Raw genomic sequence first — 57,671 nt, forward strand, 5'->3', positions numbered from 1 at the left:
ACCAGTATAATTTACTCCATCTAATTGCCATTGGTAAGTTAAACCAGTTCCAATATTTGCATCCAATACGACACTTCCTCCAGAACAGAATGTAGTTATAGTTGCAGGTGTTATTGTTGCAGTAGGTAAAGGATTAATCGTTACATTTAATGTAACTTCATTTGCAATACAACCAGTTGCAGTTGTGGTCTCAACAACATGAACAACATAACTTCCTGCAGGTGTAGCTGACCAATTTATAGAAATTGGATTCCCTATTGATGCTGATAAAACAGCAGTTGTGCTATTTGTTCCTGTTATCGACCAAGAATAAGAAGAACCAGGAGTTCCATTTGTACCTTCAGCAGTATCTACTGCGTAAGGTCTTGTACCAGTTCCTTGACAAAAGGTCTCCGTAAGTGTTTGACTTGTTTGGGAGTTCATACTCATTATTGATCCGAATACTAAGATCAGTAGGAAAAAGTTTTTTTTAATAATTGTTTTCATTTTTTTTTATTTAATTAGTAATTTAGTTATTGATGATATATTAGGGTTGTCGATGGGTTTGGATTTACTGTTACATTTATTGATGCATTATTTGTACAATTATATGAATTGGTTCCAGTTACTGTATATTGGGTATTGCTAGAAGGAGTAACATTAATAGAGGGATTTATTCCTAAACTATTAGACCACAAATAACTACTTGCTCCAGTTGCTGATAAAGTTGTTGAAGCACCTGCACAAATTGTTGCATTTCCTGAAATAGTAATATTTGGAACCGGATTAACCACAACATTAGTAGTTGCAGTTGAATTGCATCCATTAGAATCAACAACATTTAGGGAGTAATTTCCAGACATTTGTGTTGTTGCATTAATTATTGAAGGACTTGAATTTCCCGCACTTAACACAATTGAAACATCATCAATAGCAACCGCTGCATCGTTATTTGAATCATTTAGGTCTGTCCATCTTACCCAAATATTTGAACCATTTGGAATACTTAATCCAGTTATTGTTGAAGTAATGCCAACAACTCTATTTGAAGTAGCATTACCATCTAACACACCAGCTGTAATAGTATATGTTGGGGTACTAAATGTTAATGCAGGAACAGGGGTCCATGCGCCAGAAGCAGTAGTTAAATTTGTTGCATTAGTAGAATAATCAAACGTTAAACTTTGAGCAACTGGAGAAGTATTTCCAGCATCTCTATATTGTTCCCCTGTATAGGTTATAGATACAGTGTTTACGGTAAACCCAGTAGCATTTGTTATTTTAACTCCATAATTTATACTCCCAGTTGCATTAGAACCGAGACTACCTAATGCTCTATCAGTACTATTTATACTATTAGTAAAATTATAAATTGCTCCTGTATTATTACTTCCTGTTCCTGAACTTATTGGGTTAACTGTACCTATGTTTCTTAATAAATACCAACCCGAAAGTGTTGAGTTGTCTGTCCAAGTAGTTCCTGTTCCTAAACTATCAAAGTTTTGAGTAACTAATTGATTTGATGAACTATAATTATTGGGTCCATTCCAAGAATAATAATTTAAACCCGAACTGCCAATTAACTGAATAGTTGAACCTGAGCAATAAGGTCCATTATTAGAAGCAGTTGAAACTGGTAAAGTATTGACCATAATTGTTCCTGTTGCATTTACATTTCCGCAGCCTCCTGTTAATGGGATACTATAGTTAAACGTTCCAGATGCGGTTGGTGTACCATTTATGGTTATTGTATTTGATGACCAAGAAGCGCTTACTCCTGAAGGCAGACCGTTTGCGCCAGAAACTCCCGAATTTGAAATTCCTGAAGCCCCAGTTGTAGTATGAGTAATATTTGTTAAAGCCGAATTTACACAAAGTGATGGAGAACTAGATGCTGCTGCAGCTGTATTTGAAGATACAGTAACAGATAATTGTTTTATTGAACTCGTCCCACAAATATTACTTGCAGATACTGTAATAAGGCCATTTTGAGAAGTATTTCCAGACGTAACGGTTATTGATGTTGTGCCTTGACCACTTGTTATTGACCAACCAGTTGGCACTGCCCAAGAATAACTTGTTGCACCAGTTACGGCAGTAATACTATATATTAAAGAAGGAGTATTTGAGCATGGGTTCGGATTCCCAGTAATTATACCAGGTTTATTTGGTATGCTATTTACAGTTATTGTACCTGTAGTAGTTATTGACCCACAACCTCCTGTTAATGTGATTGTGTAATTGAAAATACCTGTCGCTGATGTAATTCCACTAATTGTGACAACATTGTTTGCCCATGTTGCCATAAAACCATTTGGTAAACCTGTTACAGTTGCACCCGTAGCTCCTGTAGTAGTATAAGTTATATTGGTAATAGCCGAGTTTAAACAAACTGTTTGTGAATTATTTCCAGAAGTTAGCACTATGGTGTTAATTGGGTTTACCGTTACCGTTACATTTGTGCTATTAGAACAACCATTAATTGTAGATGTTGCTGTGTATGTTTGGGTTGTTGTTGGAGAAGCTATAACAGTAGTTCCAATAGTGGTACTAAGATTAACATTGGGAGACCAAGTAAAATTAGCTGATTTATTACCTGTAATTGTCACATTATCAATTGCCCAATAAAAATCCCATGTTGCACTATAGTTAAATCTAATGTAAACAGTAGGTTGATTCAAATAAGTTGCTGGAAGATTAATGTTGGCAGCAACAAAGTTGTTATTTGAACCTTGATCTGAAATGTATGTTGTTAGTGTATTCCAAATTGAATTATCAATTGACACCTCCACTTTAGCATATTCTGGAATACTAAAAAAATTATAATATTGAAAGAAATTTATGCTAACTGCATTAAACCCAAGAGTACTAAAAGACGGTGAAACTAAAGTTGTGTTGGTTATACTGTTCAATCCTTGTGCATCACTATTGGATAAATAAAATTGGGAATTGTCATTACTATTAAAAGTTGTATTATAAATAGTATAATTGTAATTATTTGGTTGTAAAGTCCAAGTTGCATTGGCCGGTATACCCCCCGTAGAAGTATTTGTATTTGTCCAACCAGGTGCAGCCCCATTAAAATTTTCACTTAATATAGAAACCCCGGTTACATCCCCTCCACTAGCAGTTAATGGTTTTGAACTGCCACTGCAAATTGTAGCAGAAGCGGGAGAAATAGAAACTGTAGATGGTATAGTATTACTGCTAATTACAATTTCATCAATTCCGATATCTGACAATCCCCAATCTGATGTAGCAACAAATTTAACTTTTACATTATTTGAGGTTGTAGTTCCTAAATTAATGTTAATTAAGGTCCAATTTGAATAGTTTCCAAAAGTCCCTATAGTGCTTCCCCAATTTGTTCCGCCATCGGTAGATATATATACATTAACTTTATCAACTCCATCAGTGTTTATTATATTGAAACTTAAGTTTTTATTTTGACAATTAGATGCCGGAAAATTAATTGTTGGACTAATTAAACTTCCTGTAGAACCTGAGGAAGCACCATATGAATGAAAACGAGCGGATTTATTTGTACCATTTGCACCTGTTGGAAAATATTCCCCTAAATTTGGGAAAGTCCATCCAGTAGTGAAGGAATTCATATGCCATTGATTATTTCCTATACCTTCGCTAGTCCAAGCAGAAGATAAAGTAGAAGGAATAGTCCAATTACTTTCAAAATTTTGTGAAAAGATAGTTGTCTGCCCCTTAATTTCTTGACATCCCAAAAAAATAACCCAAAACATAAGTATACGAAAAAACGCTTTCTCCATAGAAAGTTTTATAGTATTTTGCTGTAGGTTAAAAAAAGTGCCCAAAAACAAGTCTTAAAGGGGGTTAAGTTATTTTTTAAATATGTAAACAGATAGTAAACAAGTAATTGTTTGCAAAATTTAACATTTGTCAAATATAAAAAATAATTTAAGCAATTAACAAAGTATTAAGAAATAAAATGTTTTAATAACATAGAAATTGTATTGCAAGTTATTTTATTTAAAAATTAGTTTAATTTATCCGCTCTTTTTTATTTATTAAAAACTCAAATCTATTATTTTTTTTCAGTTAATAGTAATGAAAAAATCCGTTTTGCTTTCACAAAACGGATTTCAATGTGTTTAAAGCCTAATTATTTCTTTTTAGGATCAATTTTTTCATTTTTGGTATCCATCATTTCCATGAGTTTCATTCCAAGTAAACCACTAATTCCTCCTTCAGAACCATTGGTGCCTGAAATTAAAACATCTGGAATTACTTTGATATTTCCTTTACCAATTTCTTCGGTGATTTTGTATTTCGCAAAGTTATCTTCTCCCATTGCAGACACTTGTAATTGATAGGCTTCCGCAGTTGATTTACCAATTGCCATAATTTTTTCTGCTTCGGCTAAACCTGTTTTAGAAATTTTTTCAGCTTCAGCACTTGCGTTTAATTTGGTTGCTTCTGCTTGTGCTCCCGCTCTTGCTTTGGTTGCTTCTGCTTCGGCATTAGCACGCATTTTAGTTGCTTCGGCTTCGGCATTTACATTTAATTTCAAACTGGTAGCATCACCTTCGGCTTTTTTAACCGTTGCATCGGCAGTTCGTTGCGCAATTTCAACACTTTGAGAAGCGCGAACAATCTCTTTTTGCATGTCGGCAATGGCAGTTTCTTTTTCCATTCCTTGGCGTTGTTCTTGCGCCATTCTTTGGGTTTGATAGGTTTTTTGTTCTTCTTCAGCCAATTTTCTATCGGTTAATGTTTTCATCAAAGAATCGGGTGGCACAATATCTCCAATTAAAGTATCCACAGCGTTTACATTATATTCATCTAAAACTGCTTTAATGTGATTTTTAGCCGATTCTTGACGCTCTTTACGGGTGCTTAAGAACGAAATTACATCGCTATCTTGAGCCGAGTTTCTGAAATAGTTACCAATAGTTGGCTCTAAAACTTGCGAAACTAAATTGGTCATGCTTCCAAAACGCGCAATTACTTTAGGTGCTTCGTTGGCAGGAACGTGAATGATTTGCGCCACATCTAAATTAAATGGGAAACCATCTTTAGAACGAACGGTGATGGTAGATAAATTTTTATCTAAATCATGTGATTCACTTCGAGCATTAGCCCAGTTAAGCACTAAATTGGTGGTAGGAACGGGTTCTAATTTGGTGGTATATTTATTCAACGCATATTTTCCAGGTCCTAGTGGCTCCATCCAAACACCACGTTGTCCTTTAGAAACGATATTTCCATGTTTGAAAGTATCTCCGGTAACATCTTTTCCATCTTCTCCAATATAGGAAATTACTACTCCAACATAACCAATAGGCACATCGGTCATAGGAGTTTGTTCAATTTGAATAGCCCAAGTATTGATATAATAAGAACCGGCCAACATTACTTGCGGTTGCAAACCACGATTTCCACCCTGACCTAAAAATTGATCAAAATCTTGAAAGTTATTGTGTCCTTCAATATATTTACCTGCAATTTGTCCTAACGGAATTGGATCACCATCTAAAGCGGTAACTATTCCAACCATGTTTTCAAATATTTTAACTTGGTCTGCCATCACAATTTCGAATAAGAAGGTATTAATACGATACGATCCAGTTGTTATAAAAGCAGTTTGACGCCCTTTTTGTCCACCATTATCAAGAAACGACATGGCATCTTGAAAGTTGTCGCTATCTACTTTTCGAGCTAAGATTTTTCCGGTTGGAATTTCCTTACCGTCTTTACTCAATACCAATCCGATTTTCCCCTCTGGAATGATGGTAAACGAAGTCATATCAACAGAGTATTGCCAAATCCATTTTGCCCAATACAATCCAGGAGCAAGGGTTTGAGCTTGGTAACCTGCTTCGCCTTTAGTAGCAATAATTCTTCCATCTGGCAACGATTTATCGGCTCCAAAAAGCACGAATTTTTTAGTCACTAAACCAATTTTATCTTCGGGAACTATTACCATTCCGAAGAAAACGCGCAAAACAAATTTGTAAAAAAGAACGGATAATGCAATTAAAATTACCCACCAAAAAGTAAAAATTGTTGTCATTTTATAGAGTTTATTTATTTAATATATTTTTGATTTTAATAGAATTGTATAGAAAAATAGGTAGTAATTTCAGTTTCATATCACATTAAATTCAACTTTCATTTGCTTATTGAATTAGGATTTGAAGTTACAACACGCTTTGGTGTCATTTTAGAATAGTTTCCATTTTAAAATCTGTAATTATACGGAGGACTTATTTAAATGTTACAAAATTTTAATAGAATTATTTTTTAAAAATACAATTCAATAATTATCAGATTATTATAAAATAAAAAAAAAACTCCAAGTTTCCTTGAAGTTTGATTTCTAAAATTTGCAATCTAATTTCTATTATTCCGATTCGTCCATAGTGTGATACACGTTCATCACATCATCGTCTTCCTCTATTTTTTCTATTAATTTTTCTACATCGGCAATTTCAGCCTCGGTAAGTTTTTTAGTAATTTGTGGAATTCGTTCAAATCCGGAAGATAAAATTTCGATACCACGAGATTCTAATTCTTTTTGAATGGCGCCAAAACTTTCGAAAGGCGCATAGATTAAAATTCCGTCTTCATCAGCAAAAATTTCTTCGGCACCAAAATCGATGAATTCCAATTCCATTTCCTCAATATCTACATTGGTATTTGGAATTCGGAAATTGCAAGTATGATCAAACATAAATTCTACCGAACCTTGGGTTCCCATAGTTCCGTTGCATTTATTGAAATAACTTCTAATGTTTGCAACGGTACGGTTGTTATTATCGGTTGCAGTTTCTATTAAAAGTGCAATTCCGTGTGGTGCATATCCTTCAAAAAGCTGCTCTTTATAGTTCGCCGTATCTTTGTCGGTTGCTTTTTTTATAGCACGTTCTACATTTTCTTTAGGCATGTTTGCTGCCTTCGCATTCTGGATAACAGCACGTAAACGAGAGTTAGCATCCGGGTTAGGACCGCCTTCTTTTACTGCCATTACAATATCTTTTCCAATACGTGTAAACGCTTTTGCCATTGCTGACCAACGTTTCATTTTTCTTCCTTTTCTAAATTCGAATGCTCTTCCCATTTCTATATGATTCTAAAACTTAAATAAATTTTTGAGTGCAAATGTAAGATTTTCAATGTCAAAAATCAATATCAATATCAAAAATCAATATCAATATCAAAAATCAATTTCAATATCAAAAATCAATATCAAAAATCAATATCAATATCAAAAATCAATGGCAATGTCAAAAATCAATGGCAATGTCAAAAATCAATTTCAATATCAAAAATCAATTTCAATATCAAAAATCAATATTAATCTTTAAAATTGAATTTTGAATTTTGTCATTGCTATTGCCATTGATTTTTGCTATTGATTTTTGCCATTGATTTTTGCCATTGATTATTTCTTGTAAAACGGCATTTTCACCACTTTAGCAGCAACTTTGTTATTTCGTATTTGGATGAATATTTCACTATCTGCGGAAGCAAATTCGGTTTTTACATATCCCATTCCGATTCCTTTTCCTAGACTTGGAGCCATGGTTCCAGAAGTTACAATACCGATGTTATTTCCATCGGCATCTACAATTTCATAATCGTGACGAGGAATTCCTCTTTCGATTAATTCAAAACCTACTAGTTTTTTAGTAACTCCAGCTTCTTTTTGTGCTTTTAGATTAGCCGAATTAGTAAATTCTTTATCGAATTTTGTAATCCAACCCAATCCAGCTTCAATAGGAGAGGTAGTGTCGTTAATATCGTTTCCATACAAACAGAAACCCATTTCCAAACGTAAGGTATCTCGTGCTGCTAGGCCAATAGGTTTAATTCCGAATGCTGCTCCAGCTTCAAAAATTTTATTCCAAATGGTTTCGGCGTCTTCATTTTTAAAATAAATTTCAAATCCACCAGAACCAGTATATCCAGTAGCAGAAACAGTTACGTTTTCTATTCCAGCAAAATCTCCAATTTGAAATGAATAGTAAGGCATGTTTGCTAAATCGATGCTGGTTAAAGCTTGCATTGCAGCAGCGGCTTTAGGTCCTTGAATAGCTAAAAGCGAATAATCTGCCGAGGCATTAGTCATTTCCACACCTAAGTCGTTGTGCGAAGAAATCCAATTCCAGTCTTTATCAATATTAGAAGCATTCACTACTAACATATAATCGTTATCGGCAATTTTATAGATAATTAAATCGTCTACAATTCCACCGTCGTTATTTGGTAAGCAAGAATATTGTGCTTTTCCGTCCACTAATTTAGAAGCATCGTTAGAAGTTACTTTTTGAATCAAAGCCAAAGCATTTTCACCTTTAAGGAAGAATTCCCCCATGTGCGAAACATCAAAAACTCCAACAGAAGTTCTAACGGTTTCGTGTTCTGCATTAACTCCTTCGTATTGCACAGGCATATTGTATCCTGCAAATGGAACCATTTTAGCTCCTAAACTTTCGTGAATGTGCGATAAAGCGGTATTTTTCATTATCCTAAGATTGTTTGTTTGTTCGAGTGGCTAAATTAGTATTTTTTGGAGAATCTAAATCAAAAAGACACTTCATTTTAATTACTATTAAAAGAAATTAGTAGATATTCTTTCAATTTGTAATTTTATCCTTAAATTTATAGTAGCATTGAGATACAAATTTGATAAAAATTTAAAAAATGATTCTAGTTACCTCCGAGTTAATTTCTGAAATTTACCAACCTATTGCCATTGATACCCATAAAGGAACGCAAGGTCATGCCTTACTTATTGGTGGAAGTTATGGCAAAATGGGTTCGGTATGCCTATCCAGTAAAGCGGCTTTGAAAAGTGGATGCGGATTAGTAACTGCCTTGATTCCAAAATGTGGTTATGATATTGTTCAAATTGCAATTCCAGAAGCAATGGTTATTACCAACAAAGAAAAAAAGTCTATTAAAAAAATAGATTTTCAAATTAAGCCGGATGCTATTGGAATAGGGATGGGGCTAGGTCATGAAGTAGCAACCCAACATGCTTTACATCAATTTCTTATCAACAATAAACTTCCTTTGGTAATAGATGCCGATGCTTTAAATATTTTATCTTTAAATAAGGATTGGATTTCTTTAGTGCCAAAAAATTCCATATTGACCCCACATCCAAAAGAGTTGGAACGTCTTATTGGACCTTGGCAAAACGAGGAGGAAAAATTAGAAAAAACCATGCAATTATCCTTAAAAACAGATTGTGTTATTGTGGTAAAAGGTGCGCCAACTTTAATTGTGGATGGAACTACAATATATAAAAATACTACTGGAAATCCCGCGCTTGCCACCGCAGGAAGCGGGGATGTTTTAACGGGAATAATAACTAGTTTAGTTGCACAAAAATATTCTAGTTTGCATGCTGCTATTTTGGGAGTTTACCTTCACGGATTGGCTGCAGATATTGCTTTACCAGAAACAGGTTACCAATCTTTTATTGCTTCGGATATTATTGGTTATCTTGGAAAAGCATTTTTGAGTTTGGATAAATAAATCAATCCAATAAACGATTTCTATATTGAATTATTTTATTCCTTTATTTTTTCAAGTTGAATAACCATTGCAATTTGGCCACTAGTTCCAATAAAGGTGCTTTTAATCATTAAGGCATACTTATTGTTTCTATACAAGCCAACAGCAGACAGCATTCGTAATTTAATTTTTTCTCCTGGACTTTTATTAGAATTGGAAATAGTATCTAATTTTTCAAATTTAAGCTTATCAATTTCATCATTCAATTCCTCAGGATTGAAAGTAGTGGTTAAATAACTAACCGATTCCTCGGAAGGTTTTATTAAGTAAAGGTTTTTCTCGTTATTACTCCATCCTTTTTTATCCAAATCATAGTTCCAAGGATAGGAAATAGAATTCAAATAGGCTTCCGTAAGGTCGTTATTTAAATCCATTATCTTTAGTAAATCGGAAATTAAAATAGTCCTATTTTTTATTTTAACATAGGTTTCAACTTTAGCATCATCCCCAATAATGTCAATTAAATTAGGATTTTTAGTGGAGTAAATTAGTTTTACTTCCTTGCCAATATAACAATTTTGATATTCCGAAGGCGTTACCGTAGTAAATGCTCTAATGGTTTCTCCTTTCAAAGAATATTCTACCGTAACTTTAAAAGTACTAATGACATTTCTTCCAGTTTGCGAAAATCCTTCTGTTACCTCACCGGTAGTGATTTTTCCAAATTGTTTTAGTTCGTTTTCTTTAATATTGGAATACATCGAAGTTAATAAACTGGTAAAAATTATAAAGGAAATAAAAGCAATTACGGCTAATGAAAATGTAGGAGCAGTGCCAAATCGAAGTTTCTCTGGAATAGAGTTGGTAAAATCTTCGGTATCTTGAATTCCTTTGACAGAAAAAAACAAACAAAAAGAAGTCAGAATGCCTCCTAAAATTCCGTAACCTAAAGAGTTACTCGTGTAGAAATTGGCAGACAACCAAATAAAGAAAATTTGAATGCAAAAATACAATCCCATTGCTGGAATCAATCTAATTTTAACTTCTTTCATAAGCAATTAAGATTATTTCTTACGGATAATATCTTCTAAAACCGCCTTGCTTGGGTAATTAATCACTCTTAAAGTAATAGTATCTTTTTTAGTAGTTTGTCCTTGAATGATGTAAAGTTTTCCTTTTTGGTACGAAATATTACTTTTATCAAAATCTACATCGCCATAGGTAAGGGTATTTTTAATATCCAAAGTATCAATCCAATCCTCGGATAATTTACGAGATGCTTCAATACTATAATTGAAAGGTTTATTTCTTAAATCATTTAAAACTCGGGCATTTGGAAAATAGTTGCAACGGGTATCTTTTCCAGATAATATTGCGGCTACAAAAAAACATCCAATAACTAATCCAATTAAATAGTAGGCAAAACGTTGGTAAAACTTCATTATAATTTTAATTTCTGCAAATGTAAACTAAACACAGCAATATTTTGGAATGCTGTTTATTAAAAAACGATTAAATTAATATCACTAACATTCAAGTTAAACCAATCGCCAATGGCTTTGTTGGTAACAATTCCGTGGTACATGTACACACCATTTTTTAATCCATTATTGCAACGAAGCGCACTTTCAATTCCGCCATCTTCTGCAATTTGAAGTAAAGAAGGAGTTATAATATTACTTATAGAAAGCGATGCCGTTTTAGAATAGCGCGACGGAATGTTAGGAACGCAATAGTGAATTACGTTATTTTTTATAAAAGTTGGTTTTTCATGGGTAGTGATTTCCGAAGTTTCAAAACAGCCTCCGGTATCAATGCTAACATCCACAATTACAGCACCTTTTTTCATGTGTTCCACCATAGTTTCGGTAACAATAATTGGGCATCTTTCTTTACCACGCATGGCACCAATGGCAACATCGCAGCGGCGTAAAGCTTTTAATAAGGCTTTAGGTTGTATGGTAGAAGTAAAAATTCGTTCGTTTAAATTATTCTGTAATCTACGCAATTTTGTAATCGAATTATCAAAAACTTTCACGCTGGCTCCTAGTCCAATTGCAGATTTAGCAGCAAATTCGCCAACTGTTCCAGCACCAATAATTACAACTTCAGTAGGAGGGACGCCTGTAATATTTCCGAACAATAACCCTTTTCCAAATTGTTGGTTAATCATCAATTCGGCAGCGATTAATATGGAAGCTGTACCTGCAATCTCGCTTAAAGATTTCACTGCTGGGTACGAACCATCTTCGTCTTTTATGTATTCAAAAGCTAGCGCTGTGATTTTCTTTTGCGTAAGCGCTTCAAAATATTCTTTCTTTCTGGTTTTTAATTGGATAGCCGAAATGATAATGGTATTAGATTGCATCATTTCAATTTCCGCCAAAGTAGGTGGTTCCACTTTTAAAAGTGTTGGGCACGAAAAAACTTTTTTAGTGTCTTGTGTAATTTCGGCACCTGCATCGCTGTATTCTTTATCGCTGTAACTCGAACTTTCTCCAGCACCGGCTTCCATCAAAATACGATGTCCATGTGCCGTAAGCGATTGCACCGCGTCGGGTGTCAAGCAAATGCGTCGTTCTTGGTAACTTGTTTCTTTAGGGATGCCAATAAATAACTCGCTTTTATGTCGAGCAATTTCTAGTTTTTCTTCTTGAGGAAGTAATTGTTGTTTTGTAAATGGAGTAATCGCCATAGTTTCCAATAAATTATGGCACAAGTTACAAAAATATTTTTACACTAAGGTTAACCTTCTTTTTCCGTCGGGAAGAAGTTCGATGGTGATGGTAGAATGTTCTTCCGGAATCAAATTCGGAATATTCTCCGGCCATTCAATAAAACACCAATTTCCTGAATATAAATATTCATCAATACCCATATCCATCGCTTCCATTTCATTTTTCAATCGGTATACATCAAAGTGGTAAATAGATTGATTACCATTGATTTGATATTCATTAACTAAAGAAAAGGTTGGACTACTTGTAGCGTCTGTAACGCCAAGTTTTTTGGCTAATGATTTTATTAAAGTAGTTTTCCCAACACCCATGGATCCATTAAAAAGAAGTATCTTTTTCGGATTTTCTGTTAGTATTTTCTCTGCAACTGCATCGATTTCCGCTAAGAAAAAAATAATTTCCATTGTAATAAATTGGTTAATTTTATTTTGCCACGAATTTCACTAATTCCACAAATTATTATTTTTTAAAAATTAATAAAACGAATTCTCTATTTTTTAATTTCTAATTTGTGCTATTTAACGCTCTAATTTTTCGTGTAAATTAGTGTAATTCGTGGCAACTTTTTTATAATTTATAAATCTCTATTAATCAGAAGCTAAAAACTTTTACCTCGGATTAAACACTAAAAACGGCACAATCACTTCTTCTAGAGATATTCCGCCGTGTTGGTACGTGTTTTTATAATAACTCACATAATGGTTGTAGTTATTTACATACGCCAAGAAATAATCGTTTTTTGCAAAAATATACGAACTACTCATGTTGATAGTTGGTAACCCAATTTTTTTAGGATCTTTTACAGCGTATACTTCCTTGTCTTCATAGGTTAAACTACGTCCGGTTTTGTATCGCAAATTCAAACTTGTGTTTTTATCACCGATTACTTTTGACGGATTTTTTACATTAATAGTTCCGTGATCGGTAGTGATAATTAATTTGAATCCAAGTTTTTGTGCTTGTTGGATAATGTCCAATAAAGGCGAATTTTTAAACCAACTCAAGGTTAGGGATCGATACGCTTTATCATCGGAAGCCAATTCTTTAACCACATCCATTTCGGTTTTCGCATGCGACAACATATCGACAAAATTATATACCACCGTTACCAGATTATTATCTTTTAGGGTTCTAAAATTATCGGCTAATTTTTTACCTGCTGCAAGATTCGTAATTTTGAAATAATCTTGCTTAAGATTCAATCCCAAACGTTTTAAATGTGCTGTAAGAAATTCTGCTTCATACAAATTTTTTCCTCCTTCATCCACATCATTTTTCCAATATTGCGGAAACTGTTTTTCCATTTCAAGAGGCGTTAAGCCAGAGAAAATAGCATTTCGAGCATATTGCGTAGCCGTTGGTAAAATGGCATAATACGGCACCTCTTTTTCTAGTTTGTAGTAATTATTAATGGTGCTTTCCATTACTTTCCATTGGTCGTAACGCAAATTATCAATCACTACAAAAAGTACAGGTTTCTCTTTTTTTACTAATTCTGGAACTACTAATTCTCTAAAAAGCGTATGCGATTGCACCGGCTTGTCGGCTTTTGGTTCACCCGAGCCTTGGCGAACTGGCGAAGCAAACCAATCTTCGTAATTTCGTTCGATAAATTTTCCGAATTGCGAATTGGCTTCTTGTTTTTGCGATTCCAAAATAGAAATCAAATTGGTATCTTCAATATTTTCCAACTCCAATTCCCAGAAAATCAATTTTTTATACAATTCCACCCAATCTTGATAAGAATTCACCATAGAAAGTTCCATTGCAATTTTTCGGAATTCCTTTTGGTAATCTAATGTAGTTTTTTCAGAAATCAATCTCGAATGGTCTAGATTTTTTTTCAAACTCAATAAAATCTGATTCGGATTTACTGGCTTGATAAGATAATCGGCAATTTTAGAACCAATTGCTTCCTCCATTATGTATTCTTCCTCACTTTTGGTAATCATGATTACCGGAGTTGAGGATTTCTTTTCTTTAATTTCTGCTAAGGTTTCCAAGCCGCTCATTCCGGGCATGTTTTCGTCTAGAAAAACAATATCAAAATTGTTTTCGGCAAAAATATCTATAGCATCTCTACCATTATTACAGGTAGTGACAGCGTAATTTTTCATTTCTAAAAAAAGGATGTGTGGCTTTAACAAATCAATTTCATCATCCACCCAAAGTATTTTGATTTTATCCATAATGTCTATAATTGTTGTGCAATTTACTTTAAATAGAACGACGGTAATGCTAAAATTATTGTAAAATATCTTACAAATAAAAATAATTTTCTTCTAAGTTTAAAAATCAGTAGATTTGGAAAGTCTTAAATATTTAAATTATTCATATGAAAATTATTCAAAAAATAGCCACAGTAACCCTCATCACCTTAAATTTGGTGGGATGTGCTAAAAAAGAAGCACCATTCGTAGATCCGTTAATCACCAATAGAGATACCACTATTAGTCCTTCCGAAGATTTCTTTCATTACGCTAATGGCGGATGGTTCCAACAACATCCAATTCCTTCTTCCGAAAGAAGTAATGGAATTTTCCGAATGATTCAGGACACCATCAACAACCAAATTAAATCCATCTGCGAAACTTCTGCCAAAGAAACCGACGCAGAAAAAGGAAGTAACAAACAAAAGATTGGCGATTTTTATGCCTCTGCCATGGATTCGGTAACTATTGATAAAGCAGGAATAACCCCTTTAAAATCGGAATTTGCTACCATAGATGCTATTACGGATGTACCTAGTTTACTAAAAACCATTGGCCATTTACACACCCTAGGATCTGGTGCAGCATTCAGTTTTTATGTATCGCAAGACGATAAAATTAGTTCTAAAAACGCTTTGCAATTCATGCAAGGTGGTCTAGGACTTGGCCAACGCGATTATTATTTTAATACCGATGCTGAAACCGTAAATATTCGTGCCGAATATGTAAAACACATTCAAGCCATGATGCAATTGTTGGGGGTAAATCCTGCCGAGGCTGCCCAAAATGCAACTTCCATCATGAAACTAGAAACCGATTTGGCGAAAGCCTCTCGAAAACTAGAAGCACTTCGCGATCCAGTGAAAAACTACAACAAAATGAGCGTGGTGCAATTTAAAACGCTTACGCCAAATATCGATTGGAGTACTACCTTAAAAGATCTTGGCATTGCCAAAGCCGATTCGGTTATTGTTGGGCAACCCGAATTTTTCAAAGCACTTAACGGCTATATTAAAAGTTATTCCATTGCCGATTGGAAAACCTACCTAAAATGGGATTTAGTAAATACCTACGCATCCTATTTGAATAAAGAAATTGAAAATCAAAATTTCAAATTTTACTCTACCGTTATGAGTGGCGTGAAAAAACAAAAACCAAGATGGAAACGATCTGTTGAACAAACCGATGGTTCGCTTGGGGAGTTAATAGGGCAGGTGTACGTAAAAGATTATTTGCCTGCAGGCTCTAAAGAAAAACTGTTAGAAATAGGAAACAACATCCGCGATGTCTATGCCGAACACATTAAAAAACTCGATTGGATGAGTGCCGAAACCAAAGTAAAAGCGCTAAATAAATTGAGTAAAATAGTCATGAAAGTGGGCTATCCCGACAAATGGAAAGACATGAGCAGCGTAGTGATTGACAGAAAATCCTATTGCAAAAACGTAATGGCTGCCAATGTTTGGCAGTACCAATACATGACCAATAAATACGGAAAACCAGTAGACAGAGCCGAATGGAGCATGTATCCGCAAACCTACAACGCCTATTACAACCCAAGCAACAACGAAATTTGCGTACCAGCTTGTAATATTTTGGTGCCAGGATATGAAGGCAGAATGCCCGACGACGCTATCCTTTACGGAATTATTGGCGGTTCTACTTTCGGACACGAAATCACCCACGGATTTGACGATCAAGGAAGCCAATACGACGAAAAAGGAAACCTAAACAATTGGTGGACTGCCGATGATTTAAAGAAATTCAAAATCAAAACCGGACTTATCGTTTACCAATTCAACAACTACAAAGTAGGCGATAAAAACATCAATGGATCTGCCACACAAGGGGAAAACATTGCCGATTTAGGCGGAGTAGTAATGGGTTACGAAGCCTTCAAGAAAACCAAACAATACACTAGCAAAGAAGTAATTAGCAAACTCAATCCAGACCAACGCTATTTCTTGGCTTACGGCTATGCTTGGATGGTAAACACCAATAAAGAAGCACTTTCGCAACAAATCATGAGCGATGTGCATGCGCCCGCCCAATACCGAATCAACGGGCCGTTAAGCAACATCCCCGAATTTTACAAAGCATTTAATATAAAACCAGGTAGCCCTATGTACCAAACCGATTCCTTGCGGGTGGTAATTTGGTAACACATTCACAATAAAACTAAAAGGGTTGACAATATAGTCAACCCTTTTTTTTTAGGAGCGAAACATTCGGCATTTTAGAAATTGCAATTCCTGCCATCCGTTGCAATCTTTTTTTAACTCCGACAGAGTTCGAAACTCTGTCGGAGTTAAAAAAGGATTTCCACTTCTGTCAGGGCTAAGTAGGTTATGTCTTTGTGAAATCTAATTTCAAAAGAAACTAATCACAAACTTGTCATTCCGATGCAGGAGGAATTGCATCATTTAATAATATTTCAAAAGAAACAATAATTAAATAATAGCGGCATCTTTTTATACAATTAAAATAATGTATATATTTGATGAATATAGCGATACAAAGTAGCGCATATACAACCAAATTAAGGTGTATACACGCTACTTTGTAGCGCATATATAAAGTTATGCGTAATTAAAAACTAAAAAAATGATGAAATCTAAATTATCAATAATAACTTTCGTTGTATTATCTGTTTTGACTGGTTTTTTGGCAATGGAAATGACAGCAAGTAAACCTAATGACTTAAAGTTCTACTTAATTTATATTCCTTTATTGATCTTTCTTTCACTCGAATTTTATTTCATTAATAAAATAAGAAAATCAATAAAAAATATCAAAACATTTAAAATATCTGCATTTTGTATAATACCCTTTAGTATCTTGACATTTCTGTTCTTTTCTTTTGGAGAAGACAAGAACAAAATTTGTATTTCTGGAGATTGCGAAAATGGTTATGGAGAAGCTTTGTATATTAAATCAGAGAGAACAAGCAAAAGTGCAAATGAATCCAATGATGGCGAATTACAATATTATAGTCCAGAATTTTTAGGCAGAAATTGGTTTAATAATATTGTATGGTATGATGGAAATCCTATTTCTTATGTTTACAGAGGGGAGTTTAAGAACGGCTATTTTCACGGAACTGGTCAAGAGTTCTGGTTCACTTATGAATATGACGAGAATCATAAATATGATGAAGAATATAAATTTATTGACGGTATTTATTTTGTAGAAGGTGAATGGGAAAGAGGTTGGTTATTTTGGGATAAAGAATCGCGCACAGATGGTCAAATAAAAATGAATCCTAAAATAGAAAGAATCTTAAAAGACTATAATTTAGATAAAAAAGGTTATTATCTTGGAGAATAAAGATTTACTTAAGCTTTTATATGTCATTGAACTACAAATTGCGATTTACAATATTTTAAATAATTACAATAGATACTCTGTTAGTATTCAACAAATTTAATTGACTATGAAAATAAATTATGACAAGAAGGGCATAAAATTAATCGGTATGACATTTTTTTTATTTGTAATAATTAATATGTGGATTAAAAATAGTTTTTCCTTTTTAATTATCCCTTTTACAATTGGTGTTTTCATTCCATATATTTTAATGGTGATATTAGCCTTTTTATTCTATCTAGTTAAAAAAAGAGAGTTATACATTTTTAGTGATTCACGTGTTGTAATAATTTTAGTGCTTTTTGAGTTTTTTATAATTTATGATCACATAAATAACAACTAACGCATAACCGCCGTTTGGCATTATTGCGGGTTTAGGTTTAATTTAAAGTTGGTTATGGATTTGGAAAAATTACCCCGCAAAGCAAATAAAACAAACTACAAAAAAGCTCTAGTTTTATGTGTATTGCAAAAAGCTATGGTAATAACAAACAGATTATTATAAATAGATATTAATTCATTATGTTTGTGGGTACGAGCTTGAAGCTCGCACGAGCGGGGATTGACAGAAAATCCTATTGCAAAAACGTAATGGCAGCCAATGTTTGGCAGTACCACTACATGACCAATAAATACGGAAAACCAGTAGATAGAGCTGAATGGAACATGTATCCGCAAACCTACAATGCCTATTACAACCCAAGTAACAACGAAATTTGCGTTCCGGCTTGTAATATTTTGGTGCCAGGATATGAAGGCAGAATGCCCGACGACGCTATCCTTTACGGAATTATTGGCGGTTCTACTTTCGGACACGAAATCACCCACGGATTTGACGATCAAGGAAGCCAATACGACGAAAAAGGAAACCTAAACAATTGGTGGACTGCCGATGATTTAAAGAAATTCAAAATCAAAACCGGACTTATCGTTTACCAATTCAACAACTACAAAGTAGGCGATAAAAACATCAATGGATCTGCCACACAAGGGGAAAACATTGCCGATTTAGGCGGAGTAGTAATGGGTTACGAAGCCTTCAAGAAAACCAAACAATACACTAGCAAAGAAGTAATTAGCAAACTCAATCCAGACCAACGCTATTTCTTGGCTTACGGCTATGCTTGGATGGTAAACACCAATAAAGAAGCACTTTCGCAACAAATCATGAGCGATGTGCATGCGCCCGCCCAATACCGAATCAACGGGCCGTTAAGCAACATCCCCGAATTTTACAAAGCATTTAATATAAAACCAGGTAGCCCTATGTACCAACCCGATTCCTTGCGAGTGGTAATTTGGTAACACATTCACAATAAAACTAAAAGGGTTGACAATATAGTCAATCCCTTTTTTTTGCTACCTTTGGACTATGTTTTTACTAAATGGTTAAAACAAATTAATTTATTAAATAAAACGGGGATCTCATGAAGATACTAATTACTGGAGCAACAGGATTGATAGGGCAGGAATTAACAAATTTGCTTTTGAAAGACAATCATGTAGTTAATTATTTGACAACTTCCCCTATTAAAAAAAATCCTAGAGAAAACTATTTTGGGTATCATTGGAATATAAAAACAAAACAAATTGACGAAAATTGTTTGGAAGGTGTAGATGTGATTGTACATCTTGCTGGAGCTACTATCGCTAAAAAATGGACAAAGTCTTATAAAGTCGAACTTTTAGAAAGTCGCACCCAATCGGTGGATATATTATTTGAATTGTTAAAAAATAAGCCAAATCAAGTCCAACATTTTATTTCTGCTTCTGGTACTGCAATTTATCCCGATAGTTTTACTGCAGTTTACGATGAAAATTCTATAGCAAACGACACCACTTTTCTTGGGAAATTAGTTGTAAAGTGGGGAAATAGTGCCGACCAATTTAAAAAACTTAATTTAAAGGTTACTAAAGTAAGAACAGGAATTGTTTTTTCAAATAATGGTGGAGCACTTTTAGAAATGGTACGTCCAATAAAAATGTTTGTAGGTTCGGGTTTTGGTTCGGGTAAACAGCTGCAATCTTGGATACATATTAAAGATGTTGCTAATTTGTATCACTTTATAATTAATAACCAAACCGAAGGAATTATTAATGCAGTAGCTCCTAATCCTATAACGAACCAAGAATTAACTAAAGCAATTGCTTTTCAATTACAACGTCCTTTGTTTTTACCTAATATTCCGCGTTGGGTAATGAAATTGATTTTAGGCGAAATGCATGTTTTATTGTTTAATAATAAAAATATAATTCCTAAAAAAGCATTGGATATTGGTTTTCAGTTTCAATTTCCAACAGCAAAGGAGGCTCTAAAAGATCTTTTTTAAGTAAAAAAAAACGTTGGTTAGTACCAACGTTTTTTGTTTTGTTTAGATGTTTCTGATTTTCTAGAATTAGGAGCCGCCTCTTTTTTCTTATTTCGTAAATCGGGTTTTGCATCTGGATTTTCAGGCACATCGGTATAAGGATAGGGATGGTCTTTTTCTACCTTTACATCAATTTTAATAAGTTTCTGAATGTCTTTCCAATAGGGTAGTTCGTCCTTTGCACAAAAGGAAATCGCCAATCCGCTGTTTCCAGCACGACCAGTTCGACCTATTCGGTGCACATAAGTTTCAGAGATATTAGGGATATCAAAATTTATTACAAAGGGTAAGCTTTCTATATCAATTCCACGTGCAGCAATATCAGTTGCTACAAGCACAGATATTTCTTTATTTTTAAAAGCTTCTAAAACGCGTTGTCTTGCATTTTGAGATTTATCGCCATGAATAGCTTCGGCAGTTACATTATTCTTTTTTAATGCTTTAACTACATTGTCGGCACCGTGTTTGGTTCTTGAAAAAACCAAAACATTATTAATTTTATCGTTACGAATAATGTGGTACAAAAGTTTTCTTTTATCTTCTTTTCCTACAAAATATACTTTTTGATTCACTGTTTCAGCGGTAGAAGATACTGGTGTAACCGAAACATATTTTGGTTTGGTTAAAAAAGTATCGGCAAGTTCGCGAATTGCCATTGGCATTGTAGCCGAGAATAATAGCGTTTGACGATTGTCTGGCGTAAGTTTTACAATTTTTTTTACATCGTTAATAAACCCCATATCTAGCATTTGATCGGCCTCATCGAGTACTAAAAAATGCAGGTGGTCTAAATCGATAAATCCTTGTTTGTGAAGATCTAATAGTCTTCCCGGAGTAGCGATAAGAATGTCAATTCCCTTTTTTAATTGGTCAACTTGTGGCACCTGACTAACGCCACCAAAAATCACCATGGACCTAATGTTGGTGTATTTACCATAGGTGTTAAAGCTTTCGTCAATTTGAATTGCCAATTCACGAGTAGGAGTAACCACTAAAGTTCTAATGTGTTTTTTCTTAGCAGACGAGCCTACTAAGCGGTGTAAATAATTGATAATAGGAATAGCAAAAGCAGCCGTTTTTCCGGTACCAGTTTGGGCACAGCCTACTAAATCGGTTCCTTCTAAAATTATAGGGATGGCTTGTTGTTGAATTGGTGTTGGAGTAGTGTATCCTTCTTCTGCTAGGGCCTGTTGTATATTTTTTAGTAAGTTTAAATCGTTGAATGTCATAATTATATTCTTCTTGAACTGTTTCAAGGAGTTGCAAAGATAGTTTATATTTATTTAAGCTTTTCCTTATGAAAAATTAATTTTACAAAAGACATGACCTGGCTAGCCCTGACAGAAGTGGAAATCCTGGCATTGCGAAAAATAATTAATGTTATTGGATTGCTTCGTACCTCGCAATGACAGATTGCAACGGATGGCAGGAATTACCTTTACTAAAATGCTTACTGATTCGCTCCTAAAATTAAGCGATTGAGATTTCGGTTTTGGCTTTAATAAAGTCGGTTATTAAATAACCAATTAATTTGCCTACAAGGTGGTTGTTTTTTTCGTGGTCGAGACTTGGAGCACCCTCGCAAATGTGAAGGTAAGAAGCATTGGAATGTTTGCCAAAGAAATAGATAAATTGGCGGAGTTCTTCTACCGAAAATCCGCTAAGTGTCATGGCGCTACAGGGGATGTTAGGAATGGAGTCGAGGTCTATTTCTACTCCGTAGAAGTCGTTTTTTATAAAGTCTAATGCCAACTGCATTTCCATGGCAAAATCTTTTGTTTTTTTGATTTTCATACTGTCGTAAGTATTGTATAAAACTCGCTCTTTTAGGGTTTTGAGTTTGTCTAAAACACTTTTGGAAGTATAACTGTGGTGCAGACCAAAGATGAAGTATTTTTTGAGGAAGCCTTCTTCAAATGCGTATGAAAATCCGTTGCCGCTATGGCGTCCTTCTAGAATTCGGAAATCGGAATGGGCATCAAAGTTTATGGCGTTAATGGGTTTTCCTTTGCCAAGTGCGGTTCCTTTTATATTACCATAAGCATTGTTGTGTCCGCCACCGATAATGATTGGGGTTTTTCCAGCTTTTACAATGGTGGCAAGGATATGAGAAACTTCTTTGTCAATTATTGTTACAAGATCACTCATTTTTTTGCGATCTTCCGTTATATTAAAATCTAGATTTTCTATGGCCTTCATTTCTGAAGATGTATCAAGTGCTCCCAAAACAATAATTTGAGATCCTTTGCAAAACCGGTTGTGCTGTATGTTAGCAATGCTTTTAATAGCACTTTCCCATGCAGAATTGGCTCCAGGACGACCATAATTAGCTCGGACACCAATGTCTTCGGGGATTCCGAAAAGTACAAATTGCGATTCGGATTCTTGCAGAAAAGTAGCAATATCTTGGTCTTTGGGAATGGTAATCATTTTTTCGCCAAATTTTACTTCGCCACTTCGATGGTTGGTAATTTTGGATAAATCGGAAGCAGTAAACAGAATAAGTTTTTCCATAACAAAAATCTTTGCGTTCAAAAATAATATAATTGTACAAACTTACGTTATACAATTAAATATTATTAAATTTGCAGAACTAAATATCTCTAAAATGGAAACTCAAAAAAGTAATTCGTCGTTGATAATTGTAGTATTAGTGCTTTTGCTGCTTTTACTAGGTAGTGTTTTTTATATTTTCAAATTAAAAAGTGAAGCTACTACACTTACCACCGAAGTAAGTTCTACAAAGACAGAGAAAGAAAATGTAATGAAAGATTTACAGGATTTGAAGTCTACCTATGATGCAGCTATTGCAGAAAAAACTACTATGTCGGATGAGTTAATTGCAGAAAGAGAAAAAGTGGTTGGATTGATGGCTAAATTAGAAAAATCTAAAGGGGATGCGGCTTCAATGGCTAAATACAAACAACAATTTTTAGCACTTCAAACTAAAATGAATGATTTGATGCAGCAAGTAGAGGTTTTGAAAAAAGAAAACAAAGTATTGACTACTCATTTAGATAGTACTAATGTTGTTTTATCGGATTCTAAGAACTACAATCAAGTTTTGGTTGGTCAAAATGAAGAGCTTTCTAAAACGGTAGAAAAAGGTTCTAAACTTTCATTATTAAATTTAAAAACCGCTACTTTTATACAAAAAAGTTCTGGAAAACAAATTGAAACGGATAAAGCGAGTAGGGTAGATGTACTTAAAATAAGTTTTACAATTGCCGAAAATAGCATTGCTAAATCGGGAGATAAAACCTATTATGTTCAGGTTATTGACAGCAAAGGGAATGTGCTTGGAGATAAAATAACTACTAATTTTGGCGAAAAATCGTTAACCTATAGTTTTACTACTGCAGTAAAATACGAAAATAAAACCGTTAATGTTTCCCAAGATTTACCAGGTAAAGATTTTGCAAGTGGTACTTATTTTGTGAATGTATTTGATAAAAACGAATTGGTTTCTAAATCCAGTTTTACTTTGAGATAGGATAGTACTTACTTTGAAAAAATCAGGAGATTTAAAGCTTATATTTTATAAACTTTAAATCTCCTTTTTATTTTTATCTACTTCATTATTTAATTTTAATTTCAAAAATGTGTAATTCGTAATTTTTAATTCCTAATTGGCTTTATCTTTGCCAAATGAATAATAATCCACACTCTACCAATTTACTATTAAATTTAGGAATTGAAAGTCTAAACGAAATGCAAGAAATGGCACAAGATGCTATTTTGAATGATGCTAATATACTTCTGCTTTCCCCAACAGGTTCTGGAAAAACTTTGGCTTTTTTATTGCCAATTTTTGAAATGTTGCAACCCGAAATAAACACCGTTCAATGTTTAATTTTAGTTCCATCTCGTGAATTGGGATTGCAAATTGAGCAAGTTTGGAAGAAAATGGGAACCGATTATAAAGTAAATGTTTGCTATGGCGGACACTCTATTGATACCGAAATTAAAAACCTTTCCAATCCTCCAGCAGTTTTAATTGGAACTCCTGGACGAATAGCCGATCATATTGAAAGAGGTACTTTCAAGATGGATGCTATTCAAACCTTGGTTTTAGACGAATTTGATAAATCCTTGCAGTTGGGTTTCCACGAGCAAATGTCGTTTATCATTTCTAAATTAAATAAACTGAACAAACGCGTTTTGGTTTCGGCAACTTCCGATATTGAAATTCCAAAATATACCCGAGTTGTAAATCCAACCGTTTTGGATTTTATTCCTACTGAAGAAGCAAATTCTAATTTGACTTTGAAAATGGTAGTTTCTAAAGAAAAAGATAAAATCAATTCGCTTTTTAATTTGATTTGTTCGTTAAAATCAGAAGCGGCAATCATTTTTTGCAACCATAGAGATGCTGCCGAACGCATTAGCGACACCCTAAACGAAAAAGGAATTTACTCCACTTATTATCATGGCGGAATGGATCAAGACGAGCGGGAACGTGCTTTGATTCAATTTAGAAACGGAAGTGTAAGTTATTTAATCACTACTGATTTAGCCGCTCGTGGACTGGATATTCCCGAAATGAAACACGTAATTCATTACCATTTGCCATCCAAAGAAGACGAATTCACCCACAGAAACGGACGTACCGCAAGGATGTTGGCTTCTGGAACGGCCTATATTGTGGCTCATGAAAGTGAGAAAAAAATGGATTATATAGATTATAAAACTGCTGTTTTGAATGTAGATACTGCTACAACTTTACCAAAGGCTCCCGAATTTCAAACGATTTATGTGAGTGGTGGTAAGAAAAATAAATTGAACAAAATTGACATTGTAGGTTTCTTTTCTCAAAAAGGAAAGCTGGAAAAAGGCGATTTAGGTTTGATTGAAGTAAAAGATTTCATTTCGTTTGCGGCCGTAAAATCTAAAAAAGTAAAAGAATTTTTAGGCAATATCCGAGACGAAAAAATGAAGGGAAAAAAGTTTAAAATTGAAGTAGCACGCAAAGTGGTTAAGAAAGAAGACTAGTTTTTATTTCTCATATCTATTTTTTTTTGACAACTATTTTATTTCAAAAATATTTAACTCTATTGTTTTACAATAACTACGGAGTTATTTTTTTATTCTGATTTCAATATTTTTCGCAATAATTTTATTCTGAATGACAATTTTTATTTTATTTTTATTTTTATTTTTTTAGAAAAAAACTACATTTGCTAACTAAACTTTAAAATTAATTTAATTATGAAAAAATTATTACTTTTATTATTACTAATTGGATTCAATCAAACATCGAAAAGTCAGATTGTTTTTCAAGAAAATTGGGACGGAATAGGTCCTGGAATTACAGGTTGGACTTTGTATAATCAAGACGGATTAACTCCTAATACTGGCGTTAGCTTTGTTACTGGTGCTTGGATTGCTACAAATGAAGATTTTGACAATAAAGTTGCAATGAGTACCTCATGGTATACTCCTGCAGGAACTTCTAATGATTGGTTGGTTTCTCCTTCAATAACTTTACCATCAGGAAGTAATACTTTATATTTTGATGCAAAAGCTTACGATCCAGCTTATTTGGATTCCTACAAAGTTTTAATTTCTACAACAGATAATGCCGTAACTAGTTTTACACCTTTGTTCACTAAAGGAGATGGTGTAACTCCAACTTCTGGAGAAAATTCAACTTGGACTAGAAGAAGTATTGATTTATCTGCTTATGCTGGACAAACAGTTTATATTGCATTCCAAAATTTTTCAACAGATATGTTTTTACTATCAATAGATAATATATCGGTTGTTAATAACAATTCTTGTGTTGGAGTTACTAGAGATTTATTTGATTCTGGAAATACATTAACTTCAGCTACCATTAATTGGACAGCTATTCCAGGAGTAACAAGTTATGATATTTCTATTGGCGCTGTTGGACACACTCCAACTGCAACATACAATTCAACAACTAATTCTTTTACAACAACTGGATTAACAGCAAATTCTAGATACCAATATTTTGTAAGAAATAGTTGTGGAAGTCAATGGATTGGACCTTTCTCTTTCTTTACAGCTAATAACTTGCCTTATGCATATGGTTTTGATAATGCTTTAGGATACGCTGTTGATGGTTGGAGTGGTTCTTGGTCAACAGGAACAGTTGCTGCAAATGCACAAGCTGGAACTCAGTATTTGTTTTCAAATTCAAGTACAACTCTTGTAACAAATAGATCAGTCTATTCGAGACCAATAAATTTACAGGCAGGTGAGCAAGTAACGGTTAGCTTTTATCATAGAGAAGCAAGTACTACAGCAAATAGATCTTTAAAATTAGAAGTTTTCCCAGATGCCAATCCAACTGCTGTAACTTCATTATTTTCTAATACAGCTCTAAAATTAACTACTTACACACAAGTTACAGGTAGTGTTTATACAGCACCTTCAACAGGGACTTATTATTTTAAACTTACTGACTTTTCAGCAACAACTGCCTCGGTACAGTCGATGCGAGTAGATTCATTTAACATGACTTCTGTACTTGGAGTAGATCAATTTTTATCTGAAAAATTTGCACTTTACCCAAATCCTTCTAAAGATGTTATAAATGTTATGAATAGCATAAACGCAAGTATAACTAATCTTGAAATTACAGATTTAAATGGAAGAATCGTTAAAAATATAAAATTGGATGGTGTTTCTGAAACTCAAATTTCTGTTTCTGATTTATCTACTGGAATTTATATGATGAAAATAGTTTCTGATAAAGGAACTATTACTAAAAAAGTAATCAAAGAATAATTACTATTTTATAAATATAAAAAAAAGACTAAGCAATGCTTAGTCTTTTTTGTTTTTACTACTTCCCATCATAAGAAAGATAGCGCCAACTAGTCCAATTATTACTAGTGCAAAAACGGCTATCATTATAAATGCTCCATTGTCCCAGGAGTATAATGGAATTACTAATTTGTTCATGAGAATTGGTTTTTAAGTTTTACCAAAAGTAAAAAATCAAAATCCCATTATTTATGACATTTATCATAACAAAAAAAAAGGTGTATTATTAAATCTTAATAGTTCCCATTCAACAATTCCCCACCTATACTGGATTTGGCTTCAATACCCAATTTTTTCATCATTTCATAAGTGGTACAAACTGCCGCCGAAGTTACAGGAATGCCACATTCTGCTTGAATCAAATCGATGGCTTCCAACGAAGGCATTTGCACACAAGCCGAAGCAACTAATACGTCTACATCGGTCAAGTCTAATTGTTTGTAAATGTCCAATAAGTTTAAAGGGTTTTGGGCTGCTACTTCTAAATTATCTGGAATTTCTAAAGCAATACTTTGTTTCACTTTGATGCCTTGGTGTTCAATATAATCTACAACCATATCGGTTAATGGTCGCATGTAAGGAGTGATGATAGAGATTTGTTTAGCACCTAAAACTTTCAATCCGTTAATTAAAGCTCCTGCTGAAGTTACTATTGGAGTAGGGAAGTCATTTGCCACGGTTTCTTGATGCAAATTTACTTCCGATACACAATGGTATCCGCGTCCCATACTCATTATGGCAACCAAACAAGCATATCCCATAACATCTACATGAGCATCAGAAAGTTCTTGCGCGCATTTTAAACTCATGGCATCCATGGCTTCCAATTCTTCTTTGGTAACTTTCTTCATTCGCATTCTACTGCTGTGAAATGTAAAGCGTTCTGGCAAAATGGTTTCTCTTGCTCTAAATATTGCTGGTATTTCGGTTTCCATCGTCACGTTGGAGGATGGAACTATTTGTCCTATTCTGTATTTCATTTTAATTTTTTTTTGGAACGCGGATGATACGGATTGCTCACGCAAACGCGAATAAACGCAGATTTTATTTAGTAAATTAGATTAAAGAAATGAAGTATTAAAATATATTATATCTCTTTAATCGTATTTACTATAGTGCCTATTCCTTCCACAGTTGCTTCCACCACATCGCCATCGTACAGCCATTCTTGAGGATTTCTTCCTGCGCCAACACCCGATGGTGTTCCTGTGGCAATAATATCACCTGGTTCTAAAGTAAACACGATGCTTAAATCTTCAATCAAATCATTGATGTTGAAAAGTAAGAATTTGGTATTGGAATTTTGCTTTTCCACTCCGTTTACTTTTAACGATAAGTTCAAGTTATGCGGATTTTCAATTTCGTCTTTGGTTACTAAAATTGGTCCCATTGGTGCAAAAGTATCTTGCCCTTTGGAAACAATCCATTGTCCCTCACGACGACAATCACGAGCAGAAATATCGTTGATAACAGTATAACCAAAAACATAATCCATTGCATCGGCATTAGCAACGTATTTTCCTTTTTTGCCAATAACCACAGCCAATTCTACTTCCCAATCCAATTGTGAAGTTAGTTTGGTGTTTTTAATAATTTCCGTATTGGTTGCTGTAACTGTTGTTGGAGGTTTAGAAAAGATAATAGGTTTTGTTGGTAATTTTCCTGTTGTATCCAAAGTTCGTGCACTTTCGGCAACGTGTTCGGTGTAATTCAATCCTATTCCGATGATGTTTTTTCTTGGTTTTTCAATAGGAGCAAGGATATTAACTTCGTCCATTTTATAGGATATTTCTTCAAAGAAATTTTCGGGAGTTTCGTTTACCATTTCGGTGATTTCCTGAATGATTTCAAATCCAAGGTCAATTAAATCCAACATATCGTTTGGTAATGGAAAATTGGATATTTCTCCAAAATCTTCCATGTCGATTACTTGGTTGTTGTGGATAAATCCTAAACGAGGTTCAGTGTTTGCTGTTTTGTAAGTAAGTAGTTTCATATAAGTCCCCTTATCCCGTAATCTCGGGAAATTCCTATTAAGGGTCAATAGGATTTTAATTTTTTTTTAATTATTTTTCTTTAAATTTTTATAGATATTGATTGAAACAATTAATAACCACCAAACTATACTAATATATCCTAAAAAAATTGCAAGATTGTCTTTTTGTTGTATTAAATAAATACTGAGAATAAAGAATAATATTATAATAAAATTAATTGAATTATAAAATAATTTTAAATGTTTCATTTGTAAGTTTCCTAATTTTCAATATTTATTATGTTGGTTTGATCTTCTTTATTTTTGACTTCAATTGTGTAAAGTTTTTTATTTTTAATATACTCTTTCAAATTCAGAATTTCACACGCCTTCATCTCATTAGTTTTAAAAGTATCTATACTGAGTATCTCGTCACCAAATTTAATTTTTTCAGCCAAGTTTTTATCCCAAACTAAACCAACTATATATTTATTATCTAAAATTGTTGTTGCATATTTAGGTTCTTTATTTGAAAGAATTATTGTATCATTTGCTTCAAAATAAAAATTCTTCTTTTTAAAATCTAAAATTACATTTCCATAATTCAAAAACTCTAAACCTATCCTTGAATTAGTATCATCTGTTGTATCAGCATATAAGTTTTTTATTGATTTATTATTTAATAAAGCATTTTCAACTAAAACTAATTTTTGCAAGCTTGGCTTTCCCAAGCCAAATAGACCTAAGCTACTTAATCCTTCTGATTTACCTTTAATTTCAAAAATATTTTGATTTTCAAATAGAGCATATGCCCGATTTGACATATTATACAAGCCATCCATACCTGTATCAAACAAAACCATGTCTGAAGCTTTTTCTTTGTTTTTTCCTAAAAAATTAAGTTCAATATACGGTGCTTTTTGTCTTCCAATTAATTTTATTTTAGTTGGTTTCACTAGTACATTTAATAATTCGAATTGATCTGTAATAACAAGGTTCTGATTTGTTTTATCGATTTTTAAAACGGAATTTTTTAACAAATTACTCCCTATAAATCCATCAATATTATAACAACTCAAAAGATTGTGATTTTTTAAATCAAAAACTAAAGCAATTTGATCTTCAAACGTCAATTCCCCAATTTTTATTTTTGGAATGACTACCAATTGCATACTTTGATTTAGATTATTTGAATCATTCGCAATAATACTTTTCAATGATTCTGAATTTAATTCTTGCAAAACTTCATTTGAAATTAAATTTGGAGCTCCAGTATCTAATAGAAACCTAAAATTTTTACCATTAATGGTTACAGGAATAATAATTTTATCTAGAACAGATTCATATTGAATTACTTCATAATATTTTTTTTGAAGTACAGTTCCTTTATCAAAATCAACATTTTGAGCAATGCAATATTGGGATAGGAATACAATTAAAAATGTTATTTTTTTAATATTCATAATTATTTATATTTTTTGATGTCCATTATTTTCTTCCAACTCTCTACTTTGAAACAATCCTAATTTTTCCATTACTGGTAAATCATTGAAGGTAAATAGACAGGCATCTTCTGTGTCTGAGGCATTGTGGTGTTCGTGCCAAGCCCAAGACGGAACACAGAAAATATCGCGTTCTTTCCAATCGAAACGTGTTCCGTTGATGATGGAATAGCCTTTTCCTTTGGCACATTGGTAGACAAAAGACCCGGTATGTTTATGGGCTTTACCTTTGAAACCTGCAGGTAACAATTGCATGGCGGCACCCATGGTTTGCATGACATGACCACCCGTTAACGGATTGGAATATTGCATTAAAATTCCGTCAAACGGATTAATTTCATTGACTTTTGCAACTTCTAATAAGGTTGGATATACATTTTTCCAAGAGTATTTGAATAAAGGCGAATAAGGTTTATCCCAAGTTGTATCGGCCGGAATTAATCCTGCGCCACCAAAAGTCATTGGTGAATGATTGACTGGAGAAATTAAGGCTTGTTTGCCATCATAAACGGCATAATCATTGGCTTCGAGAGCATTTACCAGAGGGATGTCCAAACCATCTTGCCAAATGCACGTTTGCCCATCGGCCTCAACACCATGTTCGTGCCAAGTGGAATTTGGTGTAATCACAAAATCATTGACTTCCAACATGATTTTGTTACCATCTACCACGGTATATCCTTTACTGCCTTCCATAATGAATCGCAAAGCAGAAGCCCGATGACGGTGTGCCGAAGTGCTTTCCCCTGGGCGTGTAACTTGAATTCCGGTGTATAACCAACCCACGGCTGCCGAAACCTCTTTGCGTTTGTCGTTTACCAAATATACCACTCGACGGCCAGCTTGTTCGGGTGTAACCAATTCGGAGGATTTTAAAACCAACGCCCGCAAATCATCGTATTTCCAAAGCATAGGAACGGAAGTACTTCTTGGTTCCCATGGTTCTATATCATTGGCAACCGTCCATAAAGCACCAGCGCCAAGACTTTCGAGTTCTTTATAATAGGCTTCTAGTTCGGGTGTGGTTTGAACTCTAGCACGACCGATTTGGTCATCGGAATGGTTTGTTTCTTTCATGTTTTATTTTTTAACCATTAAGATATTAAGAAAAATTAAGTAATTTAAAAAATCTTAATACTTAATACTTCAATCTTGATACTTAATACTATCTCTTATTAAACTCCTCGTGATTGTCAATAAACGTAATCTTTCTTGTTGGAGCGATGTTTACGCGTAAATCAAATATATCAAATCTATTGTAATGTCCTAAAATATCGTGCATTTGCTTGGGTTGGATACACTTTTCTAAATCGATGTCGGCATAAACCATTCCTTCTTCATCAATTAATGGTTCACCAATAACAGCACCGTTGGGGCCAATAAATCCAGAGAATGCAGAATTTTTTCTAGTTAATAATTCATCCACATTTGGAACATCCTCTCTTAGCGCATCTTTTATTTCTTGCGAAATTGTGGAGCAAGAAACAATGGTAAATAATTTTCCTTCAAAGGAATGCGCTGCAGCCCGAATTTTAATTGCTTCTGCCATATTATAATCGGGTGGGGCAACGGGCAATGAAATATAATTGGCAATATGAATTAATTCGCCTTGAGCAAGAAGGGTAAATCGAGCCAAGGTATTGGTGTTTTCACCGCATGCCAAGGTTCCGATAGGGCCAATTTCAGTATTGTAAACTTTTAAAGAAGAGCCATCACCAGAAGTCCATGTTAGTTTTTCTGCCCAAGTTGGAACTAATTTTCTGTGTTTTCCAATTAGGGTTCCGTTGTTGTCAATGATCAAATTGGTGTTGTAAATTTCACCATAAGAATCCCCTCGTTCGTTAATTCCGATTACAATATGAATGTTGTTTTCTTTTGCTGCTTGGAATAAAGGTTGCATGGATTCATCGGTTACAGCAACCGAACATTTATACAATTCTTCATACCATTTACTGCCTTGAACGGGTGTCATAATCCAATTCCAATACGGATAACCCGCAACGAATACTTCTGGAAAGGCTATTAATTGCGCACCATTAGCACTTGCTTCTTTAATAAAAGTAATTGCTTTCTCGATGGTTTTCTCTACGTTTAAAAAAACAGGCGATGTTTGAACGGTAGCGGCTTTGAATTTTTTGAAGTCCATAGTTTGTTTAATTACGAATTTGGAATTACGAATTAGGAATTGAAAACGAAGATTAATTCGATATTTCTAATTTATAATTACTAATTTTATTTTTCATTTCTTCATTAAAAGGTTCTGCTTTGATGTCGTTTTTATTCTCTTGAAAGGCTACGTTTACTAGAGTTACTTCGCCTTCGAGACAGGTTTTTCCTTGTTCATCTTCAAAGGAGAATCCGCATAGGATGGAAGCACTTCCTAGATTTTTAACCCATAATTTTTTGGTAAGAATTTCTCCTAAACGTGCGGCTTTTTTGAATTGCACTTTTAAATCTACCGTTGGAATTCCGTTGGTTTCGTGCATTTTAGAAAAGGGTCGATCTAGTGCTTCTTCAAACCAATCTTCTACAAGGCAATTCAGCATTTCTAGAAATCTTGGATAGAATACAATTCCGGCATAATCCACATGCTGGAAACGGATTTTTTCTTGTTTTATAAAAGGTTGGTTCATTTAAAAATGAATTAATAATTATTTTTTATTTTAATTTATATCTCTGGATTTTTCCAGTTTCTGTTTTGGGTAATTCCTCTGTAAAACATATCACTCTTGGATATTTATATGGAGCCGCTACTTCTTTGAACCAATGTTGAATACGATTTTTCATCGCATCTGTTGCTTTAGACATATCTTTTAAAACAATATGCGCACAAACTAACATTCCTCGTTCTTCATCGGGCAAACCAACAACGGCACATTCCAGAATATCATCGTGTGTCAAAAGTACACTTTCTACTTCAATTGCCGCAATATTATAACCTGAAGAAATAATCATATCATCGCCACGAGCAACAAACCAAAGATAGCCTTCTTCATCTTGACGGAAAATATCTCCTGTGATGTTCCAGCCGTTTTCAACATATTCTAGTTGTTTGTCTTCTCGATTCAAATATTTGCAACCTGTAATACCTTTAACGGCTAATCTACCAGGTTCATTTGTTGGAAGTTCGTTTCCGTCTTGGTCTACAATTTTTGCTTCATAACCTGTAATTGCCAATCCTGTTGCGCCAGGCTTCATGTTTTCTTCATTTGAAGAAATAAAAATATGCAGTATTTCGGTAGAGCCAATTCCATCAATAATTTTCAATCCTGTTGCGTCGTACCAATCTTGCCAAACCTTTAATGGTAAGGTTTCTCCGGCTGAGACACATTTGCGTAAGCTAGAAATATCGTATTCTTTTACTTTGGTAGTAATAACGCGCCAAGCCGTTGGTGCGGTAAAACAAATGGTTATTTTATGATCTTGGATGGCTTGCAATAAATGATCGGGACTTGGTTTTTCAATCAAAAAAGTGGAAGCGCCAAAATACATCGGAAACAAAACCAATCCGCCTAAACCAAAGGTAAACCCAAGTGGAGGACTGCCTGTGAAAAGATCCTTTGGTGTGGGTTGTAAGGAATATTGCGGAAAACATTCGCAAATATTTAAAATATCTTTATGGTAATGCGACGTCATTTTAGGCAAGCCAGTAGTTCCAGAGGTAAATCCAATCAAGGCCAAACTATCGGCTTTACTGTGGTAATTGGTAAAGGTTTTTGGTTTGGATTGCATTAACTCTTCCAATTGAGAATTGCCAAACAAACAAATTTCCTTTAAAAAAGTAGATTTCACTAAATGTATTTCTTCTTCCAGAGACACATCGCAAAAGCAATGGGAAATTTCGGCACAATCTATAATGGTAGTTAATTCTTTAAAACGAAGTAGTGGCATAGTAGCAACTACAATTCCTCCCGCTTTTAAAATGGCAAACCAACAAGCCACCATCATTGGGTTATTGGCAGAACGAATTAAAACTCGATTTCCAGATTTTAAACCTAAATCTTCTAGAAGTACATGAGCAATTTGATTGGCTTTTTCAAATAAATCTTGGTAGGTCCAAGTTGCATCAAAAGTTCGGATGCAAATATTATTTCCGCGACCTTCTTTAATATGGTTATCCAACAACTTATCAACACAATTCAGCATATCGGGATGTTGAAATTGGGATAAATCGGTAAAAATATAGTCGGGTTGTAAATCCTGACTTGGGAGGTTATTGTGGGCGAAATTGTCTTCAAAATGTTTCATAGATTATTCATTTAATTTTTGAACATTTATATTTTTAGTAATTGATTTTATTTGAATAATTGCAATCTGATTTAGTTTTAACAATCTTTCTTTTTGAGAAAACTCCATTCGAATAAACTCGGCATTTAAACTTTCAATATTTGCTAAGACTAATAATTGTTCAATAGTTGCATAGTCTCGAATATTTCCTTCTAAATTAGGATTCTCATCTCGCCATTCTGTCTTGGAAATAATTCCAATAGCATTGGTTGTTTCTATCCATCTTTTGGGCGTTAAAGAAAAACTATTTGATCCAGATGCATTTTTAATTCCATCGAATTCGATGGAATTAAAAATAGGATTTCGTAATTGTTCCCATAAACCAATAAATTCAATTGTACTTCTATTACGTAGCCAGTTTTGAAGAATGTAATCGCTTCTTTCTGTATCTCGCTGACGAGCAATATCTGTTAATGAAATATAATCATCATTATTTTTCGAAATAATATTTATTCCCAAACCTTGAACTTCAATTTTTGATTTTTTTTCTTTCATTTCTTAAACAACTTACTGCTAAAACTTTACAACTATTTCTTATTGCTTTTAGGCTTCAAAGCCTTTTTCATTCCTTCAACTTGCTTTCTTTCCGTTGCTTTTAAAGGATATAAATGCGACATTCCCGCTTTGTATTGATTTGGTATATCGGTTGGCTCAAATTGTTCGTATGCTTGTGCATTGCGAACAAAGTTAGCATCCAATAATAAAGGTCTTCCTAATGCAACCAAATCTGATCTTCCGTTAAGGATTATGGTGTTAATTTGATCAATATCTTGAATGTATCCTGCTGTAATGGTTGGAATATGAACGGTATTTCGAACGGCATCTGCAAAAGGCGTTTGCCACATTCTTCCCGTTTGTGGTTTTTGCCCCGCAACTGTATTTCCTGTAGAAACATTTATAATATCGGCTCCAGCCTTTTTGAATTCGGTTGCAATAATAATTACATCTTCTTCAGAAATCCCGTTTTCTGCCCAATCAGTTGCAGAAATCCGCACTGACATTGGTTTTTCTTTCGGAAATACTTTTCGCATTTCGTTAAAAACTCGAAGTGGGAATTTCAATCTATTTTCGATGCTTCCGCCAAATTCGTCGGTTCTGATATTGGTAAGAGGCGATAGGAAAGAAGCTAATAAAAATCCGTGATGGGCTTGTAATTCAATCATATCAAATCCTGCTTCGTTCGCGTTTTTAGTAGCTTGAATGAATTGGGAAGTGATTAAATCCATATCGGATAAAGTCATTTCTTTTGGAATTGCAAACTTATCATTAAAGGCAATTGCAGAAGCCGAAAGTAATTCCCAACTATTTTCAAATGGTTCGTTACCTTCCCACGGTTTTTTAGTAGCACCTTTTCGTCCAGAATGTCCTAATTGAATTCCGATTTTAGTTTGTGTGTTTGTATGGATAAAATCATTGATTCGTTTCCATGCAACTATTTGATTTTCATTATATATTCCAGCACAACCTAAAGTGATACGTGCGGCTTCGGAAATAGCAGTTAGTTCGGTTAAAATCAATCCCAATCCACTAATAGCACGCGAGGTATAATGTTGAAAATGCCAATCGTTTACTACACCATCTTCTGCCGAATATTGTCCCATAGGAGCCATTACAATTCGGTTTTGCAATTCTAAATCTCGTAATTTGAATTTTGAAAATGCAGCGGGAATAGGTTGTGGGTTGGGGGTGGTAGGTTGTAGGTTATTGAATTCATGTAAAACTTTATCGGTAAAGGTTTTATCCCGTAATCTTAAATTTTCAAAAGTTACTTTTTTAGAACGGGTCATGCATCCGAAAGCAAATTGGTAAAAAGGATGTTGGTTGTTTCGATCCATATTTTCAAACCAATCTAACGATACTAATGCAGCATACTGAATCATTTCTACCGTATTTCTTCGGGTTTTATCGTATTGTTGGAAAGCGGCTTGCACATCCTTTGGATTCGCAATTACAGCATCCGATAAACCAATAGCGCAATCCATGGCTAATTTTGTTCCCGAGCCAATAGAGTAGTGGGCTGTGGCTTTGGCATCGCCAAGTAAAACGATATTATCATGATACCAATTCTCATTAGTAACATGAGGAAACTGTCGCCAATGGGATTTATTGGAAATTAAAGGATGGCCGTCAAGTTCTTCCTTAAATATTTCGGCAATTTTAGAAATAGTGTCGGTTTCGTTGGTGACTTCAAAACCATGTTTTTCCCAAGTTTCATTACTGCACTCAAATATCCAAGTACTCATTCCTTCTTGATATTGATAGGAATGCGCAACAATGGTTCCGTGAGGCGTGGTTCGGAAAAAATACGTAAAAGCATCCAAAGGTTTGGTAGATCCTAACCAAACAAAACGGTTTTTCTTCAAGACAATTTTAGTTCCGAATTCTTTTTGGAATTTGGTTCTAACACCACTCGCAATTCCATCGGAAGCCAAAATAATATCGGCATCTTTATATTGGGATAAGTCGTCTACATTTTGTTCGAAATGCAAATTAACGCCTTCTTCCAGACAGCGTTGTTGCAGTAATTGCAATAAAGTTTTTCGGGAACAGCCGCAAAATCCGTTTCCGGCAATATTGACTTTTTCACCATCTCGAGCAATGATAATATCATCCCAATAGGCAAATTTACTACGAATTAACTCATACGATTGCATGTCGCGTTTCAAGAATTCGCCTAAAGTTTCATCTGAAAAAACTACTCCAAAACCAAAACTATCGTCGGGCTTGTTGCGTTCGTAAATGTCAATTTGGCAATCTGGCATTGCTTTTTTGGTTAATATCGAAAAGTAAAGTCCACCAGGACCACCACCTATAATTGCTATTTTCATATTTTAATGGAACGCGGATGCAACCGATGCTTTGCAACGCTGATAACCGCTGATTTAATAATTTAACTTCTTTTTATTGAAAAAACTTCGCCTATTTTACTGTAATTAGAACCTGCTAATCGTGCAATTGGTTTGTAGGTTTCCATGTTGATTTTATAATCTTCAAGCAAAACACTTTCGTCAAAATGCATTCGAACCACGCGACCTATAACAACACATGCTCCCCCTTGTTTATGATCTTCAAGAAAATAATGATGTACCATTTCACATTCTAACTGAATGGGGCTTTCTTTTACTCGCATTGGCTTCACTACAGAAGATGGAATAGGAGTGACGCCAACCATTTCAAATTCATCTACTTCGGGAGCAACTGCTTGGGCAGTACTGTTCATTTGTTCGGCTAGGGCTTCTGTAACCATATTGACCACAAATTGCTTTGTAGCCAATATATTATTAAGAGTGTCTTTATTGGAATTATTATCTCTTCGGGTAGAAAACATTACATGTGGCGGATCATCACCAACCATGTTAAAATAGGAAAAAGGCGCAAGATTATTAGTACCGGCATCGTCAATAGTCGCTATCCAAGCTATTGGTCTTGGAATGATGGAGCCAGTTAATAATTTGTAAATTGCCTTTGAGGACAAGGTATCAGGATTGAATTCCATGCTATAATTGTGTTTGTACAAATTAAAGCTTTTTTTTGGAATTTTTTTAATCGATTGATAAATTTATATGCATATTAAAACATATAATTTATTTTATCCTAAAATTTATTACGAATAGAATTGAAGTAGTTATAGTAATACCTGTTTCTGATAATATATTGGTTACTATTAATAATTGAAAACCTTTAATTATTAGTCTGTTAAAATTTTATTTGAGTATATTGGAAAGAATTTGTGTTTTCCCGAAAATTCCTTATAAAATAGGATTTATATATTTTTTCCTCTTTATTTTTAGGGACTGTGTAATTTAAAGTAAAAAAAAATGTGTTAAATGCTTTTATGTATTTGCTAAATTAGTATATTTATGCAAAATTTATATATATGGAGATATTTGCATGCCCCAAATGCCAAAATGATGCAATTGTAAAAAGCGGCGTAATCAAAGACAGACAGCGCTATTTATGCAAAAAATGCAATTATTACTTTACGGTAAATAAACTAGGAAAAAAGATTGATAGCTACTATGTAACCAAAGCATTACAATTATACCTTGAGGGCTTGAGTTTTAGAGAGATTGAACGGATTATTGGTGTATCTCACGTTACGGTTAGTAACTGGGTTAGGGAGTTTAAAGTAACTAAACCAAGTCATACTGATTATCATCCTACTTATAAGATATATAATCACTTAGAATTGGTTGAATTTCTAAAAAACAAGGACCAATTAAAAGGTGCCGGGATGATTATTACAGAGCTTGGCGACAAGTTTATGTTAATAAAATGGGAGCGTTTTAAAGATTAGCTATAGCGATTTACAATATTATATATCAAAATTTTTTTCATTAACAAAATTTTAGAATTTGGTCGAGTAGAAATAAAAAACGAACCAAAATTCAAACCAAATGAAAAAAATTATTATGTTATCTTTTGTTGCTTTTTCCTTCGTAGGAAATGCTCAAACGACAACACCAACAACACCAACTACTACACCTGTTAAACCCGCAGAGAAAGAATGGGATGTTAGCATGTATGGCTTCATTAGAACGGATTATATCTGGGACACTCGAAAGTCGGCTCAAGTAAGAGAATACAACTTAAATCTTTATCCACTTGATGAAGTTTTAGATACTAATGGTGATGATATTAATGCAGCAGGTCAATCTAACTTTTTGTCTGTTGTATCAAGATTAGGGGTTAAAGCAAAAGGACCAAATGTTTGGGGTGCAAAAGCAACAGGGAATTTAGAAGGTGATTTCTTTGGAAATACTGAAGCATCTATTGGATTGTTTAGACTAAGACATGCTTATGCTAATTTAGAATGGTCTAAAACATCTTTAACAGTTGGACAAACTTGGTATCCAACGTTTATTCCAGAAGTTTTTCCTGGTGTGGCTAACTTTAGTACGGGAATTTTATTCAATCCTTTTGGTTGGGCTTCTCAAGTTAAATTGAAACAAAACTTAACCAAAGAACTTACATTTGCATTGACAGCTTATAAAGAAAGAGAATTTACAACTTCAACGGCTACTGGAGGAACTCAAAACTCAGCATCAATTAACTCAGCTATTCCTACATTTCACGGACAATTTCAATTTAAAAACAAAAATTGGATTGCTGGTTTAGGTGCTGAATACAAATCTCTGCAACCACTAACAGAATCTGCTGGAAAAGTTTCAAAAGAAAAAGCCAATAGTACTTCAATAGTTGCTTATTTTAAATATTCTAACGATAAATTTTCTATAAAAGCATACGGAATTTCAGGTGGTGACATGTCTAATTTAGTAATGCTTGGAGGTTTTGCAGGTTATACAGTTACAGGACAACAAGAAAAATATGAAGCCATTAAAACTTCAGCTTATTGGATAGACATTGCAAGCAATGGTAAAAAAATAGCACCCGGATTATTTATTGGTTACACTAAAAACGATGGAACTGATAAAAATGGATTAGCTGCTGGTGAAACTGTAAAATTCTATGGAAGAGGTTTTTCAGGAACTAGAGTAGTTGACAATATTTTAAGAGCTTCTGCTAGAGTTGATTTCAAACAAAATAAATTTAGAATTACACCTGAATTGGAATATACTGCAGCCACTTGGGGAGATTTAAATACAAATGCAAACGGAACAGCAGATTTGAATCAAAAAGATGTAAAAAACTTTAGAGCAATGGTTTCTTGCGTATATTCTTTCTAATTAAAAATTAACCAACTAAATAAATAATATAAATATGAGTGATAAAAAAACAAAAGGAATTTGGAAAGTAATTTCAGCTTCCTCAATGGGTACAATGATCGAATGGTATGATTTTTATATCTTCGGAAGTTTAGCAGTAGTGTTATCTACTAAATTTTTTCCAACCGATAATCCAACAGCGGCCTTTCTTTCTACATTAGCAACTTTTGCTGCAGGTTTCGTAGTGCGTCCCTTTGGAGCATTATTCTTCGGAAGATTAGGTGATATTATTGGAAGAAAATACACTTTCATGGTAACTCTTTTATTAATGGGTGGTGCAACTTTTGCAATTGGTTGTATTCCGAGTTATGAAACCATTGGATTTGCTGCTCCAATATTAGTATTAATCCTACGTTTACTTCAAGGTTTAGCTTTAGGTGGCGAATATGGTGGAGCTGCAACTTATGTAGCAGAACACGCGCCAAAAGGTGAAAAAGGATATTGGACATCGTGGATTCAAACTACGGCTACCGTTGGTTTATTCATTTCATTAATGGTAATTTTAGTTACTAAAAGTGTATTGTCTAAAGAGGCTTTTGACGAGTGGGGATGGAGAGTTCCGTTTTGGGTATCTATCCTAATGGTATTAGTTTCTTATTTGATTCGTAAAAATATGGAAGAATCTCCAGTTTTTGCTAAAGCAAAATCAGAAGGAAAAACGAGTACAAATCCGTTAAAAGAAAGTTTCGGAAATAAATACAACTTAAAATTTGTTTTACTTGCTTTATTTGGAGCAACAATGGGACAAGGAGTTGTATGGTATACTGGACAATTTTATGCAATGAACTTCCTTAAAACAGTTCAAAGTATTGATTCTTCTCAAGTGGATATGCTTTTAGGTGTTGCTTTAATTTTAGGAACTCCGTTTTTCGTAGTTTTTGGATGGTTAAGTGATAAAATTGGAAGAAAATCCATTATGATGGGTGGTATGTTGCTTGCAATATTATTGTACCGACCAATCTACCGTGCCATGTACAATACAACCGATTTAACTTTGAAAACTGAAGTTGTAGATCAAACAAAAGTAGTTCCTTCTTTAAAAGAAATTGATGCTACTAAACTGGATTCTATTTATACTACAACCAAAGCTTATACTGATGGTACAACGGTTGAAGAAATAAAAACTAAACATTTTGAAGCTGGAAAATTAATGTTGGACGATAAAGGAAAAGATAAAATCGAAACTAAAGTTACTAAACAAATTAATAGTAGCGACCGTTGGTTCTTAATCTTTATGGTATTCATTCAAGTAATTTTTGTAACTATGGTTTATGGTCCTATTGCAGCTTTCTTAGTTGAAATGTTCCCTGTAAAAATCAGATATACATCCATGTCATTGCCTTATCACGTTGGAAATGGTATCTTTGGTGGATTACTTCCAGCGATTTCAACTTACTTTGTAACCCAATCAAAAGAAGCTGGAAATGTAGAGTTTTACCTTGAAGGATTATGGTATCCAATAGGAATTGCTGCTGTTTGTTTCATCATTGGAATGATTTACATCGATAGAAAAATTAATACACTTCACGACTAAAAATAAAATTATGAATACAATAAAAAAATATTTAGGAATTGTTTGGATAGCATTAGCAATCGCTGTAGCCTATTATGCAATTGGAATTTTTGGAGGACGTTTAACCTCTGGAAAACAAGACGATTTAGTTTTCGGAATCATTATTTTCTTTATTCTACTACCAATGATTGTTACAGGATTAACCATTTTTGGATGGTATGCCTTAACAGACGAATACGAAGATTAATTTATTTGTAAAGGTAATTCTCAGAAGCTCTTATTTCGATAAGGGCTTTTGGGTTTTTAGTAATTGAGTTTTGGTTTGTGAGTTTAAAAAGTTTGTGTAAATTCGTAAAATATTCAAAATAAAAAAAACTTGGCGCCTTAGTGCCTTTGTTGCAAATAATATGAAAAAAAGACACCAACAAAAAATGATTATTGTATCTATGATTTTACTTGTAGGATTTAACCTTCCTATAGTATTATTGTTTGATTCAGCCAATAATTTTCTTGGTTTCCCAGTAGTGTATATTTACTTTTTTTCTATGTGGTTGTTTTCTATATTAGTTTCAATAGTAATTGTAAAACGATATAATGAATAGCGTAGTACTCTTGTTAATTCTATCCGTGTATCTGGCTGTTCTATTTTTTATAGCACATTGGGCAGAGAAAAAAGAGAACGGTAAATGGTCTAATAATCCCTATATCTATTCCCTTTCTTTAGCTGTTTATTGTACCGCCTGGACCTACTATGGAAGTATAGGAGTAGCAGCAGATAGCGGTTTAAGTTATCTTCCAATATATCTCGGACCAATTATTATTGCACCATCGTGGATATTAATTTTAAAAAAAATCATACGAATTTCTAGAGTTAATAAAATCTCTAGTATTGCCGATTTTATATCGTTACGTTACGGCAATAGCCGCTTTCTTGGAGCAATAGTAACGGTAATTTGCCTCACAGGAATAATTCCCTACATCGCTTTACAACTAAAAGCTATTTCTGAGACTTTTCACGTGGTAACTAAAACTGCAACTAGTTCCAATATTTTAGACGACACTACAACTTATGTCGCTGTAGCTTTGGCTTTGTTTGCATCCTATTATGGTACCCGTTATGTGGATGCTTCCGAAAAAAGAAAAGGTATTGTAACTGCTGTTGCCATGGAAAGTATTTTGAAACTAGTTTTCTTTGTCATCATAGGAATTTATGTCACTTATTTTGTTTTTGATGGCTTTAATGACATCTATGAAAAAGCATCGTTGCTAAAAAACTTTAAAGAAAAAAATACCATCGGAGGTTTGCCTCAAGCTATAAATTGGTTTTTATTATGTGTGTTGTCCATGTTTGCAATTTTCTTATTACCAAGACAATTTCAAGTTTCTGTCATCGAAAATAATAGAGAAAACCATATTAACACAGCCGTTTGGTTATTTCCTTTGTATTTATTGATATTCAATATTTTTGTGTATCCAATAGCCTGGGGCGGAAATATATTATTTGATGGAAAGGATGTAAATTCGGATGCGTATTCTCTTTTAATCCCTCAATTATTTAATAATAAAACACTTACAGTATTAGTGTTTTTAGGAGGTTTTTCGGCTGCAATATCCATGATAGTAGTTTCTTCCATTGGGCTTTCAACTATGCTTACTAACAACGTTTTAATTCCCTATAACCTAATTGGGAAATTAAAAGGAAGTGATCAAACCATAAGCAGTAGAAAAATTTTAAACAGTAGAAAAATTGGTATTTTTTCATTAATAATACTTTCGTATTTTATCTATAGATTTTTTGGGTTAGACTATAGTTTAGTTTCTATAGGAATGGTTGCTTTTGTGATAATTGCCCAACTAGCTCCTGCTTTCTTTGGTGCTTTATTTTGGAGACGTGGTTCAAGATTAGGAGCAGTTTACAGTATTATCGTTGGATTTATTATTTGTATCTATACCTTGTTAATTCCGTATTCAATTGGAATTTCAAACAGTGAAAGCACCTTTATTTCCGATGGATTATTTGGCTTTCATTTATTAAAGCCATTTCAATTATTTGGATTAGACTATTTGCAACCAGTTCCACATGCCTTATTTTGGAGTTTGCTGTTCAATGTCATCACTTATTTTTCTGTTTCTGTCAGTTTTAAAGGAAATTACCGTGAAAGAAACTATGCCGAAATGTTCGTAGATATTAGCAAATACATCACCAATCACGAGGATGCCTTTATTTGGAAAGGAACCGCTTATAGAAACGATATTGAAAAAGTATTAGTTCGATTTCTTGGAGAAGAACGTACCAAACGCGCCATGAATATTTTTAATGTAAAGTACAATATCGATATCAATCAAGAATTGGCGGATGCCCGATTAATTAAATTTTCAGAAAATTTACTTACCGGACATATAGGAACGGCTTCGGCTAGAATATTAATTTCAAGTGTTGTTAAAGAAGAAAAAATTAGTCTTCCCGAAGTCTTGAAAATCTTAGAAGAATCGAAAGAAAATATTATTATCAATAAAAAACTGACCGAAACTTCCAATGAATTAAAAGAAATTACCGCCAAATTGCAAAATGCCAATATTTCTTTAATGGTTAAAGACAAGCAAAAAGACGAATTCTTAGATACCATTACCCACGAACTTCGAACTCCAATAACTGCCATTCGTGCTGCTAGTGAAATTTTGCACGATGATGATGAAATTCCGGAAGAATTAAAAAAGCAATTTTTGCAAAATATTATCTCCGAATCCGATCGATTGAATAGATTGATTGATAAAATTTTGGATTTAGAAAAATTTGAAACTGGAAAGCAAATTATTCACGCTACTAAAAGTAATTTAATTGAAACCATTGAAAAATCAATGGAACCATTAAAGCAGTTGATTAAAAATAAAGGGATTACTGTTTATGTTGAAAGTAAAAGCAAGGTAAATGCTTATTATGATGAAGATCGTATTTTTCAAGTAATGACTAATTTACTGGCCAATTCTATTAAATTTTGTCCAGAAAAAGAGGGTGTCATTATTATTAAAGTAGAAGAAATTGAAGGATTTATTCAAACTTCGGTGCACGATAATGGCAAAGGAATTAATGATAACGACCATGAAGCAATTTTTGAAAAATTTTATCAATCGGTAAATCAAAATATAAAAAAGCCAGTGGGTAGCGGATTAGGCTTAGCTATTTGCAAACAAATTATAGAATACCATAAGGGAAAAATCCGGGTACAACCAAGTGTGAAAGGGGCTTGTGTAGTATTCACCTTGCCAAAAAATAAGAATTTAGAAAATTAATATAGTTATATGAAAAAGATTTTAATTGTTGATGACGAACCCAACATAGTAATGTCGTTAGAGTACACTTTTAAAAAGAATAATTACGAAGTATTCATTGCTCGTGACGGACAAGAAGCTTTAGATATTTTAAAAAATAATTTCCCAGACGTTATCATTTTAGATGTGATGATGCCAATGGTGGATGGTTATGCCACCTTAGAACAAATAAAAAAAGATAAAAATTTAAAACATACTAAAGTAATATTTCTTTCGGCTAAAAATAAAGAAAGTGATATTGCAAAAGGACTTGCTCTTGGAGCGGATTGCTATTTAACCAAACCTTTTTCTATTAAAAAAGTGGTAGAACAGGTTGCAGAATTACTTAACTAAAAGCAATTATTCTTTATTTTTAAAAAATATCTACTAATTTAATTATATAAATTATGCCCTAAAAAAGGCGCTCTTCTTTATTTATAGTGGTTTTACGAAATCGATTTCGTATATATTTATTTTGCAATAATATTTAATCTTGTGTTTGTAAATTATTTATATTTACTTAACAAAATTAAGCAACCGCAAACTATACATTACAAATGAATTACGAAGAATTTTATTCCAAAAGTATCCAATCTCCAGAAACTTTTTGGGCAGAGCAAGCTGATCAAATAGAATGGTACAACAAGCCTTCTATTATTTTATCCAAAGATGAAAATAACTACCCGCTTTGGTATAAGGATGGTGAATTGAATATTTGCTATCTAGCTTTAGACAAGCACATACAGGACGGTTACGGAGATCAAACTGCAATTATTTATGATTCGCCTGTTACCCAAACGGTTAAAAAATATTCTTATAATGAAGTAAAATCGGAAGTTGCTAAATTAGCGGGAGGTATGCTTTCTTTAGGATTAAAAAAAGGCGATACTGCTGTAATATACATGCCAATGATTCCGCAAGCGGCCTTTGCAATGTTGGCTTGTGCTAGAATAGGAGTGACCCATTCGGTTGTTTTTGGTGGATTCGCACCACACGAATTAGCAATCCGAATTGACGATTGCAAACCTAGATTAATCATCACTGCATCTTCAGGAATTGAAATAGATCGATTAATAGCTTACAAACCATTAGTCGATGAAGCTATCGAATTAGCATCCCATAAACCTAAAAAAGTAATTGTTTTCAATAGAAAATTAGGTGCTAGAATTCCGTTTAAAAAATACGATGTCGATTACGATGCTTTAGTTTATGGTTCAGAAGAAACTCCTTGTATTCCTGTAAACGCAACGCACCCATTATATGTTTTATATACTTCTGGAACCACAGGAAAACCAAAAGGAATTGTTAGAGATACAGGCGGTTACGCCACGGCACTTAAATTTTCAATGCAATACATTTATGGTGTAAAACAAGATGAAGTTTTTTGGGCTGCGTCGGATGTGGGCTGGGTAGTAGGACATAGTTTTATTGTTTATGGTCCACTTATTAATCGAAATGCAACCATAATATTTGAAGGAAAACCAATTAGAACTCCCGATGCTAGTACCTTTTGGAGAGTAATTGCCGAACATAAAGTAAGCACCATGTTTACTGCTCCTACAGCAATTCGTGCTATAAAAAAAGAAGATCCAAACGGAGAGTTCATCAAGCAATACGATTTAACGTGCCTAAGAAATCAATTCTTAGCAGGGGAACGTTGCGATGTGGCTACTTTGGAATGGTATAACCAACATATTCCAGTTCCTGCAATAGACCATTGGTGGCAAACCGAATCGGGATGGCCAATGATTTCCGACATGATGGGAGTAGAGTATTTGCCAGTAAAACCAGGCTCTGCTGGAAAAGCAGTTTCCGGTTATGATATTCGAATATTTGGTGAAAACGGAACCGAATTAGGTCCGAATGAAGAAGGTTATGTAGTTATTAAATTACCATTGCCTCCGGGAACAATGCTTGATTTATGGAAGGATAATAATAGATTTCAAGAAGGCTATTTAAATAAATTTCCAGGATATTATTTCTCTGGAGATGGCGGATTTAAAGATGATGATAATTATATTTTCATCACGGGTAGGGTAGATGATGTAATAAATGTAGCCGGGCACAGACTTTCTACTGCCGAAATGGAAGAAATTGTTTCTTCCCACCATTCAGTTGCTGAATGCGCAGTGGTTGGAATTAACGATGCTTTAAAAGGACAAGTTCCTTTAGCATTAATAGTTATCAAACATGGAGAAGATATGGAACATTTTCAACTGCAACATGAGGTGGTTCATTTAGTAAGAGATCAAATTGGGGCCGTAGCCTCTTTAAGAGATGTTGTTATTGTAGAGCGTTTGCCAAAAACACGTTCGGGTAAAATATTAAGAAAATTATTACGAAGTATTGCCGATGGTGATAATTTCCAAATTCCATCTACCATTGATGATGAGGCTATTATTGATGAAATTAGATTAGAATTTGAAAAAGCAAAAATAGGTTCTTTTAGATAAAGAAAAAGAAGAAAATAGAGTATAGAAAAAAGAGAAAAGAGAAAAGAGAAAAGAGAAAAGAGAAAAGAGAAAAGAGAAAAGAGAAAAGAATATAGGGAAAATATCCATTAGTTGAGAAGTCTATTATCTATACTCTATTTTCTATATTCTTTTATCTAATTATATATACCTATTTAGCAAGAAAATTCTTTACCAAAATAATAGAATACTTATATTTACACAAATTTAATATTAATTACTAGTTACTATTAACTAATTACCAAAAAAAAAATGAGTTATTATAAAATAGAAAGTTTAGAGCATTACTTTAAAATGTATAAGAAATCGGTTCGAGAGCCAAGAAAATTTTGGGATCGTATTGCAGATGAAAATTTTACTTGGTACCAAAAATGGGAAAAAGTTTTGGATTTTGACATGCAAGAATCCAAATTTAAATGGTTCGTAGATGCCAAAGTTAATATTACTAAAAACTGTATTGACAGACATTTAGCAAAAAGAGGCGAGAAAACCGCCATCATTTTTGAACCTAACGATCCAACTGAAGATGCACAACACATTTCTTATAACGAATTATATGCCAGAGTATCCAGAATGGCTAACGTACTTCGCGAACAAGGTGTAAAAAAAGGGGATAGAGTTTGTATTTATTTACCAATGATTCCAGAATTGGCAGTTTCGGTTTTGGCTTGTGCTAGAATTGGTGCGATACATTCTGTGGTATTTGCAGGATTTTCATCTTCGGCAGTATCTACAAGAATAAATGATTCCGATTGTAAAATGGTTATTACTTCGGATGGAAGTTACCGCGGAAACAAATCCATTGATTTAAAAGGAATTGTTGATGAAGCATTAGAAAAATCACCATGTGTGGAGAAAGTTTTGGTTGTTAAAAGAACCAATACTCCAGTTAATATGAAAGAAGGACGTGACCAATGGTTACAGCCTTTAATGGATGCCGCGCTTTCCAATAGTGTTGCTGAAATTATGGATGCAGAAGATCCTTTATTCATATTGTATACTTCTGGTTCTACTGGAAAACCAAAAGGAATGGTGCATACCACTGCAGGATATATGGTTTATACAGCATACACATTTAAAAATATATTCAATTACGAAGAAAACGATGTGTACTGGTGTACTGCCGATATTGGTTGGATTACGGGTCACTCTTATATTTTATACGGACCATTATTAAATGGAGCGACTACTGTTATTTTTGAAGGAGTACCTTCCTATCCAGATTATAGCCGTTTTTGGGAAGTAATTGAAAAACACCAAGTAAATCAATTCTACACTGCGCCAACTGCCATTCGTGCTTTGGCAAAAGAGAATTTGAGTTACGTGCAAAAATTTCCTTTAAGTTCCCTTAAAGTTATTGGATCTGTAGGAGAGCCTATCAATGAAGAAGCATGGCACTGGTATAACGACCACGTTGGCGGAAAACGTTGCCCTTTAGTAGATACTTGGTGGCAAACCGAAACTGGAGGAATTATGATTTCGCCAATTCCATTTGTAACGCCAACAAAACCAACTTATGCATCACTTCCTTTACCAGGAATTCAGCCCGTATTGATGGATGAATTGCGTAACGAAATTGAAGGCAATCAAGTTACGGGTAGTTTGTGTATTAAATTCCCATGGCCTGCTATGGCAAGAACCATTTGGGGGGATCACCAACGTTATAAAGAAACCTATTTCTCTGCTTTCCCAGGTAAATATTTTACAGGAGACGGTGCTTTACGTGATGAAGTAGGATACTATAGAATTACTGGTAGAGTAGATGATGTAATTATTGTTTCTGGACATAATTTAGGAACTGCTCCAATTGAAGATGCTATTAATGAGCACCCAGCAGTTGCAGAAAGTGCTATAGTAGGATTTCCTCACGATATTAAAGGGAATGCGCTTTACGGATTTGTAATCTTGAAAGAAACAGGAGAAACTCGTGACAGAACAAATCTTGCCAAAGAGATTAACCAATTAATTTCAGATCAAATTGGACCAATTGCTAAATTGGACAAGATTCAATTCGTATCTGGTTTACCAAAAACCCGTTCTGGAAAAATTATGCGTAGAATATTACGTAAAATAGCAGAAGGAGATTTCTCTAATTTCGGAGATACTTCAACATTGCTAAATCCAGAAATTGTGGATGAAATTAAAGAAGGAAAATTATAGTTTTTTATTAAAGATTTAGTTTATTTAATTAAAAACTGCTTCAGAAATGGAGCAGTTTTTTTGTTGTTACAACTCAACACGATTTTTCTACAATTCAACTTTTTTTGCTAAAAGATCATAAATAGCTTTATTAATTTTACTATCAAAATATACTTTTTATGAAAAAATACCTTTTTATATTATTGATTTCAACAGCACTGTTTGCTCAAGATAACAAGCAAAATATCCGTGGAATTGTTATCGACAAATTATCGCAAACTCCTATAATTGGTGCAAAAGTTCAAATAATTAATTCCGAAAAACAAACTGTTACGGATGAAAAAGGGAACTATATTTTAACCAATATCGCACCCGATCGTTATGAAATTAAAGTTTCCTATATAGGTTATAAAGAAGTCGTAATTCCAAACGTAATTGTAACTTCAGGAAAAGAAGTGATTTTGGACGTTACTCTAGAAGACGAATTCAAAAAACTAGATGAAGTTGTTATAAAAGCCTCCAACAAAGCAGGAACGATCAATAAATTAGCCACCGTTAGCGCCCGAACTTTTTCTATGGAAGAAGTTAATCGTTATGCAGGCGGTAGGAGTGATGTGGCTCGATTGGCAGCCAACTTTGCAGGAGTAAGCACTCCCGATGATAGCCGAAACGATATTGTTATTAGAGGTAATTCGCCAGTAGGTGTGTTATGGCGCATTGACGGAATGAATGTAACCAATCCCAATCATTTTGCTTCTGTTGGAACAACTGGTGGCGCGGTAAGTGCTTTAAATACTAATTTATTAAAGAATTCCGATTTCTTTACTTCGGCTTTTCCTGCCGAATATGGCAATGCAACTTCGGGTGTTTTTGATTTAGGATTCAGAAGTGGAAATTCTAAAAAAAGAGAAACTACATTACAATTTGGCGTGATTACAGGTCTTGAAGCAACAACCGAAGGGCCAATTAACAAAGAAAAAGGATCTTCCTATTTGGTAGGTTATCGTTATGGATTGGCCAGTATTGCGCAAGCCGTTGGCGTTGATATTGGTACCACTGCAACACCATCCTATCAAGATTTGTCGTTCAAATTAAATAGTGGTACTTCAAAATTTGGAAAATTTTCGATGTTCGGAATTTTGGCAACAAGTACCATAAAAATTGATGGAGGAAATTCCAGTAGTTTATATGGAAACGGAAATCAAGTAGATTTTGCAAGTAAAATAGCGATTGTTGGTCTAAATCATTTCAAACAAATCAATCCAAAATCGTTTATTAGTTCTACCATTGGTTTGAATTATTCTAAAAACGACCAAACATCCTATGATTTTGATCGGATGGCCAATTTAAATTTCACAAAAGAAGTTAGTAATGTGGCAAAAACAGGCTATAATTTCAGTTCAACTTATAACTTAAAAGTGAATTCAAAGTTTTTTATAAAAGCAGGAATTCAGAATGAATTATTGGGATTGGATTTATTTTATAAAACAAAAGATAATGGTATTGCTCCGTTTATACAAGTTTGGGATTACAACAGTTATACCAATTTAGCGCAAGCGTTTGTTCATGGAAAATACAATATTAGCGAGAAATTAGTTTTAAATGCTGGCGTGCATTCGCAAAAGTTTTTCTTGAACAATTCGTTTTCGGTAGAACCTCGTTTGGGCTTGAAATATGCTGTAAATAACAAGAGCAGTTTTAGTTTAGGATATGGATTACATTCGCAAATGCAACCAATTAATGTTTATTTTTTACAGACCCAAAATGCAGATGGATCGTATTCGTACAATAATAAAAATTTAGATTTCACAAAAAGCCAGCACTTTGTTTTGAGTTATGATTTACAACCCTTCAAAGATTGGCGATTGAAAACAGAGGTTTATTATCAAGCTATTTCTAATGTTCCAGTGAATACTTTTTCCAGCAGTTATTCGATGTTGAATACTGGTTCCAGTTTCAAAACCGATTTAGAAGACAATCTTACCAATGCAGGAACGGGTAAAAATTATGGTGCCGAAATAACTATCGAAAAATTCTTTAGCAAAGGCTATTACGGATTATTTACATCTTCATTGTACAGTTCAAAATACAAAGGAAGTGATGGCGTTGAACGAAATACAGCATTTAACGGGAAATACGTTTTTAATATTTTGGGAGGAAAAGAATGGAAAGTAGGAGCCGATAATAGAAATAAAATCAGCACTGATATAAAATTCACTAATGCTGGCGGAAGATCATACACTCCAGTAGATATTTCGGCTTCGCAATTTGCAAACAAAGAAGTACTTTCTACCAATGCCTATTCGGCTAATTATGCTAATTATTTTAGATTGGATTTAAAAGGAAGTTATACCATAAATAGCAAAACCAAAAAACTTTCCCAATCGTTTTCATTAGATTTACAGAATGTTACCAATCATAAAAATATGTTTTCACAAACGTATGATAACCAAAGAATGAATTTGAATACTACTTATCAATTGGGTTTCTTTCCAAATTTTATTTATAAATTGCAGTTTTAAATAGGTATGAGAACTATCAAATACAGAGTTTTTTATATGTTTGGAATTGGATTAGCCATTGCTTTTCTATTCAAATTATTTGTTTTTCGTAGTCCAAATTTTTTGGACGATGAAATCTTATTTGTTAGCATCATAACGGTTCTTTTGTGGGAAGGAAATCTGCAAATTGATAGCTTTTTAGATAAAAAAATCTCATGGATAACTTCACCTAACGAACGAATAATTGCACAAATTGTTACCAATTTAGTATATACCATTTTGGTTTTAATCACTTCAATTTCAGTTATTAATTATTTCAAATTTGGTTCTTTTGAAATATTTAACCCTAAGTTGAGAGAAGTATTTATACCTACTTTAATTATAACTTTTCTAGTTATTATTATTGACATTTCGAATCATTTTTTAAAATCTTGGAAAGCCAGTTTACTTGAAGTTGAAAAATACAAAACAGAAAGTGCCAATGCGCAATTGCAAAATTTAAAAAGTCAATTGAATCCTCATTTTCTATTCAATAATTTAAGCGTTTTAACTTCGTTAGTTTATAAAAACCAAGATAAAGCAGCCGAATTTATTAATGAATTAGCAAAAGTATATCGGTATGTTTTGGATAGTAAAAATTCCGAATTAGTGCCGTTGCAAGAAGAATTAGATTTTATAAATCATTATATTTATTTACAAAAAATACGATTTGAAGACCGAATTTCATTTGAAATAAACATAGAAGAAAACAAAAATTCTTATTTAATTGTACCAATGTGTTTGCAAATGGTAGTTGAAAATACCATCCAACATAATGAAGCATCACAGGCCAATCCTCTGAAAGTAAAGATTTATACCCAAGATAATTTTTTAGTAATTGAAAACAAAATAAAACTGCGAAGCGACGAAGTGAATAGTTCTAAAACAGGTTTGAAAAATATAGAATTGCGGTATTCTTTTTACACCGATGAAAAAGTTGTCATTGCTAACAACGGAGAAATTTTTAAAGTAATTTTGCCTTTAATACAAAAGAAATGAAAGTTGTAATTATAGAAGACGAAAAATTATCGGCAGATCATTTAACTATTTTATTAAATAAAATTGATACGTCTATTGTGGTAATTGAATGTTTTGATTCTATTAAATCTTCTGTAACTGCCTTTAAAGAAGTACTGAATTGCGATTTAATTTTTATGGATATTCATTTGGCAGATGGCAATAGTTTTGAAATTTTTAATCAAATACAACTAGAAATTCCAATCATTTTTACCACCGCTTTTGATAATTACGCCATTCAAGCTTTTAAGCAAAACAGCATCGATTATTTATTGAAACCCATTAGTTTACAAGATTTACAATTTGCTTTAGATAAATTCCAAAAGCATCATCAATTTGATAATAAAGACCTTATTTCTAGTATTGCAACGGCTTACCAGCAAATGAATAAAGAATACAAAACCCGCTTTTTAGTCAAATTAGGGCAAACTATAGATACCATTCCTGTAGAAGAAATTCATCATTTTGAAACCAAAGAAAGTCTATCGTTTTTAGTTACCAATAAAGGAAATCACTATCTCATTGATTATACTTTAGATCATTTGGAAACGATGTTACATCCTAAAAATTTCTTTCGTACCAACAGAAAAATAATCTTAAACATTAATTCTATCGAAAAAGTAAGTACTTATTTTAATAGTCGTTTATCTATTGCAACAAAATTTCTAGATTCGGATGCTAAAATTGTAAGCCGAGATCGAGTACAGGATTTCAAAAAATGGTTGGATAATTAAAATATCCTATATCAATACTTTTTTTGTTACAATTCAACCTTTTTTATTTACAATTCAACCTAATTTCATTTTTGATACTTTAATTCTAAAAGTATATTTGTTTGATATAATCAAATAAACTTCAGAATATGAAATCAAAACTAATTTTGTTACTCTTTATTGTTGGTAGTTCTACTTTCGCACAAACCAATCCAGCAATTTTATCGTGGTTGCAAAACACAAATAATACCAAAGGAAGATATTATCTAACAGGTAATCCTACCCCAATAAACACAACAATAAATGCCAATGTGCAACTAGTTCAATATTCTTCTAATTTTGTTTATGTTAGTGCTACTGGAGTACCAGCTTTTGTTACAGGTCCCTTTGCGACAGGTCCTGTGACAACCGCATTGAATAATAATTATAGAATTAAACTACCTTTAAATCCAACAGTAGCTACAACCAATACGTTAGTTGGTATGGGAGCAGTCGCAGCTTTTATTAATGGCACAGTTGCTTACACTGCAGGGGATGGGGGATCTTATAACAATCTAAATCAATGGCATTCTAATGCAGTTTACTTTGAAAATATTGGTTTTGATTGTGCGCATGGGCATCCAGGACCAATGACATCCGATTACCATCACCATCAAAATCCTTCTGCTTTTAATATAGAAACAGTACCAACCTCCTCCATCTGTAATATCTATTTAGCCGATGGTCTTTATGTTCCAAATGCTGCCACACACGGACCACTTATTGGTTTTGCAGCCGATGGATATCCTATTTATGGGGCTTACGGGTATACCAATCCATTGGATGCTACTACACCTATAAAGAGAATCACTCCTAGTTATCGATTAAGAAACATTACAGCAAGAACAACATTGCCTAATGGAACTGCTTCTGTAGGACCAACTTTAACCCAAATGGTTCAAATTATGGGTCCAGGAGCTCCACAAATTCAAGCAGTATTGGGAGCTTATTTGGAAGATTTTGAATATGTTGCTGGTTTGGGTGATTTAGATGAAAGCAACGGAAGATTTTGTAAAACTCCTGAATATCCAAACGGAATTTATTGTTATTTTGCAACTATTGATGAAAATAACAAACCTGTATATCCATATCTTTTAGGAAAATATTATCATGGTGTAGTCCAAGCTTCTACCCACGCAACTATAAGTGAACCAGTAACAACATACAATCCAGCTTTATCGGTGGCTAATAACAATTTAGAACAAATTGGCTTGTCTTTATTTCCTAATCCTTCTAGCGATATAGTAGTCGTTCAGTCTTACTCGCCAGTTGTTAGTGATTTAAAAATTGAATTATTTGATGTAAATGGAAAATTAATTTTAGAAGATACTCTAAAACAAGGTAGTACGATGAGTTATCTAAATCTAGAAACCGTTTATTCAGGTATTTATTTTGTGAAAATATCAGATGATAAAAATTCAATTACTAAAAAGGTAATTGTTTCGCATTAGAATTGATTTTTTCTAATTATTTTTGAAGGTGTTTAAAAAAAATCTCAATATAATCGGAAATAAGATTTTGAAAATCAGTTGGATAATTAAAATTACATTATGAAAAAAATAATTACAAATCTATTGATTCTGATTGCTTTTTCAGCATCTGCACAAATAAATCCAGAGTTAGCTACTAGCGGAATTAACATTAAAATGCTTTTTCCAGAAGGTAAAAACAAAGCCCTAATTCTGAGTTATGATGATGGTAGAACCGAAGACAGACAGTTGGTGCAACTCCTAAATAAATACCATCTTATTGGAACTTTTCATTTGAATTCTAATAAATTGGGTTCCAAAGATTATCTAAATAAAGAGGAAATTAAGAATTTATTTAAAGGACATGAAGTTTCGGTTCATTCTGCAAATCATCCTAATTTGCCCGATCAATCTAAAATAGATGTTATTTCTGAAATTGTAGAAGATAGAAAGGAACTAGAACGTTTAATGGAATATCCTGTAAGAGGCATGGCATATCCTTTTGGAAATACGAATGATGCTGTAATTGAAGCCATGGATGGATTGGGAATGGAATATGCCAGAACGGTAGGGGATACCTATACTTTTGAAATTCCAAAAGAATTTTTAAGATGGCATCCAACCATGCACCAATTTGCAAAGGCTTATTGGGAGCCTAACCAACCCGAAAAAGATGCTCAGGAGATGGCACGTTTTTATAAAGTTATAGAGGTTTTTATTACGACGAAAGAACTTGCAGTTTTGGATATATGGGGACACAGTTGGGAAATGGGATCGGATGCAAATAAATGGTCGGAAACCGAAAAATTCTTAAAATTGCTTTCCGATAATTCTGCAATTTATTATACCGCACAAATAGAATTAGTAGATTATATCAAAGCCTTTCAGAATTTGAAATTTTCAGTCAATAAAAAAAGGGTTGTCAATTTAAGTGCTATTGATCTTTTTCTAAAAAAAGAAAACAAAACATATAAAATCCCTGCAGGTGCAACAATTTCAATAGATTAAGTTTTATATCTAAAAATTTAAACAAAAAAAATCTCCATTATTAGTGGAGATTTTTTACTTATATAGGAATTTCTAATTACCTAATATTTTGTTTTTTTGTTGTTCAAATTCAGAAGCGGTGATAACTCCCGAATCGGCAAGGTCTTTAAGTTTTTTCAATTCATCAGCAATGCTAGAAGAAGATCCACCTGTATTAGTTCCACTTTTTAAAGAGGATTTTCCTTTTTCAATACCTTCTTTAATCTGTTTAACTTCTGCTTTCGTAAAACCGGATGCAGTCATTTGAGTTCCACCAGCATAAATTGAAATAGATGAAAACCCTACAAGTGGTGTGTCGATTTCAACCGAAGCAATATGGTTAAAATCAAATTGTTTGGTTTCACCTTTAAACAATCCTGGTATTTTTATAGTAATTCCTGTAGATTCTAGGTGTATTTCGGTTGGAAAAATTTTATTTCCTGCAGAAAGGCGTGATGCTGTATATTTCATTAGTTTTTAATTTAAAATTGCAATTTAGGATAGGTGCAAAAGTACAAAAAACACCAATCAAAAAGTAGTTTATTGACACACAAAAATGATTGATATAAAATTACTTTTTTAAATAGGTTGAAATCCCTTTCTGTACCAATACTTCCATGACTTTATACCCTTCTAAATTGGGATGCACACCATCTGCGCTATATATTATTGGTAACCCTTTTTCATCATCTACCATAGCTGCATAATAATCTACGCAAGTAATTTTATTTTTTTTAGCATAGTTAGAAATCAAATGGTTAAGAGCAATTACTTTATCGGCTGGTTCTAGTTTTGGGTTCCAATTAAAATGATTAGCAGGTAAAACTGTACAAAGAATAACTTTTATCTTATTGGCTTTGGCCAATTCTACCATAGAAATAATATTTTCCATAATAGATTCTATAGAAATAGGACCTGTATTCTCGGCAATATCATTAATTCCTGCCAAAATAACAACTACCGATGGATTTAATTCAATAACATCTT

At 33.5% G+C, this 57,671-nt stretch carries 47 protein-coding genes (1 of these 47 running past the window's edge); 22 read left to right on the forward strand and 25 right to left on the reverse strand.

The window, feature by feature from the left end; translation table 11 throughout:
- The 5 genes from ACIQ2J_RS09350 to gcvT all read right to left on the reverse strand — a co-directional run.
- Positions 1 to 486: hypothetical protein (locus ACIQ2J_RS09350; RefSeq protein ID WP_396168953.1), on the reverse strand; the 486-nt coding region annotated here is incomplete at its 3' end.
- Positions 487 to 512: 26 nt separating this feature from the next.
- Positions 513 to 3,737 carry a hypothetical protein gene (locus ACIQ2J_RS09355; RefSeq protein ID WP_396168957.1) on the reverse strand — a complete coding sequence of 1,075 codons (3,225 nt, stop codon included), beginning with the start codon at positions 3,735 to 3,737 and terminating at the stop codon, positions 513 to 515.
- Positions 3,738 to 4,117: 380 nt separating this feature from the next.
- The gene (locus ACIQ2J_RS09360; RefSeq protein ID WP_396168961.1) at positions 4,118 to 6,028 is read right to left on the reverse strand and encodes an SPFH domain-containing protein; all 1,911 of its coding nucleotides are present in this window, start codon (positions 6,026 to 6,028) and stop codon (positions 4,118 to 4,120) included.
- Between the two features lie 330 nt (positions 6,029 to 6,358).
- Entirely contained in the window at positions 6,359 to 7,075 is a 717-nt protein-coding gene (locus ACIQ2J_RS09365; protein WP_396168963.1) for a YebC/PmpR family DNA-binding transcriptional regulator, read from the reverse strand.
- A gap of 324 nt (positions 7,076 to 7,399) precedes the next feature.
- Positions 7,400 to 8,482, reverse strand: coding sequence for a glycine cleavage system aminomethyltransferase GcvT (gene gcvT / locus ACIQ2J_RS09370; RefSeq protein WP_396168965.1), 1,083 nt, complete (start codon positions 8,480 to 8,482; stop codon positions 7,400 to 7,402).
- A gap of 179 nt (positions 8,483 to 8,661) precedes the next feature.
- Here gcvT and ACIQ2J_RS09375 point away from each other — a divergent pair, with 179 nt between their 5' ends.
- Entirely contained in the window at positions 8,662 to 9,501 is an 840-nt protein-coding gene (locus tag ACIQ2J_RS09375; protein ID WP_396168968.1) for an NAD(P)H-hydrate dehydratase, read from the forward strand.
- Positions 9,502 to 9,536: 35 nt separating this feature from the next.
- On the opposite strand, the gene ACIQ2J_RS09380 is transcribed toward ACIQ2J_RS09375, so the two are convergent.
- From ACIQ2J_RS09380 to ACIQ2J_RS09400, 5 genes are all read right to left on the reverse strand, one after another.
- Positions 9,537 to 10,532, reverse strand: coding sequence for a hypothetical protein (locus ACIQ2J_RS09380; protein WP_396168970.1), 996 nt, complete (start codon positions 10,530 to 10,532; stop codon positions 9,537 to 9,539).
- 12 nt (positions 10,533 to 10,544) lie between these two features.
- The gene (locus ACIQ2J_RS09385) at positions 10,545 to 10,922 is read right to left on the reverse strand and encodes a DUF4258 domain-containing protein (protein ID WP_396168972.1); all 378 of its coding nucleotides are present in this window, start codon (positions 10,920 to 10,922) and stop codon (positions 10,545 to 10,547) included.
- Positions 10,923 to 10,981: 59 nt separating this feature from the next.
- Positions 10,982 to 12,175: an alanine dehydrogenase gene (locus ACIQ2J_RS09390; protein WP_396168974.1), complete on the reverse strand. Its 1,194-nt coding sequence runs from the start codon at positions 12,173 to 12,175 to the stop codon at positions 10,982 to 10,984.
- Between the two features lie 39 nt (positions 12,176 to 12,214).
- Entirely contained in the window at positions 12,215 to 12,622 is a 408-nt protein-coding gene (gene tsaE, locus ACIQ2J_RS09395) for a tRNA (adenosine(37)-N6)-threonylcarbamoyltransferase complex ATPase subunit type 1 TsaE (RefSeq protein ID WP_396168977.1), read from the reverse strand.
- Between the two features lie 204 nt (positions 12,623 to 12,826).
- Positions 12,827 to 14,407, reverse strand: a complete 1,581-nt coding sequence (locus ACIQ2J_RS09400; protein ID WP_396168979.1) for a PglZ domain-containing protein — start codon at positions 14,405 to 14,407, stop codon at positions 12,827 to 12,829.
- 146 nt (positions 14,408 to 14,553) lie between these two features.
- On the opposite strand from ACIQ2J_RS09400, the gene ACIQ2J_RS09405 reads away from it, so the two are divergent.
- The 4 genes from ACIQ2J_RS09405 to ACIQ2J_RS09420 all read left to right on the forward strand — a co-directional run bounded on the left by ACIQ2J_RS09405 (position 14,554) and on the right by ACIQ2J_RS09420 (position 20,124).
- A complete protein-coding gene (locus ACIQ2J_RS09405) occupies positions 14,554 to 16,590 on the forward strand; it encodes a M13 family metallopeptidase (protein ID WP_396168982.1) in 2,037 nt (678 codons plus the stop codon).
- Positions 16,591 to 17,032: 442 nt separating this feature from the next.
- Positions 17,033 to 17,755, forward strand: coding sequence for a hypothetical protein (locus tag ACIQ2J_RS09410; protein WP_396168985.1), 723 nt, complete (start codon positions 17,033 to 17,035; stop codon positions 17,753 to 17,755).
- A 630-nt stretch (positions 17,756 to 18,385) separates the two neighbouring features.
- Positions 18,386 to 19,099: a M13-type metalloendopeptidase gene (locus ACIQ2J_RS09415; RefSeq protein ID WP_396168987.1), complete on the forward strand. Its 714-nt coding sequence runs from the start codon at positions 18,386 to 18,388 to the stop codon at positions 19,097 to 19,099.
- A gap of 122 nt (positions 19,100 to 19,221) precedes the next feature.
- Entirely contained in the window at positions 19,222 to 20,124 is a 903-nt protein-coding gene (locus ACIQ2J_RS09420; protein ID WP_396168989.1) for a TIGR01777 family oxidoreductase, read from the forward strand.
- A gap of 17 nt (positions 20,125 to 20,141) precedes the next feature.
- Here the strand turns inward: ACIQ2J_RS09420 and ACIQ2J_RS09425 are convergent, their stop codons facing one another.
- Positions 20,142 to 21,392 (reverse strand): DEAD/DEAH box helicase, encoded by a 1,251-nt coding sequence (locus tag ACIQ2J_RS09425; RefSeq protein ID WP_396168992.1) that lies wholly within the window; start codon positions 21,390 to 21,392, stop codon positions 20,142 to 20,144.
- A 241-nt stretch (positions 21,393 to 21,633) separates the two neighbouring features.
- Positions 21,634 to 22,677 (reverse strand): formimidoylglutamase, encoded by a 1,044-nt coding sequence (locus ACIQ2J_RS09430; RefSeq protein ID WP_396168994.1) that lies wholly within the window; start codon positions 22,675 to 22,677, stop codon positions 21,634 to 21,636.
- 94 nt (positions 22,678 to 22,771) lie between these two features.
- Between ACIQ2J_RS09430 and ACIQ2J_RS09435 the strand changes: the two genes are divergently transcribed.
- The 3 genes from ACIQ2J_RS09435 to ACIQ2J_RS09445 all read left to right on the forward strand — a co-directional run bounded on the left by ACIQ2J_RS09435 (position 22,772) and on the right by ACIQ2J_RS09445 (position 26,919).
- Positions 22,772 to 23,656: a hypothetical protein gene (locus tag ACIQ2J_RS09435; RefSeq protein ID WP_396168996.1), complete on the forward strand. Its 885-nt coding sequence runs from the start codon at positions 22,772 to 22,774 to the stop codon at positions 23,654 to 23,656.
- 155 nt (positions 23,657 to 23,811) lie between these two features.
- On the forward strand, positions 23,812 to 25,155 hold the full coding sequence (locus ACIQ2J_RS09440) for a DEAD/DEAH box helicase (RefSeq protein WP_396168998.1): 1,344 nt from the start codon (positions 23,812 to 23,814) through the stop codon (positions 25,153 to 25,155).
- A 216-nt stretch (positions 25,156 to 25,371) separates the two neighbouring features.
- Positions 25,372 to 26,919: a choice-of-anchor J domain-containing protein gene (locus ACIQ2J_RS09445; protein WP_396169001.1), complete on the forward strand. Its 1,548-nt coding sequence runs from the start codon at positions 25,372 to 25,374 to the stop codon at positions 26,917 to 26,919.
- A gap of 39 nt (positions 26,920 to 26,958) precedes the next feature.
- Here ACIQ2J_RS09445 and ACIQ2J_RS09450 read toward each other — a convergent pair whose 3' ends face one another.
- The 11 genes from ACIQ2J_RS09450 to ACIQ2J_RS09500 all read right to left on the reverse strand — a co-directional run bounded on the left by ACIQ2J_RS09450 (position 26,959) and on the right by ACIQ2J_RS09500 (position 38,218).
- Positions 26,959 to 27,096, reverse strand: a complete 138-nt coding sequence (locus ACIQ2J_RS09450) for a hypothetical protein (RefSeq protein WP_396169003.1) — start codon at positions 27,094 to 27,096, stop codon at positions 26,959 to 26,961.
- 95 nt (positions 27,097 to 27,191) lie between these two features.
- Positions 27,192 to 27,938 carry an Asp/Glu racemase gene (locus ACIQ2J_RS09455; protein WP_396169006.1) on the reverse strand — a complete coding sequence of 249 codons (747 nt, stop codon included), beginning with the start codon at positions 27,936 to 27,938 and terminating at the stop codon, positions 27,192 to 27,194.
- Positions 27,939 to 28,045: 107 nt separating this feature from the next.
- On the reverse strand, positions 28,046 to 28,954 hold the full coding sequence (locus ACIQ2J_RS09460; protein WP_396169008.1) for a fumarylacetoacetate hydrolase family protein: 909 nt from the start codon (positions 28,952 to 28,954) through the stop codon (positions 28,046 to 28,048).
- 260 nt (positions 28,955 to 29,214) lie between these two features.
- A complete protein-coding gene (locus ACIQ2J_RS09465) occupies positions 29,215 to 30,396 on the reverse strand; it encodes a retropepsin-like aspartic protease (RefSeq protein ID WP_396169009.1) in 1,182 nt (393 codons plus the stop codon).
- A gap of 6 nt (positions 30,397 to 30,402) precedes the next feature.
- Positions 30,403 to 31,512: a cupin domain-containing protein gene (locus ACIQ2J_RS09470; RefSeq protein ID WP_396169011.1), complete on the reverse strand. Its 1,110-nt coding sequence runs from the start codon at positions 31,510 to 31,512 to the stop codon at positions 30,403 to 30,405.
- Positions 31,513 to 31,600: 88 nt separating this feature from the next.
- Positions 31,601 to 32,581 (reverse strand): carbon-nitrogen hydrolase family protein, encoded by a 981-nt coding sequence (locus tag ACIQ2J_RS09475; protein WP_396169013.1) that lies wholly within the window; start codon positions 32,579 to 32,581, stop codon positions 31,601 to 31,603.
- Between the two features lie 52 nt (positions 32,582 to 32,633).
- Positions 32,634 to 33,068 (reverse strand): acyl-CoA thioesterase, encoded by a 435-nt coding sequence (locus ACIQ2J_RS09480; RefSeq protein WP_396169015.1) that lies wholly within the window; start codon positions 33,066 to 33,068, stop codon positions 32,634 to 32,636.
- A 25-nt stretch (positions 33,069 to 33,093) separates the two neighbouring features.
- A complete protein-coding gene (locus tag ACIQ2J_RS09485) occupies positions 33,094 to 34,683 on the reverse strand; it encodes an AMP-binding protein (protein ID WP_396169017.1) in 1,590 nt (529 codons plus the stop codon).
- 3 nt (positions 34,684 to 34,686) lie between these two features.
- Positions 34,687 to 35,217: a KilA-N domain-containing protein gene (locus tag ACIQ2J_RS09490; protein ID WP_396169019.1), complete on the reverse strand. Its 531-nt coding sequence runs from the start codon at positions 35,215 to 35,217 to the stop codon at positions 34,687 to 34,689.
- A 32-nt stretch (positions 35,218 to 35,249) separates the two neighbouring features.
- Positions 35,250 to 37,550 carry a bifunctional salicylyl-CoA 5-hydroxylase/oxidoreductase gene (locus tag ACIQ2J_RS09495; protein WP_396169022.1) on the reverse strand — a complete coding sequence of 767 codons (2,301 nt, stop codon included), beginning with the start codon at positions 37,548 to 37,550 and terminating at the stop codon, positions 35,250 to 35,252.
- Positions 37,551 to 37,612: 62 nt separating this feature from the next.
- Positions 37,613 to 38,218, reverse strand: coding sequence for a flavin reductase family protein (locus ACIQ2J_RS09500; RefSeq protein ID WP_396169024.1), 606 nt, complete (start codon positions 38,216 to 38,218; stop codon positions 37,613 to 37,615).
- Positions 38,219 to 38,599: 381 nt separating this feature from the next.
- Between ACIQ2J_RS09500 and ACIQ2J_RS09505 the strand changes: the two genes are divergently transcribed.
- From ACIQ2J_RS09505 to ACIQ2J_RS09570, 14 genes are all read left to right on the forward strand, one after another.
- Complete coding sequence (locus tag ACIQ2J_RS09505) at positions 38,600 to 39,019, forward strand: hypothetical protein (RefSeq protein ID WP_396169026.1); 420 nt, start codon at positions 38,600 to 38,602, stop codon at positions 39,017 to 39,019.
- Positions 39,020 to 39,119: 100 nt separating this feature from the next.
- Positions 39,120 to 40,409, forward strand: a complete 1,290-nt coding sequence (locus tag ACIQ2J_RS09510; RefSeq protein WP_396169028.1) for a hypothetical protein — start codon at positions 39,120 to 39,122, stop codon at positions 40,407 to 40,409.
- 34 nt (positions 40,410 to 40,443) lie between these two features.
- Positions 40,444 to 41,982 carry an MFS transporter gene (locus ACIQ2J_RS09515; protein ID WP_396169030.1) on the forward strand — a complete coding sequence of 513 codons (1,539 nt, stop codon included), beginning with the start codon at positions 40,444 to 40,446 and terminating at the stop codon, positions 41,980 to 41,982.
- Positions 41,983 to 41,992: 10 nt separating this feature from the next.
- Positions 41,993 to 42,208 (forward strand): DUF6814 family protein, encoded by a 216-nt coding sequence (locus ACIQ2J_RS09520; protein ID WP_396169032.1) that lies wholly within the window; start codon positions 41,993 to 41,995, stop codon positions 42,206 to 42,208.
- A gap of 160 nt (positions 42,209 to 42,368) precedes the next feature.
- Positions 42,369 to 42,563 (forward strand): hypothetical protein, encoded by a 195-nt coding sequence (locus ACIQ2J_RS09525; RefSeq protein ID WP_396169034.1) that lies wholly within the window; start codon positions 42,369 to 42,371, stop codon positions 42,561 to 42,563.
- A complete protein-coding gene (locus tag ACIQ2J_RS09530) occupies positions 42,556 to 45,252 on the forward strand; it encodes an ATP-binding protein (RefSeq protein ID WP_396169036.1) in 2,697 nt (898 codons plus the stop codon). The genes ACIQ2J_RS09525 and ACIQ2J_RS09530 overlap by 8 nt, the downstream gene beginning before the upstream one ends.
- Before the next feature lie 9 nt (positions 45,253 to 45,261).
- Positions 45,262 to 45,624, forward strand: coding sequence for a response regulator transcription factor (locus ACIQ2J_RS09535; RefSeq protein WP_396169038.1), 363 nt, complete (start codon positions 45,262 to 45,264; stop codon positions 45,622 to 45,624).
- A 203-nt stretch (positions 45,625 to 45,827) separates the two neighbouring features.
- Positions 45,828 to 47,723, forward strand: a complete 1,896-nt coding sequence (locus ACIQ2J_RS09540; RefSeq protein WP_396169040.1) for an acetate--CoA ligase — start codon at positions 45,828 to 45,830, stop codon at positions 47,721 to 47,723.
- A gap of 270 nt (positions 47,724 to 47,993) precedes the next feature.
- The gene (acs, locus tag ACIQ2J_RS09545) at positions 47,994 to 49,901 is read left to right on the forward strand and encodes an acetate--CoA ligase (protein WP_396169042.1); all 1,908 of its coding nucleotides are present in this window, start codon (positions 47,994 to 47,996) and stop codon (positions 49,899 to 49,901) included.
- Between the two features lie 158 nt (positions 49,902 to 50,059).
- Complete coding sequence (locus ACIQ2J_RS09550; RefSeq protein WP_396169045.1) at positions 50,060 to 52,402, forward strand: carboxypeptidase regulatory-like domain-containing protein; 2,343 nt, start codon at positions 50,060 to 50,062, stop codon at positions 52,400 to 52,402.
- Between the two features lie 6 nt (positions 52,403 to 52,408).
- Positions 52,409 to 53,419 carry a sensor histidine kinase gene (locus ACIQ2J_RS09555; protein ID WP_396169048.1) on the forward strand — a complete coding sequence of 337 codons (1,011 nt, stop codon included), beginning with the start codon at positions 52,409 to 52,411 and terminating at the stop codon, positions 53,417 to 53,419.
- On the forward strand, positions 53,416 to 54,171 hold the full coding sequence (locus ACIQ2J_RS09560) for a LytR/AlgR family response regulator transcription factor (protein WP_396169050.1): 756 nt from the start codon (positions 53,416 to 53,418) through the stop codon (positions 54,169 to 54,171). Before ACIQ2J_RS09555 ends, ACIQ2J_RS09560 begins: the two co-directional genes overlap by 4 nt.
- A 128-nt stretch (positions 54,172 to 54,299) precedes the next feature.
- On the forward strand, positions 54,300 to 55,640 hold the full coding sequence (locus tag ACIQ2J_RS09565) for a YHYH protein (protein ID WP_396169052.1): 1,341 nt from the start codon (positions 54,300 to 54,302) through the stop codon (positions 55,638 to 55,640).
- Positions 55,641 to 55,739: 99 nt separating this feature from the next.
- The gene (locus ACIQ2J_RS09570) at positions 55,740 to 56,666 is read left to right on the forward strand and encodes a polysaccharide deacetylase family protein (RefSeq protein WP_396169055.1); all 927 of its coding nucleotides are present in this window, start codon (positions 55,740 to 55,742) and stop codon (positions 56,664 to 56,666) included.
- A gap of 72 nt (positions 56,667 to 56,738) precedes the next feature.
- Here the strand turns inward: ACIQ2J_RS09570 and ACIQ2J_RS09575 are convergent, their stop codons facing one another.
- Together ACIQ2J_RS09575 and ACIQ2J_RS09580 are read right to left on the reverse strand one after the other, a co-directional pair.
- Entirely contained in the window at positions 56,739 to 57,155 is a 417-nt protein-coding gene (locus tag ACIQ2J_RS09575; RefSeq protein WP_396169058.1) for an SHOCT domain-containing protein, read from the reverse strand.
- Positions 57,156 to 57,255: 100 nt separating this feature from the next.
- Positions 57,256 to 57,671, reverse strand: partial view of a GDSL-type esterase/lipase family protein gene (locus tag ACIQ2J_RS09580; RefSeq protein ID WP_396169063.1) — the 3' portion only. 268 nt of this gene lie beyond the right edge of the window; only the last 416 of its 684 coding nucleotides appear in the window; the start codon falls outside the window, past its right edge; its stop codon occupies positions 57,256 to 57,258.

It is taken from the genome of Flavobacterium sp. (assembly GCF_044357305.1).
Taxonomy (GTDB): domain Bacteria; phylum Bacteroidota; class Bacteroidia; order Flavobacteriales; family Flavobacteriaceae; genus Flavobacterium.

Coding starts and splice junctions, on each gene's coding strand:
- ACIQ2J_RS09565 (WP_396169052.1), top strand. CDS start 54,300: ATGAAATCAAAACTAATTTTGTTACTCTTTATTGTTGGTAGTTCTACT.
- ACIQ2J_RS09490 (WP_396169019.1), bottom strand. CDS start 35,217: ATGAAAGAAAAAAAATCAAAAATTGAAGTTCAAGGTTTGGGAATAAAT.
- ACIQ2J_RS09530 (WP_396169036.1), top strand. CDS start 42,556: ATGAATAGCGTAGTACTCTTGTTAATTCTATCCGTGTATCTGGCTGTT.
- ACIQ2J_RS09495 (WP_396169022.1), bottom strand. CDS start 37,550: ATGAAAATAGCAATTATAGGTGGTGGTCCTGGTGGACTTTACTTTTCG.
- ACIQ2J_RS09475 (WP_396169013.1), bottom strand. CDS start 32,581: ATGGACTTCAAAAAATTCAAAGCCGCTACCGTTCAAACATCGCCTGTT.
- ACIQ2J_RS09365 (WP_396168963.1), bottom strand. CDS start 7,075: ATGGGAAGAGCATTCGAATTTAGAAAAGGAAGAAAAATGAAACGTTGG.
- ACIQ2J_RS09460 (WP_396169008.1), bottom strand. CDS start 28,954: ATGAAACTACTTACTTACAAAACAGCAAACACTGAACCTCGTTTAGGA.
- ACIQ2J_RS09535 (WP_396169038.1), top strand. CDS start 45,262: ATGAAAAAGATTTTAATTGTTGATGACGAACCCAACATAGTAATGTCG.
- ACIQ2J_RS09555 (WP_396169048.1), top strand. CDS start 52,409: ATGAGAACTATCAAATACAGAGTTTTTTATATGTTTGGAATTGGATTA.
- ACIQ2J_RS09385 (WP_396168972.1), bottom strand. CDS start 10,922: ATGAAGTTTTACCAACGTTTTGCCTACTATTTAATTGGATTAGTTATT.
- ACIQ2J_RS09515 (WP_396169030.1), top strand. CDS start 40,444: ATGAGTGATAAAAAAACAAAAGGAATTTGGAAAGTAATTTCAGCTTCC.
- ACIQ2J_RS09575 (WP_396169058.1), bottom strand. CDS start 57,155: ATGAAATATACAGCATCACGCCTTTCTGCAGGAAATAAAATTTTTCCA.
- ACIQ2J_RS09405 (WP_396168982.1), top strand. CDS start 14,554: ATGAAAATTATTCAAAAAATAGCCACAGTAACCCTCATCACCTTAAAT.
- ACIQ2J_RS09540 (WP_396169040.1), top strand. CDS start 45,828: ATGAATTACGAAGAATTTTATTCCAAAAGTATCCAATCTCCAGAAACT.
- ACIQ2J_RS09355 (WP_396168957.1), bottom strand. CDS start 3,737: ATGTTTTGGGTTATTTTTTTGGGATGTCAAGAAATTAAGGGGCAGACA.
- ACIQ2J_RS09440 (WP_396168998.1), top strand. CDS start 23,812: ATGAATAATAATCCACACTCTACCAATTTACTATTAAATTTAGGAATT.
- ACIQ2J_RS09455 (WP_396169006.1), bottom strand. CDS start 27,938: ATGAAATACAGAATAGGACAAATAGTTCCATCCTCCAACGTGACGATG.
- ACIQ2J_RS09485 (WP_396169017.1), bottom strand. CDS start 34,683: ATGAAACATTTTGAAGACAATTTCGCCCACAATAACCTCCCAAGTCAG.
- ACIQ2J_RS09525 (WP_396169034.1), top strand. CDS start 42,369: ATGAAAAAAAGACACCAACAAAAAATGATTATTGTATCTATGATTTTA.
- acs (WP_396169042.1), top strand. CDS start 47,994: ATGAGTTATTATAAAATAGAAAGTTTAGAGCATTACTTTAAAATGTAT.
- ACIQ2J_RS09375 (WP_396168968.1), top strand. CDS start 8,662: ATGATTCTAGTTACCTCCGAGTTAATTTCTGAAATTTACCAACCTATT.
- ACIQ2J_RS09445 (WP_396169001.1), top strand. CDS start 25,372: ATGAAAAAATTATTACTTTTATTATTACTAATTGGATTCAATCAAACA.
- ACIQ2J_RS09510 (WP_396169028.1), top strand. CDS start 39,120: ATGAAAAAAATTATTATGTTATCTTTTGTTGCTTTTTCCTTCGTAGGA.
- ACIQ2J_RS09400 (WP_396168979.1), bottom strand. CDS start 14,407: ATGGATAAAATCAAAATACTTTGGGTGGATGATGAAATTGATTTGTTA.
- ACIQ2J_RS09465 (WP_396169009.1), bottom strand. CDS start 30,396: ATGAATATTAAAAAAATAACATTTTTAATTGTATTCCTATCCCAATAT.
- ACIQ2J_RS09380 (WP_396168970.1), bottom strand. CDS start 10,532: ATGAAAGAAGTTAAAATTAGATTGATTCCAGCAATGGGATTGTATTTT.
- ACIQ2J_RS09420 (WP_396168989.1), top strand. CDS start 19,222: ATGAAGATACTAATTACTGGAGCAACAGGATTGATAGGGCAGGAATTA.
- ACIQ2J_RS09480 (WP_396169015.1), bottom strand. CDS start 33,068: ATGAACCAACCTTTTATAAAACAAGAAAAAATCCGTTTCCAGCATGTG.
- ACIQ2J_RS09425 (WP_396168992.1), bottom strand. CDS start 21,392: ATGACATTCAACGATTTAAACTTACTAAAAAATATACAACAGGCCCTA.
- ACIQ2J_RS09520 (WP_396169032.1), top strand. CDS start 41,993: ATGAATACAATAAAAAAATATTTAGGAATTGTTTGGATAGCATTAGCA.
- tsaE (WP_396168977.1), bottom strand. CDS start 12,622: ATGGAAATTATTTTTTTCTTAGCGGAAATCGATGCAGTTGCAGAGAAA.
- ACIQ2J_RS09560 (WP_396169050.1), top strand. CDS start 53,416: ATGAAAGTTGTAATTATAGAAGACGAAAAATTATCGGCAGATCATTTA.
- ACIQ2J_RS09390 (WP_396168974.1), bottom strand. CDS start 12,175: ATGGCGATTACTCCATTTACAAAACAACAATTACTTCCTCAAGAAGAA.
- ACIQ2J_RS09505 (WP_396169026.1), top strand. CDS start 38,600: ATGGAGATATTTGCATGCCCCAAATGCCAAAATGATGCAATTGTAAAA.
- ACIQ2J_RS09415 (WP_396168987.1), top strand. CDS start 18,386: ATGGCAGCCAATGTTTGGCAGTACCACTACATGACCAATAAATACGGA.
- ACIQ2J_RS09450 (WP_396169003.1), bottom strand. CDS start 27,096: ATGAACAAATTAGTAATTCCATTATACTCCTGGGACAATGGAGCATTT.
- ACIQ2J_RS09430 (WP_396168994.1), bottom strand. CDS start 22,677: ATGGAAAAACTTATTCTGTTTACTGCTTCCGATTTATCCAAAATTACC.
- ACIQ2J_RS09410 (WP_396168985.1), top strand. CDS start 17,033: ATGATGAAATCTAAATTATCAATAATAACTTTCGTTGTATTATCTGTT.
- ACIQ2J_RS09360 (WP_396168961.1), bottom strand. CDS start 6,028: ATGACAACAATTTTTACTTTTTGGTGGGTAATTTTAATTGCATTATCC.
- ACIQ2J_RS09500 (WP_396169024.1), bottom strand. CDS start 38,218: ATGGAATTCAATCCTGATACCTTGTCCTCAAAGGCAATTTACAAATTA.
- ACIQ2J_RS09470 (WP_396169011.1), bottom strand. CDS start 31,512: ATGAAAGAAACAAACCATTCCGATGACCAAATCGGTCGTGCTAGAGTT.
- ACIQ2J_RS09570 (WP_396169055.1), top strand. CDS start 55,740: ATGAAAAAAATAATTACAAATCTATTGATTCTGATTGCTTTTTCAGCA.
- ACIQ2J_RS09435 (WP_396168996.1), top strand. CDS start 22,772: ATGGAAACTCAAAAAAGTAATTCGTCGTTGATAATTGTAGTATTAGTG.
- gcvT (WP_396168965.1), bottom strand. CDS start 8,482: ATGAAAAATACCGCTTTATCGCACATTCACGAAAGTTTAGGAGCTAAA.
- ACIQ2J_RS09550 (WP_396169045.1), top strand. CDS start 50,060: ATGAAAAAATACCTTTTTATATTATTGATTTCAACAGCACTGTTTGCT.